This window comes from Pseudomonas sp. R3-56, assembly GCF_051132075.1.
In the GTDB taxonomy this organism is placed as follows: domain Bacteria; phylum Pseudomonadota; class Gammaproteobacteria; order Pseudomonadales; family Pseudomonadaceae; genus Aquipseudomonas.
In genome coordinates this window covers 4,380,001-4,434,651 of the sequence record NZ_CP071657.1, presented here as the reverse complement: position 1 = coordinate 4,434,651, position 54,651 = coordinate 4,380,001, and the positions used below count along the sequence as shown (strand labels likewise).

Genomic DNA, 54,651 nt, shown 5'->3' with positions numbered 1-54,651 from the left:
GCCGCCCACGCTGCGAACTTGCGCTGCACCACGCTCTGGCGCGAGGCTTCCAGCAACACGCCGATCTCGATGGTCTGGCTGGCGATGTCCGCCAGTGTCGCCAGGTCTTCCATCTGCCGGGTGACATGAATCTGCACATCGCGGAAATACGGAGTCATGTTCTTGTCGATGAACGGAAAGTCCAGGCGCTGCAGCTCTTCGCTGATTTCCACCATAGGTGCCGCATAACGACGCAGGCGTAGCACGTCGCGGCGCAGACTGTGCAGGTTCTGGATATCGCGCTCGTTCAAGGCGCTGCACAGTACGTTGCGCTCCAGTTCATCGATCTCGGTGTGGATGGCTTCGCCGACGGGCTGGTAGTTCTCGATGACGAAATCGAGGATGGCGTAGAGGACAAAGTCCTCCCCATGCTCCAGCAAAATGGGACGCGCCTCACAGCGCTGCCGGACATGTGCGTAGGACGCCGAGTGGCCGTTGCGAGCGGTGATGATATAGCCCTTGCCGGCGAAGATATGGGTCTCGATGAATTGCAGTTTGCCGTTCTCGCGTACCGGCGAATAGGTGACGATGAACAGCGCATCGCCAAACGTCTCCAGCTTGGGACGGCTATGTTTCTCCATGGCGTCTTCAATTGCCAGTTCATGCAGGTTGAACTGGCGTTGCAGGTTGGTCAGTTCCAGCGTGCTGGGCTCTTCGAGGCCGATCCAGACGAAATGTCCTGGTTTTGCAGCCCAGGCGCTGCCTTCGTCGAGGGTGATATTGGTGACTTTCTTACCGGCGCTGTAAACCGCAGCAGCAACGACTCTACCCATGATGATGGTTCGCTTCTTCTTGGAAATTGGCAGTGGTAGGCAACGTGCAGCTTAGCGCGCCATGGTCTTTGAGAGTCAGCAAAATGCGCCGAGTTCGGTGCAAAAGAAAACCCGCCGTGAAGGCGGGTTTTTGGTTTACGCGACGCGCAGTTGCCGGTCCAACGTCTCGATACATTCACGCATCTGTTCGCGGCATTGGGCGATGAGGCGGGGCATGTCATCCATGCTCAGGCCAGCGGTAGGAATGGCTGGCAACGAACGAATGAGAATGTCACCGGCGTGCCAGCTATCCAGGCGCATATGCTTGATATAAGTGCTGACGCACACCGGGATAATCGGCACCCCGGCGGCAATCGCCATCTGGAACGCGCCTTTCTTGAAGGGCAACAGGTCTTCCCCCAAGTTGCGCGTCCCTTCCGGGAACACCCAGATGGACGTGTTTTCATGCTGCAATGTATGGGTGGTGGTCAGCATCGATTTGCGCGCCTTGATCGCATTGCCGCGATCAATCAACACGTTGCCCGCCAGCCAGAACAGTTGGCCGAACAACGGCACCCACTTCAGGCTCTTCTTGCCAATGCACACGGTACGACGCGGCACCACGTTGCCGAACACGAAAAGATCGTAGTTGGACTGATGATTGGCGATGATCACGCAGCCGTGAGTCTTGTTGACCAGCGTGTCGACCTCAGTCTTGACCCGCAGGCGTAGAAACCACATCGCAGGCAGCGCGTACAACCTGGCGCATATACGACTGTTGTCAGGATTGAATGGCCGGCACACACCCAGGATCACGCCCAGCACACCTGCCAGAACAAAATGCAGGCCCATCAAACACATACGCAGTGCAAACAACATCAACAGGCCCCATCGGGACAAAAGGTGGCGCAGTGTACGGATGTGCACTGTTTTCGGCAATTGCGCCTGTAGAGGGAGGAGATAGACGATGTTTAAGCGTATGTTTCTAAACGACGCGTAAGAAGCGGGATAGAGCGGTTACCGATTCCCAGTAACTTACATGGGAAGCTTCACCGGTCCCGTGGCGAGGGAGCTTGCTCCCGCTTGAGTGCGAAGCGCTCATGAAAATGGGCCTGCTACGCAGTCCAGCGGGAGCAAGCTCCCTCGCCACGGGTATGTTGTTTTTCTAGGTGAGCGATATCGTCTTTAGCCAACGTTCAGCCCGTGTATTCCTGATCCAGCAGAATCGCGCTGTCCAATGCATCCAGCAACGCCTTGCGAACCTTGAGCTTGGTGTTCTTGTGGGCGGTCATGTTGATCTTCTTCAGCTGACGCGCTGCCTCCAGTGCTGCAGCTTGCAACTCGTCAGCCGCGACCACCTTGTCGAGGAAACCGGCATCCACGGCGCTCTGCGGATTGAACATCTCGCCATTGATCACCGAGCGGTGGAACGCAGACTTGCGCAAGCGATCACGGGCCAGCTCGATACCGGCGTGGTGCATGGTCATGCCGATCTGCACCTCGTTCAGCCCGATGGTAAACGGCCCCTCCACACCAATGCGGTAGTCCGCCGACAGCAGCAGGAACGCACCCTTGGCCACCGCATGCCCAGGGCAGGCGACAACGACGGGGAAGGGGTGCGACAACAAACGACGGGCCAGAGTCGAGCCAGACGCGACCAGACTGACTGCCTCCTTGGGGCCGGCGGTCATCACCTTCAAATCGTAACCGCCCGACAGAATCCCCGGTTGCCCGGTAATGATTACCACCGCGCGATCAGACACTGCCTGGTCCAGCGCAGCGTTGAATGCGACGATCACATCAGGCGAAATGGCATTGACCTTGCCATTGTTCAAGGTCAGGGTCGCGATACCGTCTTCGAGATGGTAGGCAATCAGGTCGCTCATGACGCTATTCCTTGTAAGAGAAGTGAAGCAGACGTTACCCACCGCCGCAGGTCAGGTAAAGCGCCGTGACTGACTCACCGGTCAGCGCCGCCCCGCCCAAATCTCGCGAGGCGCCCAACAGCCAGCGCTTGCCCTCGTGGAGCCGCCCATAGCCGAAGCCGGAGTTTGGCCGGTTTGCCCTGCCTCGCCGCGTCCGAAATACCCGACCGGCCTTAACCGCATGAAAATTCTGAAAAAAACCTTTGCCATCGGAAAGGCTTTCGACTACATTAGCGCGCCTCGACAGACTGAACAGTTTGCCGAGACACGGTGAAGTGTCCGAGTGGCTTAAGGAGCACGCCTGGAAAGTGTGTATACAGGAAACTGTATCGAGAGTTCGAATCTCTCCTTCACCGCCACATTCTACAAACACAAACCCCTGATTTTCCTAGAGAAAGTCGGGGGTTTGTGGTTTTTGGTCCTTAAAAAAGGGCGACATGGGACATCTTGGGAACATTGGCTTTTTCTGCCGCATTTGCCCTTCAGCTCGCGCCACCCGTGTACTTGCCCCATTGCCCACTCTGAGCCAGCCCTACCAGTTCGGCCATTTGCTGCCTGGTATAGCCGAGATTGATTTTCAGGCGCGCCAATGGGTCCGCGGAGCGCGGACTGTACTGCTCTATGGTTTTCATTTGGGCTCAAGGTAAGAAGGCCCCGCGTTTGCAGGGCCTGTCAGGTTAGAGGAATTTGATTAGCAGCGTAGTGACGGTGGCCACCGTACCGATCAGGCCGGTGGCAACCGCGACTGGATACCAGAACGTTTCGCGAGTCATCTTGCCCGCTTCGGCGTTGAGCTTTTTGGTCTCAGCCATCAATGTGGCAATTTCGACATGGACCTTTTCCAATTCTGCGCCGTTCATACTGAATTCCTGCATGGTGTTCGTCCTTTCGGGGTCACCACGGGTCGCGCTCTGTGCGCTGCCCTGAGATCCATATTGTCCTTTAAGGTACGGCTGCGAGTTTTTTCCTGCCCCGAGTATAGCCATTTGAATTCATCGCGGCTCGCCGATCAGCGTGTACTTGGGTTTCAAGGTATGCCGAGCGCATCGCAATCGGTTTTTCTTGGCGGCGCCAAGCGTGGTCAACAGGTCGCCGAAAACAGTTTTCATCGAGCCAATCAAAAAGGACAACTCAGCCTTCAGAATGTCTACCGCCAATACGGATGACGGCCAGGACCTCCCATGACCCACCCCCGAATCGGCTTCGCCTGCCAATACCGGCACCCTGATCGCGGCCTTGCTGCGAGTGCGTTAAAGACCATCGAAGCGCCATACAACCCCCGCACCACGACGTTACGCTGGATGGATGGCGTCCCTCTCCAAGTCGCCCGCGACAAACTGCTTGAAGTCGTGACGCACAATCTCGACGCACAGCTGCGCCTCATCGCCTACGTTGCCGAGCTTGCGCCAACCCTGCGCATGCTTCGATTGAGCAGTGATCTGTTGCCGTTCTACAGTCATCCGAAGGTGAGTGCTTTCTATCAGGACCCGGCCATTCAAAACCAGCTGGAAGAACGCTTCGCTGTGATTGGCAACCTCGCGCGTTCGGCGGATATCCGGCTGTCCTTCCACCCTGGCCAGTATTGTGTGTTGGGCTCGGATAAACCGGGTGTGGTGGAGAACAGCATCGCCGAGTTCGAGTACCACGCCGACATGATCCGGATGATGGGTTACGGTCGGCGCTTCCAGGACTTCAAATGCAACGTGCACATCGCCGGGCGCCTCGGGGGCGAGGGGATCCGTTCGGTCTGGCCGCGGTTGTCGGAGGTGGCGCGCAATTGCATCACCTTCGAAAACGAGGAGAAGACCTACGGCGTCGATGATTGCCTGCAACTGGCTGACCTTGCCCCCGTCGTGCTGGATATTCATCACTGTTGGATCAACGAGAACGATTACATCGCACCGGACTCCCCGCGAGTCGAACGCATCATTGAAAGTTGGCGTGGGGTTCGGCCCACCATGCATTATTCGCAGCCGCCGGAGCGATTGCAGGAATTGGGTTTCGATGCAGGCAAAAAGCTCGAGATGGATGCGTTATTGAAGGTGGTGTCCAAACGTGACTTGTACGGTCACAGTGATCAGATGTGGAATCGCTGGACCAACGAATACGCGCTCAAGTTTCTCGACCGTTTCGACATCATGTTGGAGGCGAAGGACAAGAATCTGGCTGCGCAGGCATTTTATGAAGATGTCGCTCGGCCTTATCTTCATCCCTCCGCATAGATCAAACGACCTGCGAACAGCATCAGGCAACCCCACAGCAGTATCGAGCAAAAGCCTCGAGGCACATGTCGTTAAGGTTCTCAGGAAGAACTTTTATCAACTGCATTGCCGTGAGGTAAACATCATGACTACATGGAAAAGTCTGGCCTGGCGTGCCCAGGTTGTTGTGTTGGCTTTAATGCTTTCCACGAGCACCTCCTGGGCTTCGGGAAACACTCAAGAGGCCAATACGAATCTGGTCCGCCAGGCGTTCGCGAACTGGCAGAAGGGCAAAGGCACGGTCTTCGACCTGCTGGCGCCCGATGCGGTCTGGACAGTCGCCGGATCGAGCCCGGTTTCCGGCGTGTATGACAGCAAGACCGAGCTGATCGAACAGGCCGTGCGGCCGATCAGCGCGCGCCTGGCGACTCCAATTTCGCCCACGGTGCAGAGCATCATCGCCCAGGACGACATTGTCGTTGTCCTGTGGAGTGGCACTGCGACAGCTCTCGATCGCAAACCCTACAACAACACCTACCTGTGGCAACTGACCTTCAAGGATGGCCGGATTATTCAGGCGATGGCCTTCCTCGACACCTACGCGTTGAATGAGCTCATGCGCCGGGTTACGCCTGCGCAGTAGAGGGCAGCTGACATAGCAACGGCGCAAGTCGGCCTATGTGTGCGCTACTCCTGGCACATCCATATTGATCTTGCGCCACGCCGCCTCGGAGAAGCTGTAGACCGAAAAGGCAATCAGCCCCAGGGCCATCACCATCAATACCAAGCCTCCGGCCGGCAGATTCTGCAACGCATCAAGGGCATCTTTCATGCCGGGCGGGTCCACGGCTTTATAGGCCGAGCCGCTGATGATCAGCAGCACGGCGATCTCGATAAACACCACCCCGCGGGCGATCAGGCCGAAGCGCGACACCGGCCGTACATAACGCATCACTTCTTCGTCAGCCTCGAAATATTTTTCGAACGAGGCCTTCCAGCCTTTAATGATATGGGCAATGCCGACGCCCAGCGGCACCAGGGCGGCGAGGTAAACCAACAGGTTCGAATGGTCCCAGGACAGGACGCGCGCCAGCAGGTCCTGGGTTTGCCCACCGCCGGAATCCCCGGAGCTTTTCAAGCCACTGATCAGCAGGCCCAGGGCAAAGAACGCCAGCGCGCCATTGACCAGACCGCCCGCCAGCAACCCGGCGCGAATCACCAGGCCCTTGAACTGCGTGCCGTGATGATCAACGTCGCGCGTGGCTTGCAAGATGCGCCAGCCGGCGAAGGCAAGCAGGCCCGCTACCACCAGGCCGACCAAGGCATGGCCGAAGGGCTGGCTCAGCAGCATTTCAAGGCTTTTGTGACTGTCCTTCGGTTTGGTGGAGTCCTGGGCCGCGAGCAAGGCAAGAATGCCGACGATGAGATAAATAACGCCACGAGCGGCATAACCGCCTCGGGCAAGTAGCACCAGGCTCTGGTGTGGGGACATGGGATCTATTCCGCGACAGTGATACAAAAACAGACCCATGGCGTCGGAAGGGGTTCGATTGAAGATGGGGCGCTGACCCATTGGCCTGATGGTTGCGTCGAGGTTCAGCGCACGGCTGGGATTGCTGACGTTTTCCGTCATCATTAAGCTTTCACATTTGCCAACAAACAAAAGTTGTTAAAAAACACAACCAGAGTACCATCGGCCCAAAGACAAGGACGCCCATGGATATACTCACGCCATCCCGCTTTGACGACGCTGCGATTCTGTACCCGAACGACAGGGCTGGGCTTGAGCGCTGCCTGCGCATTTTGAGAATGGCGCGCCCCAAGGAATTCGCAGACCTGCAAAAGCTTTTCGGTACGCACGGTGTCGACTTGTTCAAGCCAAGAGCCGCAATGAATTGGGTTGTGATTGATGTAGGCGGCAATAATCTCAGGGTGATAGGCGGCGTTAACTACGCGCGGCAGAAGTTCTACGTCAAACACGTCTACACGCATGCCGATTACGACGTCGCCAACGTCTGGTATGCAAGAAACAAAGGGACAAAACGATGAGCGCAGCCCGGAACGACTTTCAAACGGTGATCGCAACGCTTGGCGAGCTTTACGCGATACTGGATCGCCTGCGGGGTGAGTTTGTGCACGGCATCAAGACCCCGGCCGACTACGAGCGCGCGACCGATTTGCTCGATGAGCTCACCGATGGGCGTGGGCTGAGCAAGACCGAGGAAAGGATTCTCGCTGAGCTTGAAGAGGAAATCCTGGCGTACCAGCGTGATTCCGACCAGTTTCGCGAATCGAACGCTGCTTTTGAGGCAACCTGCACCCCGGTGCAACTGATCAAGGACCTTATGGAGACGCTCGGGCTCACCGGCTCAGACCTTCCTGAAATCGGTGATAAAACCGCGGTGTCCAAGGTGCTCAATGGAGACCGCCCCATCAGTCACAAGATGGCATATGCGCTGGCTGAGCGGTTTGCGATGGAACCGAGTGCTTTCTTGTCGGCTGGTCCTGCAAAGGCTGCTCATCTCGGAACTGTCGATCTTGCTGTCAGGAAACCCTCAACGTATTACCGCTTTCACAGCGACTCTCCAACTGCACAGCCAGTGAAAGAGGCCGATGCCGCTGAATACAAAGTAGTGACTTCGAAGGGCCGGAGAAAGGCAGTAAAGGAGCCGGATAGGCGATAGCAATACCTGTTGATCAAGGGACACGGGCCACTGTCGATCCACGCGAAGTCAGGATGATACGCACCGCCATGATCACCCCGACAAGCACGGCAGCAAGCCCCGACATCTCCAGTAGCGTCGGCAGCCGGCCATGAAACCACAAGCCAAGCAGTGTCGCGAACAGCGACTCCAGGGCGATCAATTGCCCGGAAAGCACCATGGGCAGGCGCCGGGACGCGGCGTTCCAGGCCCAGGCACCGACGACGGATGACATCAACGCAATAACGAAACTCCAGAGATACAAGTGCCCTGCAACGGAAACACTGAAACCCACGCGCGGCAGTTCGAGCAGGTCGAACGCTTGTATCGCCGGTAACAGGCACACGGTGCCGATTCCCGCACCCGTCATCATGAGGCCTGTCCATACGCCCGAGGCGTTGGGCGATAGCTTCAGCAAGGCGCGTTGATTCAACCAACTGAACGCGAGCCACAAGATCACGGCACCGATAGAAAACAGCAAACCCATCAGCCAGGAACCCTGGCCTGCAACGGGTTGATGGACAGCGCCGAGATTGGACAGCAGCAGGCCCACGGTCAGGAAAACCAGTGGGATCGCCAGTTTGCTCCACTGGAGAGTTTTGGTCGTGGCGTTGCCCAGCAGTGCCAGCAAGACCGGCACCATGCCAATAAAGGCCGGGGTCAGCACCGGCCCACCAAAAATGATACCGGCGGCGATGCATGCGCTATAGCCGAGATAGCCGATCACACCCAGGCCAGCGGCCAGGAGCACCTGATCGAGGCGCAGGAGCCGAAGTCGGGCCCGGTAGAGCAGCACGACACCCAGGCCCAGCGCTCCGGCGATCAGGAATCTTACGATCATCAAATCATAGATTGTGTAGGCCCCGGTGACGTAGGGCGCAATGAAGTTCAGCGCCCAGCTCAGCGTCGCGACTACCGCGAGGGCCAATCCGACGATGAGGTTCGAGCGGACCCGCATCATCAGTCGTGCCCTCCGACATACTGCCCATTGACCAACAACTGCCTTGGTTCAGTACAACCATTGCAACGAATCCGAGTACCTTCGATAAAATCCTGCGTAGACATCGCGTTCTTCTCGACCGTCGTTGGGCCCTGAATGTTTGACAGCAGCGGGGTTCTGGAGGAAATACCCAAGGAAGTTTGGGTAATAATGCCTGAAGCGTGGTTCAAGACGGCGGATGAGCAGGTGCAACCGTCACCGGCGATTGACGTCCAAATCCGTTAACAACGATGTACAGCAACGGACCGATTGATACGAAGATGGCCGTGATCAGGATGTAAGGTAGCAACGATACGAGCGATTTGCCTCTTGCGCGTATGTCCCGGTACATCCAGATGCACGCCATGCAGGCGAGCAGATAAAGGTCGATGACTACTTGCGCGGTGTCTGCGCTGGACATGAGTCTGACGCCGAACGCCAAGAGCGATTGCTCGGCGAGCAACAACGTACACGCCGTGTAAACGGTAAAAAACAGCAGCGTAACAAGTGCGATATAAGGCTTCTTCACTTTGCCTCCCGGGACAGGTTCGTTGATCAGGGAGGTAGGCTAGTGATTTGACCATCATGGTTTCAATGACCTCCGAGGTCATCGACGCCGCCCACCTGCAATGCCAGAGTCAATGGATGACCAATCGACCCATGTCCCGAGCAACGCCGCCAACTTCAGCCGGTGCGCAACTGCGTCACTTGCGCCAACAGGCCAGACTGAGTCAGTTGGATTGCGCACTGATAACAGGGATATCTCAGCGTCACCTAAGCTGCATCGAGACGGGGCGCGCCACGCCAAGCCCTGGCACTCTGCATAACTTACTGACTGCCTTGGATGTACCTTTGGAGCAATGCAACGGCATCTTTCTCGCCAGCGGCTACGCCCCTCGCTACGAAACGACACCGCTCACGTCGTCGTCAATGGAAGTGGTACGTGATGCCATTGATCATATCCTTAATGCCAATAATCCCGCGCCGGCGATTGTTCTGGGCGCTCAATGGGACATCCTTGCAGCCAACGCCAGCGCGGGTGTCCTGTTCGATCTGGTGGGTCTTGCCAGGGATGCCGCGGATGGACTCAATCTCTTGGTGACACTGCTGCAACCCGGCGGCTTGGGCGACCATCTGAGCAACGCCGAGGAAATAAGATTAGTGGCCTGGCAACGGGCATCTCGGGAAGCCTTGAACAATCCCGCATTGGCTGGGATTCTGAAGAGTCTGCCGACTCCACACAGCGCTTCGGCGCTGGCTGACGATCTGCCTCCGTTGTTATTGACGCAGGTCGAGTCGCCCCATGGCGAGCTGACGTTCATGTCAACATTCACCACTTTTGGCATGCCGCTCGACATCACGATGAGCTCGTTGCGTATCGAGCATCTCATTCCTGCCGACGCCAAGACCTGGAAGGTCATGACCAAGGCGTACGAGCAGACGCAACGCTAACGATTTCAGGGAAGAAAACATGCAACCGACACTCAATCTCAACTTTCAGAAAATGCACGCCAATGGCGACGATTTTGTCATCGTCGATTCGCGAAACTCGCCCAGTCCGGTGACCAGTGCGATAGCCCGGCGGATGGGGGATCGGAACCGCGGCGTGGGCTTCAATCAACTCGCGGTGCTGCTCGATTGTGACGATGCCGATGCGCGGGTGATGTTCTGGAACGCAGATGGCTCCGCGCTGGATGTTTGTGGCAGCGCGACGCGCGGGGTGGCGGACCTGCTCATGCGCGAAGCCAATGTTGCTTCGGTAGCGCTACGCACCAACCGTGGTCTGTTGATCTGCGAGCGTACGCCAAACGGCGACATTTGCGTCGACATGGGCGTGCCACTTTACGGCTGGTCGGACATTCCCCTGTCGCAGGACCTCGATTCCACCGTTTTGCCCCTCGCCGGTAGTCCAGCCGCGTGCAGCATGGGCAACCCGCATTGCACATATTTTGTCGACGATCTGGCTGACGTTGATATCGCCATTATCGGACCAGCCATCGAAACCCACCCGCTATTTCCACTCAAGACCAATGTTCATTTCGTCCAGGTCGTTGATCGCACGCATATCCGATTGCGCATCTGGGAGCGCGGGGCGGGCATTGCGCTGGGTTCAGGTTCTTGCTCGTGCGGCGCGGTTGTCAACGGAATCCGTCGTGGACTGCTGGATAGTACCGTCGAAGTTAAATGTGATGGCGGAAACGTGACGGTGCAATGGGATGGCGTGAGTTCGGTCTTTCTGATCGGGCCGGTGGAGGCAAGTTTCTCAGGGACAATGAGTCAAGCTTGAATGGGCAGGTGCTTGAACCCCGAGCCGATTTCTGTGGCAGCGAGCCTGCTCGCGAAGGCGGCAGCTGCTTCCGTACATGATCTTACAGGTACACGCTTCGTGGCGAGGGCGCTTGCTCCCGCTCGACGGCGTAGCCGTCGTAGACCGGTGGATGCAGTTCGTCTGGAAGAACGTTTGGGGCGGCTTTGCCGCCCAGCGGGAGCAAGCTCCCTCGCCACCAGGACCATGGAGATTTGCATCATGTTTCCATGATCCTGAGCCACGGCCAGCGAGCCTGATAACTTCTCGCTTTCTCAACGAACAAATCCGGCTGGGGATTTTTTGGATTGATACGGAGAATGCCTTGCTCTACGTCACCCAGGCCGTAAGGCGCATAGACTTCACCGGTTTCAACATCCACTCCGATACAGGTCCCCGCAATCAAATAACGATCAACACCATCCTTGGCCGACTGAAGCTGAGGATAAGACTTGCCAAACCGCTGACCGTACCAAAGGTGGACGCGAGCCTGGTTCTTGATCTCGATGCTGACGTCGACGTCCTGGAAGAGTTGCCGGGCGGCGTTGATCACTTCATTCTCGGCTTCCCAGGACAGGTCCGGATCGAAGTAAAAAACATCGTAGTCCTTCACCCCCCAAGCGGGCGCTTGCTGCGTTTGATGATTCCAGACGGCCTGGAACATGCAGCCAGCGGTAAGCATGGATTGATCCAGGCCGAGCGAAGGCAGTCGCGCGGTGATTTGCGCGTTGATGGGGTTGGTCATTGCTATCCTGACCAGGCTTTCGGCCGTCATCGTCATAGGTATCCCTTTGGAAAATCGATCCAGGCTGGCGCCTGACCTTACCGCAACTGCAAGTTTCAAACAGGAACACCCATGAATTTCTTCAAGAAGCTCTTCGGTTCATCAAAAGCCCCTGAAATCCAGGACGCGCCGCCAACGCCGCAGACCCACGAGCTCGGCGACCTGACCGAGGCTGAAGCAGCCAATCTTGCGATCCGGGAAGCGGGTGAAGCGTGCCTGGATCGTCATTGGCGGGCTGTCGGCACCGTCGAGCGGGATGTTCTTGCCTATATGATCAGTCCAACCTTTTCCGGTGGCCCTTACTGGCCCTCCACCCGCCAGGCCTACCGCGTGGTTCGCCGTGGCGACACGATCATTCTCGCCACGGAAGGCCTGTCGGATCCGTTCGATGATACGGAAGGAATGGGCAACGGTTTCGAAATGGAGCTGTTCGTCGAAACTGCAGATATACCCGAGCACGCCTATGGCCCCGTGGGTGAGGTCGATCCTTTCAAGCGCAGCTGGGCATTCGAGCTCGTGGAGCAGGTTGCCAGGACGGTCGCCGACGCTGGCGGCATCACGCACCAGCTTGATCAGTACGGGGCGCTGTCCCTGGAGATTCCCGGGTTCAGCCAATCGCACCCTATGAGTGAGCAACTGCCCAAGCTCTTCGTAACGGATGATGATTGCACTGGGGTCCTGCTGGGAGCCCCCGAGCCGGACTTCTCTACCCGAGTGGAGGATATGCCCTTGTCACCGGTCAGATTGGTGCCGGTGGTGTTGATCACCGCGGCGGAGTTGGAGTACGTGCGTTCCGGTGGGCGAGCGGCGCGGGAGGATCTGGTGGGCCGTTTGCAGGAGGCGGGCGTCGGACATATGAGCAGCCTGCATCGAGCGAGTGTGGTGTGAGTCGGATGGGCTCGGACGAAAAGCTTGAAGTTGCGTATTGACATATCTAAAAATCTCGATATCCTCGGCGTCATGGAATTGATCGAAATATTCAAAGCGCTCTCGAACCCTACACGCCTTCAGATCCTGAAGGGTCTGAAGGACCCCGCAAAGAACTTCCCTCCGCAGGATGAAGGTGACGTTCATACGGTGGGAGTCTGCGTCAGCAGTATTCAAGAAGGTATCGGACTGTCGCAGTCGACGGTGTCCGGTTATCTTGCGACGTTGCAACGAGTGGGGTTGGTCGAAGTCAGGCGCATCGGTCAGTGGACTTACTACAAGCGCAATGAAGCAGCCATCAGCGCGCTTGCGGAGATCATAGGGACAGAACTGTAATTTTTTTGCCGCAGTATATCGAGATATCTCGATATCCCTTTTTATCGATACGAGGATTTTGCAATGAAAGCGATGGTACTCAAGTCATTTGGCGGGTCGGGTTCGTTCGAGCTTCGCGATGTGCCCAAGCCTGTGCCGCAGACAGGACAAGTCCTGGTCCGGGTACATGCAACCTCCATCAATCCGTTGGATTATCAGGTTCGACGCGGCGACTATCCCGACCTGGTGCAACTGCCGGCCATTACCGGCCACGATGTATCGGGCGTTGTCGAAGAAGTTGGGCCGGGAGTGACCAACTTCGCTCCGGGCGATGAAGTCTGGTACACCCCGCAAATATTCGACGGGCCAGGAAGTTATGCCGAGTACCACGTCGCTGCCGAGAGCATCGTCGGGAAGAAGCCAGCCTCGCTGAGCCATCTTGAGGCGGCGAGCCTGACCCTGGTTGGCGGGACGGTATGGGAAGCATTGATCGTGCGTGCGGCGCTCAGAGTGGGAGAAAGCATTCTGATACACGGCGGCGCGGGAGGCGTCGGCCATGTGGCGATCCAGTTGGCAAAAGCCATGGGAGCACAGGTATTCACCACCGTGCGCGAGGCAAACGCCGAGTTCGCACGCAGCATGGGCGCCGATGTGATCATCGACTACGAAAAACAGGATTATGTTGAAGCCGTCATGCGAGAAACGGGTGGCCGCGGTGTGGATGTCGTGTTCGACACCATCGGCGGCAACACATTGTCACGCAGCCCTGACGTGCTCGCACAACTTGGCCGCGTCGTCACGATCGTCGACATTTCACAGCCACAGAACGTCGTTCAGGCCTGGGGCAAGAACGCGAGTTATCACTTCGTTTTCACCAGACAGAACCGCGGCAAACTCGATGAGTTGAGCGCATTGGTAGCGCGAAGTCTGCTGCGGCCACATGTCGGCGCCGTCTATTCGCTGGCCGACATCGGGCTCGCCCATGCCCGGCTGGAAAGTCCAAACAATGGCATTCGAGGAAAAATCGCGATCGCAGTCGAGCCGTCGCTCATCGCGTAATGCGCTTTTTCAACCGCTTGAATCATTTCGAGGTACGCCATGATTTACGAGATCGCTCTGCTCCCGGTTCACAAAGAATGCATTGAAATGTTCAGACGAGCATTTGCCGAGGTCGCCCCTTTGCTCACCCGAGCAAAGGGCTACGGCAGCCATTTGCTGGCGCAAGGGATTGAAACCCCCGAGCAATTCAACCTGATCGTGCGATGGCAATCACTTGAGCATCACACACCGGGTTTCGAAGAGAGTGAAGACCACCGGCTGTTCATGCTGGGCTTGGAGGAATACTTTTCTGAAGAACCGAGGGTCTACCACATCGAGGGGCCGGCTTTTTTTATCGGTGAAGGTGCTGATCCAGGCGGCGCCGTCAGCCGGGGAATCTAAGCCGATCCCTATTCTCCGAGTGCCCGGTCCTTTCAGCCCGACCCATCCGACAATCCAATCGCGCATTCTCACGTGACGCGGGATAATACGGCTCAGCTTGGGGTCACAAGCGTTTCCCCCCTCGTTGGGATTGGCGGTTGAGCAAGGATCGAAGGCAATGACAGATTGGCTCCAGAGCTACGGAGAAATGGCTGAACGGGTCCGCCGCCATGACTGGGACAGCACGCCACTCGGGCCGCCCGCGCAATGGCCCGATGTGCTGAAGACAACCGTGGCGCTGAGCCTGGCTTCGCATTTCCCTCAGGCCATCGTCTGGGGACCGGACTTGATCACGTTATACAACGATGCGTTCATGCCCATTCTCGGCAGCAAACCCGAGGCGCTGGGGCGGCCGTTCAATGAGGTCTGGCGGGAGGCCTGGAGCGAGATCGGCCCTATCGTGGGGGCGGCTTTCGATGGACAGGCGACGTTTATCGAGAACTTTCCCCTGGTGATCGAGCGCGGTGGTGGTCCTGAACAGGCCTATTTCACCTTCTGCTACAGCCCTATCCGCGACCAGTTCGGCAAAGTGGTGGGCATGCTCGACACGGTCACCGAGACCACTGCGACTGTATTCATGACCCAGCGCCTGGCGGTGCTCGATGCAATCGGCAGCGCCGTGGCGAATGCCACCGATCCACAGGCGATCATGGCGGTCACCGCCCGGATCCTGGCGGCGCACCTCAACCTGTCCAACTGCGCATACGCAGACATGGACGAAGACGAGGACGGCTTTACAATTCGCGGCGATTGGGCCCGGGCCGGGTCGCCGAGTATCGTCGGGCACTACCGACTGGCGGATTTCGGTCGGCTGGCGGTCGCCAACCTGGGCGCCGGCAAGCCGCTGGTGATCAATGACAACCTCGCGGAGTTGGCACCGGAGGAGGCGGCAGCGTTCCAGTCGATCGGTATTGCGGCGACTATTTGTGTTCCGTTGATCAAGAATGGACGCTTGACCGCCCTGATGGCCATCCACGATAAAACGCCCCGGATCTGGTCGTCCAACGATCTGGCGCTGCTGCTGGAAGTCACCGAGCGATCCTGGGCGCACATCGAACGTGCTCGGGCGGACGCGGCCGTGCGCGAAGGCCTCGCCGCCCTGGCCGAACTGAACGCAACGCTGGAGCAACGGGTCGAGGAGCGCACTACACGATTGAGGCAGACCGAAGCGGCGCTGCACCAGTCGCAGAAACTCGAAGCCATCGGCCAGCTCACCGGCGGCGTGGCCCACGATTTCAACAACCTGCTGACGATCATCCGCTCCTCTGTCGATTTCCTGCGCATGCCCAACCTGTCCGACGAGCGCCGGCAACGCTACATGACCGCCGTTTCCGAGACGGTGGAACGTGCTTCGAAGCTGACCAGCCAATTGCTGGCGTTTGCCCGGCGCCAGCCGTTGACGCCGGAAATCATCGACGTGCGCAAGCAGGTACAGAGCCTCGGCGACATGCTGGAGACCGTGACCGGGGCGCGTATTCACGTCAAGGTCGAACTGTGCGAGCAGCCCTGTTACATCCGCGCCGACCTGAGCCAGTTCGAAACGGCGTTGATCAACATGGCCCTGAACGCCCGGGATGCGATGAACGGCCAGGGAACGCTGTGGCTACGGCTCAATTGCGGTGCAGGCATGCCGCCGATCCGCGGCCATTCCGGGGCAGGGCAGGCATTTGCCGCGATTGCCCTGGAAGACACCGGCACGGGTATTGCCCCGGAGGCACTTGAACACATCTTCGAACCGTTCTTCACCACCAAGGAGGTGGGCAAGGGAACGGGGTTGGGATTGTCCCAAGTGTTCGGTTTCGCAAAACAGTCCGGTGGCAATGTCGATGTCTCTACCGTGGTCGGAAAGGGCAGCGTATTTACCTTGTATCTTCCGGAGGTGGAGCCCGAGGAGCAGCATGAACCCGAGGGAGAGGAAAACTCTCTGCTGGTGCTGGAAAAAGGCCGGCGCCGGGTATTGGTCGTGGAGGACAATCTGGAGGTGGGGCGCTTTGCCAACCAGATCCTGCAAGACCTGGGATATGAAACGGCCTGGGCGACCAATGCCGAACAGGCGCTGGAAATGGTCGGCCCGGATGCGATGGCGTTCGACGCGATATTTTCCGATGTGATCATGCCGGGCATCAGTGGCATTGCCTTGGCCAGGCAACTGCGCCAGCGCCGCAAGGATCTGCCGGTGGTGCTGACCTCCGGCTACAGCGAGGAGCTGGCCCACAGCGGGCATGAAGGTTTCGCGTTTTTGTCCAAGCCTTACTCCGCCGATCAGGTTTCCCGGGTTTTAAACCAGACGCTGTTGGGTTCGGACTGAGTTGTTTCGGTTTTGAAACAACGCTTACCCGTTCGTCGGCGAGGCGGTCCCTTGAATCATTGGTCTGTTGATGACCGGCTAGTCTCAATTCGAAGGTCGGTATTTCCAGGCAATTGGTTATTGCCGGTATCGGCTCGATGAAAGGGGAAAAATGCGATGGGAGCACCGTACAGCGAGGAGAACGGAGCCGCGTATCCGATCAATGAAGGGTTGCAGTGTGGGCAATCGGCCTATCGGTCGGATTTTGGTGACGAGCCAATCAAGTCAATCCGGACCAAGGTGGCCAAGGTGCCGCGGGGCGAGAAGGCCAAGTTCTTGCCCAGGGTCCCGCTCAGCAAATAACCGCCGTGGCCAGGGGGCATGTTCGCGCTCGGGCGCGATGGGATTGCGGTGCAATCCAGCGGGAGCAAGCTCCCTCGCCACGGGGAATTCCAGCGTTTGTATAAATATTTTTTTATCTTTTTTCGACTGACGTTTTCTTTCACGTTTCTTTCACAAGCAGGCGCGTAGTCTGAGCTCATCCGTTAGAAAGCAGTACCTGCCCGTTTCCCCAGCGGGCTTTTTTTTGCCTGTCATAAAACTACCCCTGCGTTTGTTGTCGAACCGTCATGGCTGACACGGTTTGGCGTACACTCGCGCCAGCGCGCACCGGCCATCTCTCCCCGATGCGGCATTCTTGAGGTTTTTATCATGCGTTTGACTTTGTCCACCTTGGTGCTTGGGCTTGTGTTCGCTCAGGGCGCGATGGCCGCTGGCGACGGTACCGCTGCGGTTGGCGGTGGCTTGGGCGGTGTTCTGGGGAACGTGGTCGGCCAGCAGATGGGCGGCAGCACAGGCGCGGCGATTGGCGCCGGTGTCGGCGGTGCAGCCGGCAGTGCGGTCGGGGCTCGCAAGGGCAGCCGTACGGAAGCGGCCATCGGTGGTGGTCTGGGATCGGCCGGTGGTTCGATTGTTGGCAATCGCCTGGGCGGGTCCACGGGCTCGACTATCGGCGCGGGCGTCGGTGGGGCGGCAGGCGGCGCGTTGGGCAGCAACCTGTCCAACGATAACGACGGACATTCGAAGAGCAAGAAGCACAAGCACAAGAGAAAGCATCGCTGAGCGAATGCATGCATGAAAAAACCCGGCCCTGTGCCGGGTTTTTTCATATTGGCTATTTCCCGGAACGTTTACCTCGTCATCGCCTCGAATTGATACATCCACTTGCATTATGAGGTATGCCATGACCCCGGAAACCGAAGGCAAGGAAGAAAAAGGCCCCTCGGGCGTCCCGTTCATCAATGATCCAGGCGTCAACGACCCGGGCAACGAAGATCCCGGTTCCCTGATGGATGACGCCCAGGTGCCCTTGATCGAGGATGAAGAGACCGAAGTTGAGGATGAATCCTACGATTGAGCCTTCCAGCCCAAACTGCACGACCAGGAGATTGTTATGACTGCCGACTCGCCTGTTCCCGATGACGATGAAACCCCGGAATATCCGTTGCCTTCGCCCACCGACTCATTGAGCCGCGATCAGCGTCCACCTGATGACGATGCTGGAGTTGAGCAGGTGCCAAGCGAAGATGAAGACGTCGAGGCGGCGCCGGACGATCCCGATATTGCCGGTGATGATGCTTCCGGCAAGCCAAGCTGAAGAGCAGTTCCGTCCGTCCGGTTGTCGGCACCATCAGTCAATGATGGTTGCCACACATCAGGTAGCTATCTGAAAAGGAGACTTATCATGATGAAGCCAAACATGACCGCGCTGGCGTTGGCCGGGATTCTGTCGGCCAGCTCGTTGGCGGCTTTCGCCCAATCCGACAGCGCGCCCGTGGACAAGGGAGGCATGCCGCCCTCTACTCAGATGGACGCCGGCTCCACCACCGAGAAAGCCGGTAACGCTCTGCCACCCGGTTCCGTGGGAGGAGGCAATGGCGGCGATGCCAGCGGCAGCAGCACCAGCCCGGGAACCGGGAGCGGCTCCACCAGCGGTGGCAGTACGATGGGCGGCGGTTCTTCCGGCTCAAGTAGTGGAACCGGTAGCAGCAGTAGTAGCGGTGGCAGCTCCAGCGGCGGCGGATCGGGCTCCGGTTCCGGCGGCTCCGGCGGCTAATGCATGACCCTCTGCTGAATCATCCAATCTGTTCGTGGCGAGGGAGCTTGCTCCCGCTGGGCGCCAGGCGCCCCTGAAACGTAGTCAACTGCCGCCCGGCCAAGGCGCGGCCGATCCCTCGCCACCCCCTTGAAAATTTCCCATTGCCTGCGCCAAGCACGGCTCGTTATTCTGCTGAATCCTTTAAGGCGAACACGCTGCGCTGGCCGCACCTGAGCCATCCCTGGAATGTTGTGTTGATAACGGATCAGATGCGATGAATGCACCGCTGAAAAAATTTGGCCCGATCAAGGCCGTGATTTTCGATATGGATGGCCTGCTGTTGGACACCGAGGGTATCTACACCGAGGTCACGTCCATCATCGCCGAGCGCTACGGGCGCACGTTCGACTGGAGCGTCAAGCAGAACATCATCGGGCGCGGCGCCGGGGACCTGGCGCGCTACGTGGTGCAGGCGCTGGAGCTGCCGATCACCCCGGAGGAATTTCTGGTGATTCGTGAACCGCTCATGCGTGAACGTTTCCCCCACGCTCTGGCGATGCCCGGCGCGGAGGAATTGGTGCGGCATCTCAAAGCCCACGACGTGCCTATAGCGGTGGGAACCAGTTCGTCGCGTCAGTCGTTCGAGCTGAAAACCACCCTGCACCGGGATTGGTTCGCGCTGTTCGACTTCATTGTTACCGCCGATGACCCCGAAGTGGGAGCGGCGAAACCGGCGCCGGACATCTTTCTCACCGCTGCCCGTCGCCTGGGTGTTGCGCCGGCGGATTGCCTGGTCTTCGAGGATTCCCCGTTTGGTGTGACGGCGGCGAAGGCGGCAGGCATGACGGCTATTGCGATTCCCGACTCGGCCATGGCCGACGAAAAGTACAGCCATGCCGACGCCATTATCCGTTCGCTCAAGCTGTTCCAGCCAGGCCTGTGCGGTTTGCCGGAACTGGAATGGGCCTGAAAAAGGGCTGCTGCGCCCGAAAGCGTCGAAGCAGCCCGGCGGGAGCAGGCTCCCGCGCGACGTGGGTCAGGCGCCGAAACCACCGTCGATTGTCAGGCTGGCCCCGGTGATATAGGCCGCTTCCGGACCCGCGAGGTAGGCGACGAAGCTGGCGATTTCTTCCACCGTGCCATAACGGCCTACCGCCATGAGCTCCATCAGGCTGGAGGCGAAATCGCTATCCGCCGGGTTCATGTCAGTGTCCACCGGGCCGGGCTGAACATTGTTGACGGTAATGCCGCGTGGGCCCAGGTCGCGAGCCAGGCCTTTGGTCAGGCCCACCAGCGCGGATTTGCTCATGGCGTAGGTGGCGCCGCCAGCGAAGGGCATGCGGTCGGCATTGGTGCTGCCGATATTGATGACCCGGCCCCCTTCGCTCATATGCCGTGCGGCTGCCTGAGTGGCGACAAATACGCTGCGCACGTTGATGGCGAGGGTCTGGTCAAAATCTTCCAGCTTGAATTCATCCAGCGGCGCCAACGCCAGGATGCCCGCGTTGTTGACCAGGATGTCCAATCGGCCAAAGGCGTCGACGGTGGCCTGGACGGCATGGCGGATGGCGTCGGCATCGGCGCTGTCGGCCTTGATCGCCAGGGCCTTGCCGCCGGCGGCGGTGATGCTGTTCTGCATTTCTTCAGACTTGGCGCCGGAGCTGACATAGGTGAAGGCCACGGCCGCGCCTTCTGCGGCAAGGCGTTTGACAATGGCGGCGCCGATGCCACGGGAACCGCCTTGGACCAAGGCGACTTTGCCACTCAGTGTTTGCGTGCTCATGCGGGTGTTCTCCAAAGGTGCCGGGGCGAGATGCCGCGGTTGATGGGGTGAGTATCAAGACCAGCCGATCGGCTGTGTAGACCTTCATTGATATAGTCTGTGTAAACCAAAAGTTTAGAGTGGGCGTCATGGAGAGTTTCAGCAGTATCGAATGTTTTGTCCGCAGCGCCGAGGTCGGCAGCTTCGCCGAGGCCGCACGCCGCTTGAGCCTGACCCCGGCGGCGGTAGGCAAAAGCGTCGCCAAGCTTGAAGCGCGCCTGGGCGTTCGGCTATTCCAGCGCAGCACCCGCAGCCTGGCCTTGACCGAGGCCGGCCAACTGTTCCTGCGGGAAGTGGGCAGCAGTTTCAATACGATCCAGAACGCCGTCGCCAACCTGGCCAGCGCCGGCGGGCAGCCAGCCGGTACGCTGAAGGTGAGCATGGGCACGGCGTTCGGCCGGTTGTATATCGTGCCGTTGCTGGGTGAGTTTTTGCGCCGATACCCGGCAATCAACCCGGACTGGCATTTCGATAACCGTCAGGTGGACCTGATCGGCCAGGGTTTCGATGCCGCCATCGGCGGCGGCTTCGAACTGCCCCAGGGCGTCGTGGCGCGTAAATTGACAGTGGCTCATCGGGTGCTGGTTGCGTCCGGACAGTATGTGCAAAACCACGCTGCCGTCGTTGAGCCGCAGGATCTGGGGCAACATCAGGGAATCCTGATCCGCTCACCGCAGACAGGGCGTATCCGTTCCTGGCAACTGACCAGCCGCAACCGCGAACACAGCCCGCTGACACTCAAGGCGCAAATGACCATGAGTGACTCGGAAGCCGCCTGCATCACCGCAGCCCAAGGGCTGGGCATTGCCCTGGTGAGCATGCCGTTTGCCGTGCCGTTCCTGGACAGCGGCGCACTGCAACGGGTGCTGCCGGACTGGTACGTCGACGATGGCAACATCTCGATCTACTACGCCGAGCACAAACTGCTGCCGGGCAAGACCCGGGCGTTCGTGGATTTCATCATCGAGCAGTTTGCCGAGCGGGGGCTGGCGCAGCGGTTCAGTGCTGTTTGAGCCTGGCTGGGAGTCGAGTCGCCCTCATTCGCGAGCAGGCTCGCTCCCACATTGGTTTGGCGGTGACCGCACCTTTTGTGCCCCGCAAAAATCCACTGTGGGAGCGAGCCTGCTCGCGAAAGGGGCAACGCAGTCTAAAGCCTAAAGCCGCAAACTCACCGCCCAAACCGCCCCGGCCAGCCAATGATGGTCTTCGGTCGCGGCGTCGCATAAGTGCGCACTTTCGACGTGGACAACCCCAGCCGCACCAGCGACTCGGCAATCGTCACCGCCGCCGTCACGCCATCGACCACAGGCACTCCGGTGCGTTGACGAATCTGCTCATCCAGCCCGGCCATGCCGCCGCAACCCAGGCAGATCACTTCGGCCTTGTCCCGGCTGACGGCGAGTTCCGCCTGATGGACGATGGCTTCAACCGCCCGCTGCGGGTCTTGCTCAAGTTCCAGCACCGCCAGGCCACTGGCCCGGACTGAGGCGCAGCGGTCGAACAGGCCGGAAAGCTTGAGCCGGTCCTCGATCAGCGGCACCGTGCGGTCCAGGGTGGTGACGACCGAGTAGGCATGACCAAGAAACATGGCCGTGCTGGCGCCGGCGTCGGTGATGTCCACCACTGGCACGTTGAGTAGTTCCTGCAGTCCTTCCCGACCGTGTTCGCCGTAGCCGGCCTGGATCACCGCGTCGAACGGCTGGTCGTAGGACATCACCCGGTCCATCACGGCGATGGCGGCCAGGTAGCTTTCAAAATTGCCTTCGATCGAGTCTGCCCCGAAATGCGGCGTCAGCCCGACGATCTCGGTTCCCGGCGCGGCAACGGCCTGGGCCTGGCGCGCGATGGACTGAGTGATGGACTCGGTGGTGTTGACGTTGACGATGAGAATTCGCATGAGTGGTCCTTTTTTCAGCGTAACGGTAAACGGCCCGAATCCCCGGGCCTTTCGAACAATCAATGGCTGACGTTATCCACGGCAATGGACTCACCGCTGACGTCCTCGTAATACCCCTCGCGCTTGGCAACGATCAGGTACAGCAGCCCTGCAATCGAAGCGCCAATCAGCCAGGAGAAGGGAGAAATACTGTCGAAGCCGGGCACCAGCGCCATGACAATCGCGATCAGCGCCGCTGGAATGAATGCCGCTACCGCCCGCAGGTTGACCCCGTTGCTGTAGAAATACGCACCGTTTGGGTCCTCGCTGTAGAGTTGCGGCACGTTGACGCGGCCTTTTCGCAGCAACCAGTAGTCGACCATGATCACGCCGTACAGCGGCCCGAGCAGGGCGCCGAGACCGGAGAGGAAATACACGATCACCAGCGGGCTGTTGTAGAGGTTCCACGGCAGGATCAGCACGGCGATGGCGGCGCTGATCAGTCCGGCACGACGGAAGTTCAGGTATCTGGGCGCCAGGTTGCTGAGGACGAAGGCCGGGGCGACAAAGTTGGCCATGATATTCACCGCCACGGTGACGATCAGGAACGCCAGGCAACCAAGCACCAGGAAAAACGTGTTGGGAATCGAGGCGATGACCTGGGTCGGGCTCTCGATGACCTGGCCATTGATCTGGAACTGCGCACCGCACAACAGGATGGTGATGGCGGCAAATACCAGAATATTCACCGGCAGGCCCCAGAAATTTCCGACGACGATTGTCCGCCGGCACGGCGAAGAGCGAGCGAAATCGCAGAAGTTGAGGATCAACGTGCCATAGATCGCCAGCCACAGCGCACCACCGGCGAATATGTTGCGCCACATCTCACCGCCGGCCAGCGGCTCGCGGATCGACCAGGCAATCGTCGCACCGGCCTGAAAGTACATCCAACCGGCCAACGCCGCGACGGTCACCAGGATGACCGGGCCGGCGAAGCCTTCATAGCGCCGCACGGTTTCCATGCCATAGGCCAGGATCATCAGTTGCACGAACCAGATGGCGACGAAGCATACCCAGCCCAGGCTCGACAGCCCGAGGATCGAGTTCTGATCATAATCGGCAAAGCCCGGATGAATCGCCACCAGCAGCACCCGAAACACCACGGACGCCAGGTAAGTCTGGATACCAAACCAGGCAATTGCGATGACGGCCCTGATCAGTGCGGGAATCTGCGCACCGTGTATGCCAAAACTGATCCGGCTGATGACCGGAAACGGCACGCCGGTCTTCTGCCCCATATAGCCGGACAGATTCATGAAGCCGTACACCAGCGCCGCGCCGATCCCCAGCGACAGTAGAATCTGCCAACCGCCCAGTCCCAAGGCATACAGGCCGATGGCGAATGAATAATTGGCAATGTTATGCACGTCGTTGGTCCACAGGGCGAAGATGCTGTAGCGGCCCCAGCGTCGCCCTTCGGCTTTGGTGGGCGCGAGGTCCTTGTTATGCAGCCTTGGACTCAAGGTGAGAGGGGCCGCGGGTTGTTCATCCAGGGCAGCGGTTGGGGAGGGCAGATCCAGCGCGATGTTATTGGAAAGACTTGTACGCATTCCGGCAGGCTCCTGACTCTCAGGCCACGATGACTGTGCTTGAGCGCGAGGCTCGGCAGATCTTCGTCGCGGCGGTGAGCATCATTGGTTACGGGGCATCTGCAGCCTGTACGGGATAGGGCGCTTCAGGCTTGCGGATCGAAAAGTGTGTGTATGTTTTTGTATTGTTGTATACAAAACACTTGTCGAGTTAAGCCAGATGTATGCCACTTACGAGTCTAGCTTTGGCGTCGTTAATTTCGTTTTGTTATGTTTGACGGATAAATCACTGAAATGCTGGAAGTTAAAACTGACCGTTCGAACAGGTATTTATTTTAGAGGTCGAGCGCCAACGGGAAGGAAAGCAGGCAGCGCGCAAGGGTGCCTGTAACTTTTAGGGGCATTAAAACCAGAGGTGCACACAAAAATGCCACCTGAGGTGACATTTTTGTGTACATGGCTGCGGCGGGATCAGACGGTCTTGGATTTGGCGATGATATTGCCAGCGTGCAGCCCGCATTCTTTTTGCGTGGCTTCTTCCCACCACCAGCGGCCTTCGCGCTCGTGCTGGTTCGGCAGGACAGGGCGGGTGCAGGGCTCACAGCCGATGCTGATGAAACCGCGCTCATGCAGGCTGTTATAAGGCAACTCCAGCATGCGGATATAACCCCAGACTTCCTCGCTGGTCATCTGCGACAACGGGTTGAATTTGTACAACGTGCGCTCCGGCGTGGAGAACGCCGTGTCGATTTCCAGCACGGCCACCTGGCTGCGGGTGCCCGGGCTCTGGTCGCGACGCTGACCGGTAGCCCAAGCGCGGACATCGGTCAGTTTGCGGCGCAGCGGCTCGATCTTGCGGATGCCACAGCATTCACCGTGACCGTCCTTGTAGAAGCTGAACAGGCCTTTTTCCTTCACGAAAGGGTCCAGTTTCGTATGGTCGGGCGAGATCAGTTCGATATCGATCTTGTAATGCTCGCGCACTTGTTCAATGAAACGATAGGTTTCCGGGTGCAGGCGACCGGTGTCGAGGCTGAACACCTTGACGTTCTTGTTCAGCTTCCAGGCCATGTCCACCAGCACGACGTCTTCAGCGCCACTGAAGGATATCCACAGGTCGTCGCCGAATTCGGCAAAGGCCAGCTTGAGGATGTCCTGCGGGGACTTGTTGGCATAGGTCGTGGCGAGTTCCACGACATCAAACGATGGGCTCATCAGGGCGGTTTCCTACAGGTCGGTGGCGCTGGGCGCTCTATATGGGGCTGATGGTAACAAAAGCTGCCGGGGCTGGCGCGCTCCTGTGCGTTGCGCGGGCTTCGGCGAATGGCTAGAGTCGGCAGTCCTTTTGTTCGCTCAACCGATAAACATCAAAAATGGGAGTGTCTTGTGGAAATTGCCTGTCTCGACCTGGAAGGTGTGCTGGTCCCGGAGATCTGGATCGCCTTCGCTGAAAAAACCGGGATTGACTCCCTTAGGGCAACCACTCGGGACATTCCCGACTACGACGTGCTGATGAAGCAACGGTTGCGCATCCTGGATGAGCATGGCCTGAAGCTCTCCGACATTCAGGAAGTCATCGCTACGCTCAAGCCGCTGGACGGCGCCATCGAGTTCGTCGACTGGCTGCGCGAGCGCTTCCAGGTGGTGATTCTTTCCGACACGTTCTACGAATTTTCCCAGCCGCTGATGCGTCAGCTGGGCTTCCCGACGCTGCTCTGCCATCGTCTGGTTACCGACGACAGCGGACGGGTGACCGGCTATCAATTGCGTCAGAAAGATCCGAAGCGCCAGTCGGTCCTGGCCTTCAAGAGTTTGTACTACCGAGTAATTGCCGCCGGGGATTCTTACAACGACACGACGATGCTGGGCGAAGCCGATGCCGGGATTCTGTTCCACGCGCCGGAAAACGTGATCCGTGAGTTCCCGCAGTTTCCGGCGGTGCATACGTTCGCCGAGTTGAAGCAGGAATTCATCAAGGCCTCGAACCGCCCCCTGAGCCTGTAAACCCAACTCTAAATGTGGAAGCGAGCCTGCTCGGGAAAGCGGTATCTCAGTCGCCATCAATGTGGGCTGAACCAGTGCTTTCGCGAGCCGGCTCGCTCCCACAGGGTTATGCGTCAGGTCCGGGGGATTGTTCAGAGGTTCTGCAAGGTTTCCAGCAAGACCCTCACCTTGGTCATCGACTCCTGATACTCCGCCTGCCAATCCGAATCCGCGACGATCCCGCCGCCACCCCAGCAACATACTTGCCCGTCCTTGACCAGCAAGCTGCGGATGGCGATGGAGCTGTCCATCTCCCCGCGAACATCGAGGTACAGCAACGAGCCGCAATACAGACCGCGTCGGGTCGGTTCGAGCTCGTCGATGATCTGCATGGCACGGATCTTCGGCGCGCCGGTGATCGAGCCGCCGGGAAAGCTGTCGGCGATCAGGTCCAGGGCGTCCTTGTTGTCCGCCAGTTCGCCAGTCACGCTGCTGACCAGGTGATGGACGTTCGGGTAGCTTTCCAGGCTGAACAATTCCGGCACCCGCACCGAGCCGATGCGGCAGGTGCGGCCCAGGTCGTTGCGCAGCAAGTCGACGATCATCAGGTTCTCGGCACGGTCCTTGGGGCTGGCCAGCAGCTCGGCGGCGTGGGCCGCGTCGTCTTCGGGCGTCGTGCCGCGAGGGCGGGTGCCCTTGATCGGACGGGTTTCGACGTGACCTTCACTGACCTGGACGAAGCGTTCGGGCGACAGGCTCAGCACCGCACCGCCCTCCGGCAGGCTCTGGAAACCGGAAAACGGCGTCGGACAAGCCGCCCGCAGCGCCTGGTAAGCGGCCCACGCATCGCCCTGGCACGGCGCGCGAAAGCGTTGGGCAAAGTTGACCTGATAACAGTCGCCGGCCTGGATATACGCCTGGATACGCTCGAATGCCTGTCGATAGGCTTCAGCGTCGAGATCGGGCGCCATCGGGCCGTCCAGACTGAACGAGGAGAGAGGCACCGCGGTTGGCTGGCTGAACAGCTCGATCAAGCGTTGGCGTTGGTTTTCGCCGCAATGGGGATGGAAGACCAATTGGCTTGTGCGAGTCTGGTGATCGGTGACCAGTGCCCAGTCGTACACGCCAAAACGCGCGTCCGGCAGTTGCAGATCGTCCTTGGCGCAGGACGGCAGGGCTTCGAGGCGTCGGCCGAAGTCGTAACTCAAATAACCGATCAGGCCACCGGCGAAGGGCAATTGCACGGTGGCTGGTAATTCGGCGTGGCCCAGTTGCGTCAGCTGTATCCGAAGACGTTGCAGGAAATCGCTGCCACTCTCTTCCGGCAATACCGCCAGTTGCTTCAGCGGCCAGGCGCTGAGCAAGTCATAACGCCCGCGCTCGGCGCTCGGCCGGCCACTGTCGAGCAGCACGCTGCCTGGGGCATGACGGATCGCCGCGAAATACTCGGCGGGGTTGGCGCGGTAGGGTAGAGGGTGTACGAAGCAGGTTGGCATGGGCGGGGCGGGTCGGCCGTTCAGGCGGGGGAGCGATTGTAATCCCCTGTAGGATTTGCTCCTAGGGGGATGTCGGTATTGAACATCTGAAGGCGCATGGAACCCGTGGCGAGGGAGCTTGCTCCCGCTGGGTTGCGCAGCAGCCCCTTGTTCAGATGAACGCGATCAACCTGATGCACCGAGGTGCCGGGCTTTGGGGCTGCTTCGCAACCCAGCGGGAGCAAGCTCCCTCGCCACAGGGTTCAACTTTTGACCCTCGACTTTCTTCCCCCTTCAAACCTCAGCCTCACCCCTCAACCGGCGGAATATGCCCGAACAATTCCTGGGCAAACGCCACGCGCTCTTCCACGGTTTCGGTGACGCCCCTGGCCTTGAGTTCTTCCAGGCGTGCTTCCACGGCGTGGGTGCGCAGGGTCAGGCCGCAGTCGTTGGCGATCTGGATGTTCAGCCCTGGGCGGGCGTTCAGTTCCAGGATCAACGGGCCTTTTTCCTGGTCCAGCACCATGTCGACGCCGATGTAGCCCAGCCCGCACAGTTCATAGCAACCGGCGGCCAGTTTCATGAAGCCGTCCCAGTAGGGCAGTTGCACGCCGTCCACCGCGTTGGTGGTGTCGGGGTGCTTGGTGATGATGTTGTTCAGCCAGGTACCGCGCAAGGTCAGGCCGGTGGCGAGGTCGACGCCGACGCCGATGGCGCCCTGGTGCAGGTTGGCCTTGCCGCCGGACTGGCGGGTCGGCAAGCGCAGCATGGCCATCACCGGGTAGCCCATCAGTACGATGATGCGGATATCCGGTACGCCTTCGTAGCTGATGCTCTTGAAGATCTGGTCCGGCGTCACGCGGTACTCGATCAGCGCCCGGTCACGGTGTCCGCCGAGGGAATACAGGCCGGTGAGGATGCTGGAGATGTGATGCTCGATTTCCTCGTGGCTGATGATCTTCCCGGACACGGTTCGATAGCGGCCCTCGAAGCGGTCGGCAATAACGATGATGCCATCACCGCCGGCGCCCTGGGCCGGCTTGATGACGAAGTCGGTGCGTCCGCCGATGATCCCGTCGAGCTTGTCGATTTCCTTCTCGGTGGAGATCACTCCGTACAGCTCCGGCACATGAATGCCGGCCGCGATAGCCCGTTCCTTGGTGATGATCTTGTCATCGACGATCGGGTAAAGGCTGCGCTTGTTGTACTTGAGCACATAATCGGCGTTACGCCGGTTGATGCCCATGATGCCCCGGGCTTCCAGGGCCTTCCAGGTCTTCCAGAGGCCGAACATCAGGAATCAGCCTTGACGAAAGCCTTGAACCGCACCAGCTCGGTCAGGCGGTAGCCGCGATAACGACCCATGGCCAGCATGAAACCCACCAGGATCAGCAGGATCGCCGGGAACGTGAACACGAAGTACACCAGCTCCGGGACGCTCATGATCAGGTGCGCCAGGGACGCGGCGAACAGGGTGCCGATGGCGACTTTCATCGCATGGCCGGCGCCGCGCTCTTCCCAGGTGATGGACAGGCGTTCGATGGTCATGGTCAGGATCACCATCGGGAACAATGCCACCGACAGGCCACGCTCCAGGCCCAGCTTATGGCTGAACAGGCTGATGGCGGCGATCAGCACCACCACGAACGTCAGCACCACCGAAAGCCTCGGCAGCATTTGCAGCTTGAGATGCTCCAGGTAGGAACGCAGCGACAGGCCCAGGGTAGTGATCACCGTGAACAGGATGATGCCGAAGCCCAGTTGGGTTTCGCGGAAGGCCAGGGCGATCAGCACCGGGGTGAACGTCCCGAGGGTTTGCAGGCCGATCAGGTTGCGCAACACCAGGATCACCAGCACGCCGATCGGGATCATCACCATGATCATGAAGGTCTGCTGGGTTTGCAGCGGCAGGCCGTAGAGCGAGTATTCGAGGAAGTTGGCGTCGGTGTTCTCGTCCGTCAGCTTGGCCAGGCGAATGGCGTTCATTTCGCTGTTGTTCATGCTGAACGTGACGGTGGCTTTCTTGCCGCCATCGACGGTGATCAGGTTTTCATCGCCGGTCCACCACAGCAGGCGGTCGGTGGGCAGACCTTGCTCGCCGGTGTCGGGGTTGAAGTACAGCCAGTCGGTGCCGTTGAAGCTGCGCAGCCACAGCTCGGGCGTCTGCGGCTGGTCGGCCACCAGGCGGATGGTGTGGACCTTCTCGACCGGCACGTGGGCAATGGACAGTACCAGTTCGACGATTCTGGCCTTGTTGCTCGAAGACGGGTCGCCGGCCAGCAACAGCTTGACGTTGTCGTCGTTGAGGTTGTTGACCCGCTTGATGGCTTCGCTGATGAACGTTTCGACGTCGGCCGAATGCTGGCGGATCGGCGCCAGCAGCGCTTCGGCGGCGAGTTTTTCCGGCCCTTCGACGGCGATGCTGTCGCGGAAGGTCGGGCCCTTGACCTTGGTTTTCTCGGCGCTGTAGCGCTTGGTCAGCACCAGGCGGTAATAAAGGGTCTGGTTGCCCTTGGCGCGCCGGGCCGACCACGTCACCTTGCGGTTGCCGTCGACGCGGTTCACCGCTACGCCGTAATTGTTGGAGATGAAGCTCTCGTTGAGGCTGACGTAGTCGCGGCTCAGGGGCGGCACGAACATCTGGATCTTCACCGGATCCTTGGCGTTGGGCACGAACTCGACCTTGGCATCGATATTCCACAGGTCATCGGTGGCGTCTTCGGTCACCGGAATGCCGAGCACGAAAATCTGATAGGCCGTCACTGACAGGCCCAGCACCACCAGGATGGCGATCAGCATTTTCAGATGGAGGGTAAGGGAGCGCATTGGAATTACTCTGCGGTATGAGCGGCATTGGCGCAGGCGGGTTTGCCGGCAGCGTATTTGAGACTGGGATCGACCAGCGCGTCGAAACGCTTGAGCGCTTCGGAGCCGATCAGCAACGGGTATTGGAAGGCGCTACGGTCGGTCAGGTTCACTTCGATGCTGCGCAGGGCCGAGCCCATGCAGATATTCAGTTCGATGACCGGCCGGGCCGTGTATTTCTTGCCTTCTTCCGGGTCGTAGTCACCGGCGCGGCGCTTGATCTTGCTGACCCGCGCCAGCGGGCGTTCGATGGGGTGCGAATGGGCCGCGTCGATGGCCAGGTAGAAACGCACCCAGGATTCGCCGTTGCGCTTGAAACGCTTGATGTCACGGGCGCTGAGGGAGGCGGTCTTGGCACCGGTGTCGAGCTTGGCCGCGACCTCCAGGTCAATGCCCTGCAGGGCTGCATATTCGTTGAGGCCGTACACGGTTTTTTCACCCGCCGCGGCAATCCCTGGCAGGCAGATAAAGCATAGGGCGGCAGATAAGGGCTTGAGTGTCATAGATCCTGGTGCGCAGCGTTCCGTTTTTCGGTTCAGGCCCTGGCATTACTGCACAAGCTCCCTAGGTTGCCTTCTCTATATAGGGAGAGCGGCAATTGCGGCGGCATTCTAGCACGGTGGTTTTCTGACGCCACCGCTGGCCGGAGGCTACGACACTTCGAAACGAGGGGTTATGTCTGGGACCGTTATTAGACGATTGTCGACAATCCATATTTTTGTTTTGACGTTAAGGGTGTCAGAGGGTAGTTTTTGCCGTATTGATTTTAAAGGTGTCGACAATATGCTCGATCAGCTCGAAACGCCGGTCCTCGTCCAGGAAGATGCCGAGACGCTGTCCGAGAACGTCTTCCGGCGTATCCAGGCTGCCATCGTCAAGGGTGAAATTGCCCCCGGCAGCAAGATCTCCGAACCCGAGCTGGCCCGCACCTACGGCATCAGTCGCGGGCCGCTGCGCGAGGCGATCCATCGCCTGGAAGGCCAGCGGCTGCTGGTGCGCATTCCCCATGTTGGCGCGCGGGTGGTCTCGCTGAGCCATGCCGAGCTGCTGGAACTCTACGAAATTCGCGAATCCCTGGAGGGCATGGCCTGTCGCCTCGCGGCGGAGCGCATGACCCAGGAAGAAATCGACGAACTGCGTCGGGTGCTGGAAACCCACGAGCGCGATGCGGCGTTCCAGGCCGGCGTCGGTTATTACCAGCAGGAAGGCGATTTCGACTTCCACTACCGGATCATCCAGGGCAGCGGCAATCGCACCCTCACCCAAATGCTCTGCGGCGAGCTGTATCAACTGGTGCGCATGTACCGCATCCAGTTTTCCACCACGCCGAACCGTCCGCGCCAGGCTTTTGCCGAGCACCACCGGATTCTCGATGCCATCGCCGACCGTGACGGCGAACTGGCCGAATTATTGATGCGCCGGCACATCGGCGTCTCCAAACGCAACATTGCGCGTCATTTCCAGGACAGCGCCGCCACTCAACGAGGTGAGTCATGAGTTCCAGCAAGAGCACGCCAGGCCAGCGTTTTCGCGATGCGGTCGCCGCCGAGCATCCATTGCAAGTGGTCGGCACCATCAACGCCAACCATGCGCTGCTGGCCAAGCGCGCCGGCTTCAAGGCGATCTACCTGTCGGGTGGCGGCGTGGCGGCCGGTTCCCTCGGCGTGCCGGACCTGGGCATCACCGGCCTGGATGACGTGCTCACCGATGTGCGCCGCATCACCGACGTGTGCGACCTGCCGTTGTTGGTGGACGTGGACACCGGCTTCGGCTCCTCGGCGTTCAATGTGGCGCGCACGGTCAAGTCGATGAGCAAGTTCGGCGCGGCGGCGATTCATATCGAGGACCAGGTCGGCGCCAAGCGTTGCGGCCATCGGCCGAACAAGGAAATCGTCTCGCAACAAGAGATGGTCGATCGCATCAAGGCTGCCGTCGACGCCCGTACCGATGACAGTTTTGTGATCATGGCGCGTACCGATGCGTTGGCAGTGGAAGGCCTGGAGTCGGCCCTGGACCGCGCCGCCGCGTGCATCGAGGCCGGTGCCGACATGATTTTCCCGGAAGCGATCACTGAACTCGACATGTACAAGCTGTTCGCCAGCCGCGTGAAAGCGCCGATCCTGGCCAACATCACCGAATTCGGCGCGACCCCGCTCTACACTACCGAACAACTCGCCGGGGCCGACGTTTCCCTGGTGCTGTACCCGCTGTCGGCGTTCCGTGCGATGAACAAGGCCGCCGAAAATGTCTACACCGCCATCCGTCGCGATGGCACCCAGCAGAACGTCATCGACACCATGCAGACCCGCATGGAGCTTTACGATCGCATCGACTACCACACCTTCGAGCAGAAGCTCGACGCGTTGTTCGCCGCGAAAAAGTAAGGCGCGACTCCCTACAAATTCAAGAAAATGGAGACAGCAACATGGCCGAAGCAAAAGTACTCAGTGGCGCCGGGCTCCGTGGCCAGGTGGCCGGACAAACCGCCTTGTCCACCGTGGGCCAGTCAGGCGCCGGGCTGACCTATCGCGGCTACGACGTTCGCGACCTGGCGGCTGACGCGCAATTCGAAGAGGTGGCCTACCTGCTGCTGTACGGCGAGCTGCCGACCCAGGCACAGCTGGACGCCTACACGGGCAAACTGCGCCAGTTGCGCGACCTGCCCGAAGCCTTGAAAGAAGTGCTGGAACGCATTCCCGCCGACGCCCATCCGATGGATGTGATGCGCACGGGCTGCTCGTTCCTCGGCAACCTGGAGCCCGAGCAGGATTTCTCCCAGCAGCACGACAAGACCGATCGTCTGCTGGCCGCGTTCCCGGCGATCATGTGCTACTGGTATCGCTTCAGCCACGAAGGCCAGCGCATCGAATGCGTAACCGACGAAGTCTCCATTGGCGGCCACTTCCTGCATCTGCTGCACGGCAAAAAGCCGAGCGAGCTGCACGTCAAGGTGATGAACGTGTCGCTGATCCTCTACGCCGAGCATGAGTTCAACGCCTCGACCTTTACCGCGCGGGTTTGTGCTTCGACATTGTCCGACCTGTTCTCCTGCATCACCGCTGCCATCGGCTCGCTACGCGGCCCGTTGCACGGCGGCGCCAACGAGGCGGCGATGGAAATGATCGAGCGTTTCAGCTCGCCGCAAGAAGCCATCGAGGGCACCCTCGGCATGCTCGCGCGCAAGGACAAGATCATGGGCTTCGGCCATGCCATCTACAAGGACAACGACCCGCGCAACGAGGTGATCAAGGGCTGGTCGAAAAAGCTCGCCGATGAAGTCGGCGACACGGTGCTGTTCCCGGTTTCCGAAGCTATCGACAAGACCATGTGGGAGCAGAAGAAATTGTTCCCCAACGCCGATTTCTACCATGCCTCGGCGTACCACTTCATGGGCATCCCGACCAAGCTGTTCACGCCGATCTTCGTCTGCTCGCGCCTGACCGGCTGGGCCGCCCATGTGTTCGAACAACGCGCCAACAACCGCATCATCCGACCGAGCGCCGAATACACCGGCGTCGAACAGCGCAAGTTCGTGCCAATCGAACGACGCTGAGCTGGAGGGTTCTAGCCGCCGGAACTGAAGGAACCGAAAACCCCTTGTGGGAGCGGGCTTGCTCGCGAAGACGGACTGACATTCAACATTGATGTCGGCTGATACACCGTATTCGCGAGCAAGCCCGCTCCCACACTGGACCGAGTTCACTTCAATGGCTGCGCCCCCTCCTGAAACCACCGTGACCCGAGTCCTGACGATGAACACAGAATTTCGCAAACCGCTGCCCGGCACATCGCTGGATTATTTCGACGTTCGCGCCGCCGTGGATGGCATTCGGCCTGGCGCCTACGATGGCCTGCCGTACACCTCCCGCGTGCTGGCGGAAAACCTCGTGCGCCGCTGCGATCCGGCGACGCTGCGCGAATCGCTGCTGCAACTGATCGAGCGCAAGCGCGACCTGGATTTCCCCTGGTTCCCGGCGCGCGTGGTCTGCCATGACATCCTCGGCCAGACCGCATTGGTCGACCTGGCCGGCCTGCGCGACGCCATCGCCCTGCAAGGCGGCGACCCGGCGCAGGTCAATCCGGTGGTGCCGACCCAACTGATCGTCGACCACTCGTTGGCGGTAGAGAGCGCCGGTTTTGATCCGCAGGCGTTCGCCAAGAACCGCGCCATCGAAGACCGCCGCAACGAAGACCGCTTCCACTTCATCAACTGGACCAAGAAGGCCTTCAAGAACGTCGACGTGATCCCGCCGGGCAACGGGATCATGCACCAGATCAACCTGGAAAAAATGTCTCCCGTCATCCAGCAGCGTGACGGCGTGGCGTTCCCCGACACTTGCGTAGGCACCGACAGCCACACGCCTCACGTCGATGCCCTGGGTGTGATCGCGATCGGTGTCGGTGGCCTGGAAGCCGAAAGCGTCATGCTCGGTCGCGCCTCGTGGATGCGTCTGCCGGAAATCATCGGCGTCGAGCTGACCGGCAAGTTGCAACCGGGCATCACTGCCACCGACATGGTGCTGGCGCTGACCGAATTCCTGCGCAAGCAGAAAGTCGTCGGGGCCTGGCTGGAGTTCTTCGGCGAAGGCGCCCGCGCCCTGACCTTGGGGGATCGCGCGACGATCTCCAACATGGCTCCGGAATACGGCGCCACGGCAGCAATGTTCCATATCGATCAGCAGACGATCGATTACCTGAAACTCACCGGCCGCGAAGACCAGCAAGTGCAGTTGGTCGAACGTTACGCCAAGACCACCGGCCTCTGGGCCGACAGCCTGGAAGGCGCGTTATATGAGCGCGGTCTGACCTTCGACCTGTCCTCGGTGGTGCGCAACATGGCCGGTCCGAGCAACCCGCACGCCCGTGTCGCGGTGTCCGATCTGGCCGCCAAAGGCATTTCCGGCCAGTGGGACGATGTGCCCGGGCAAATGCCCGACGGCGCGGTGATCATCGCGGCGATCACCAGTTGCACCAACACCAGCAACCCGCGCAACGTGATCGCCGCCGGTTTGCTGGCGCGCAACGCCAATCGCCTGGGCCTGGCCCGCAAGCCGTGGGTCAAGTCATCCCTCGCACCAGGCTCGAAAACCGTCGCGTTGTACCTGGATGAAGCGGGCCTGACGTCTGAACTCGAGCAACTGGGTTTTGGCGTGGTCGCGTTCGCCTGTACTACCTGCAACGGCATGTCCGGCGCGCTGGACCCGGTGATCCAGCAGGAAATCATCGACCGTGACCTGTACGCCACTGCGGTGTTGTCGGGCAACCGCAACTTCGACGGGCGTATTCACCCGTACGCCAAGCAGGCGTTCCTGGCGTCGCCGCCATTGGTGGTGGCTTATGCCATCGCCGGGACCATCCGTTTCGACATCGAGAAGGATGTGTTGGGTGTGGTGGACGGCCGGGAAATCCGCCTCAAGGACATCTGGCCGAGCGACGAGGAAATCGACGCGGTGGTCAAGGCTTCGGTGAAACCCGAGCAGTTCCGCCAGGTGTACATCCCGATGTTCGCCATCCAGGAAGACACCGGGCCGAAAGTGACCCCGCTGTACGACTGGCGCCCGCAAAGCACCTATATCCGTCGTCCGCCGTATTGGGAAGGCGCATTGGCCGGTGCGCGGCCGCTCAAGGGCATGCGTCCGCTGGCGGTGCTGCCGGACAACATCACCACCGATCACCTGTCGCCGTCCAACGCCATCATGCTCGACAGTGCGGCGGGTGAATACCTGGCAAAAATGGGCCTGCCGGAAGAAGACTTCAACTCCTACGCGACCCACCGCGGCGATCACCTGACCGCCCAGCGCGCAACCTTCGCCAACCCGAAACTGTTCAACGAAATGGTCGTTGAGGACGGCAAGGTCAAGCAGGGCTCCCTGGCTCGGGTCGAACCGGAAGGCAAGGTCATGCGCATGTGGGAAGCCATCGAAACCTACATGGAACGCAAGCAGCCGTTGATCATCATCGCCGGCGCCGACTACGGCCAGGGTTCGTCCCGGGACTGGGCGGCCAAGGGCGTGCGCCTGGCCGGTGTCGAGGCGATCGTCGCCGAAGGTTTCGAGCGCATCCACCGTACCAACCTGGTGGGCATGGGCGTGTTGCCGCTGGAGTTCAAACCCGGCACGGATCGCAAGACGCTTGGCATCGACGGCAGCGAAGTCTATGACGTGATCGGCGAGCGCACCCCGCGGGCGACGCTGACCCTGGTCATCACGCGCAAAAATGCTGAACGCGTCGAAGTGCCGGTGACCTGCCGCCTCGATACCGCCGAGGAAGTGTCGATCTATGAAGCCGGGGGCGTGCTGCAACGCTTCGCCCAGGATTTCCTTGAATCGGCGATTGCCGTTTAAATCGCTCGGGTGGCCGGTTTTCTGGCCACCCTTTTTTTCAGGAGTTGGAGCACATGGCTCACTCGCCTCAAATCAAGATCCCCGCGACCTATATGCGTGGCGGCACCAGCAAAGGCGTGTTCTTCAGCCTGCAAGACCTGCCCGAAGCAGCGCGCGTTCCCGGCCCGGCCCGGGATGCGCTGCTGCTGCGGGTGATCGGTAGCCCCGATCCGTACGAAAAGCAGATCGATGGCATGGGCGGTGCGACGTCCAGCACCAGCAAGACCGTGATCCTGTCCAAGAGCACCCGGGCCGATCACGACGTCGATTACCTGTTCGGCCAGGTGTCCATCGACAAGCCGTTCGTGGACTGGAGCGGCAACTGCGGCAACCTGTCGGCGGCGGTGGGGGCGTTTGCCATCGGTAGCGGTCTGGTGGATGCCAGCCGTATCCCGCAGAACGGTATGGCCGTGGTGCGGATCTGGCAGGCGAACATCGGCAAGACGATCATCGCCCATGTGCCGATCACCGATGGCGGGGTGCAGGAAACCGGTGACTTCGAACTCGACGGCGTGACTTTTCCGGCCGCTGAGGTGCAGCTGGAGTTCATGGACCCGGCGGCCGAGGAGGAGGGCGGCGGTGGCTCGATGTTTCCTACCGGCAACCTGGTGGACGACCTGGAAGTGCCCGGTGTCGGCAAGCTCAAGGCGACGCTGATCAACGCAGGCATTCCGACGATATTCATCAACGCCCGGGATGTCGGTTACACCGGCACCGAATTGCAGGGCGCCATCAACGGCGATCCCAAGGCGCTGGCGATGTTTGAAACGATTCGTGCCCATGGCGCGTTGCGCATGGGCCTGATCAAGCACCTGGACGAAGCTGCCCAGCGCCAGCACACGCCGAAAGTCGCGTTTGTCGCGCCGCCCGCGGATTACCTTTCATCCAGCGGTAAAACCGTGGCGGCAGGTGACGTCGACTTACTGGTTCGGGCGTTGTCCATGGGCAAGCTGCACCACGCCATGATGGGCACGGCCGCCGTCGCTATCGGCACCGCCGCGGCGATTTCCGGCACCCTGGTCAACCTCGCGGCCGGTGGCATCGAACGCAACGCGGTGCGCTTCGGCCACCCGTCCGGCACCTTGCGCGTCGGCGCCGAGGCGAGCGTAGTCAATGGCGAATGGACCGTGAAAAAAGCCATCATGAGCCGCAGCGCGCGGGTGTTGATGGAAGGGTTTGTGCGGGTGCCGGGGGATGTTTTCTAACTCGTCGCTTGAGAAATAACACAAAACCTGTGGGAGCGAGCCTGCTCGCGAAAGCGGTGTGTCAGTTGGCATTGATGGTGGATGTGTCGACGCCTTCGCGAGCAGGCTCGCTCCCACAGGGGATTTCCAGCGGGCCCGGAATCCAGGTCTGCCCTCAATCAAAATGTGGGAGATTCTATGGTGCAGGACTAGCCCCTAAATGCCTTTTGGTAAGTATTCGCTCTGGTTCTTCAACAGAGCGAATACCACTCGGGCAAGCTTGCGGGCCAGCGCTACCAATGCCTCGGTTGTGCTGAGCCCTCGGGACCTCAAACCCTCGTAAAAACCCTTCCACGCCGCTGTGCGACTCGCCGACATCGCGGCGTTGTGCATCAATCGGCGTGCCTCCGGATCACCTCGCTTAGACAGGCAGCGGCGTCCCTTCTTTTTTCCCGAGTCCGATATGCGCAGGTCCAGACCCAGAAAAGCGATGAAGGCATCGGCATTTCTGAAATCTCCACGTTGAAACGACGTGAGCAAACGGGCACCGCTTAACAGACCGATGCCTTCGACTTTCATGCAGCGCTTGAGCTGACTGCCCAAACCGGCTGCATCCAACTGCGTCTGGATTGTTTTCTCAAGCAAAATTTCGAGTCTTTGCATGGCCTTTATCTGGTTCTCAAAGGCCGTTTTGAGCAACGGTTCGTTCGACCAGCTTTGCTTGAGGCTGACACGCGCCTGAACCAAGGCTGCGCGTCGCCGGAAAAGGCTTATAAGCCTGCAATACAGGGGCGATGGCGGGGACCAAGGGTGCAACTGGTGGCCTTCGTTGTTCAAGTAGCGAGCCAACAACCGAGCATCCAGCGCATCGGTTTTAGCGCGCACTTTCACCCCTTTGCGGTAATGACTGAGTTCGTAACCGCCGATCATATAAATCACACAGCCATGCGCATAAGCCAGATCGGCGAAGTCCTGGTGATAGATATTGGTGGCTTCGATGGCGACATCCACTGGCGCAGGTAATGCCTTGAGCCACTTTTTGATATCAGCTTTGGTGTTGGGGATCGTTTCGAGTCGATCGGATTGGGCGTGATAAATCACCAACTCATCTTTGGCGACATCCACACCTACGATCGGCTGGGCGGTGGCGACGGGCATTGCCATTGAAAATCCTCCGGGCTAAGGTTTGAACACTTGAAGGGTTCACCCAGAGGCGCAGGCTTGTTCCTATCGTCGGTCTAGGCCAGATGCATTCTTTATCGGCGCTTGGGTGAAAGGAGGAGGGGCGAAATCTCCCACGGTCTGTACTGCGGCTAACAGTCAGAATCGAGCCTAGTCCCTCCTCCTCCCTTCAAGTCCTACCATACAAGCGAGCTTGCTCGCGATGGCGGCGTGTCAGCTGGCATCAAAGTCGGATGTGCTGGCGTCATCGCGAGCAAGCTCGCTCCCACAAGGGATTTCCAGCGGGCCCGGAATCCAGGTCCGCCCTCGTTCCCACAGGGGGCCTTTTGTCAGCCTTTCGTCAGTGCGGTGACGACCAGCCCCACGTTGTTTTCCAGTTCCGCCACCGGATCGGCACCGTCGGTGCTCAGCACCAGCAGTTGGCTACCGCCTTTGGCGATGGCCGCTTTCACAGCTTCCGACGGCTGTCGGTGATGCAGCACCAGTGCGACATCGTTTTCCTTGAGCGTGGCTGTAAGCTGCTTCAGGGCTTCGGCTGTCCATTCGGCGTCGGGCCGGGCATCGGTGCTGATGCCATCCAGGTTCAAGCCACTGATCAAGTAACCGAAGTGCTCGCTCAGGCTGACCACGCTCAGGTTGTCGGCGCTGGCGAGGCGCTTTTCACTGTCGGCGCTGAGCTTGAGCAGGCGCTGCTTGAGTGCCGCCAGGTTGGCATCGATTTTCGGTTTGTCCGCCGGGACGAGGCGCACCAGATCAGCAGCGATCACGTCGGCCATCCGCCCCAGATTGTGGCTGGCCATCCACGGCTGGCTCGCCAGGCCGTCGGTCATGCCCGGCTGTATGGCGATGCCGGGCAGGGCGCCGTCCACCGGACGAGCAGCGTCGATTTCAACGATACGGATATTGCTGCGTCGGGCCATGGGGTACAGCGGATCGTCCGGCCAGAGCGAACGCAGCCCGATCACCGCGTCGGCCTCGCCGGCCAGCTTGCTCAGGGCCGGGGCGCCACGGCCACTGAAATAGGCGCTTTGCCGGGTGCCGGGAAGATTGTCCGGAGCGGCCCGGGCCAGGCTGACGTCGGTGCCCTTGAGCAAGGCCTCGCCCAATCCGTAGGTGACGGGCAGCGAGGCCAATAGTTGGATCTTTTCGGCGGCCATCGGCGAGGTGATCACTGCGCCGCCGAGGGCGAGAGCCCAGACCAATTGTCGTAATGAAAAAACCATTTATCCAAGATTCCCTTTCAGATGGGGGACGACGCCACGGGCGATGGCGCTCAGGGCGAAGGCGATGCCGGCCACCAGAATGATTGCGGCACCGGACGGGATCGGCAGGTCGAAAACGATCGGCGCCAGGATCCCGCATAAAGTGCTGACGGTCGCGATCAGCACCGAACACCAGAAAAAACCCTTCAACGATTGGCTGAGCAAACGCGCGGCCGCGGCCGGAATCACCAGCAACGCACCCACCAGGATCGCGCCGATGACTTTCACCGCCGCCACGGTGATCAGCGTCACCAGGACCACGAACAGATAGTCCAGCGTCTTGACCGCCACCCCGCGTACCGCCGCCAGCTGCGGGTTGAAGCTGGCGAGCATGATCCGGTTGTACAGCGGCAGCGCCAGCGCCATCACCAGCGAACCGACCACCGCCAGCACCGCGAGATCATTGCCGTTGACCGTCAGCACTGAGCCGAACAGCACGTTTTCCAGGATGTGCACATTGATCTTGCCCGCCAGGATCAGCAGCAGGCTCGCGCCCAGGGCCAGGGACACCGAGAGGAAGACGCCGATCAACGTATCCGGGGCCAGGCCGGTGCGGTTGCGCAGGTAATTGAGCAGGATGCCGAACAGCAGGCAGTAGCCGAACAGGCTGCCGTAGGGCCCGGTGTAGGGTTCGCCGAGCAGGATGCCGACGGCCACGCCGGTCAAGGCGGCATGGCCCACCGCTTCGGAGAAAAACGCAAAGCGCTTGACCACCACCAGCGTGCCGAGGCCGCCCAGCACCGGGCCGATCAACAGCCCGGCCAGCAAGGCGTTGACCACAAAACCATAGGCCAGCGCCTCGGGCAGGTAACCGGAGGAGGCCCAACCCTGGACCATCAGGCGGAAGGCTTCATAACTCATCAGGCGGCGCTCCCGTTGGCACGTGGATGGGTCGAAAACAGCGTCAGCAGCCGTTCCGGGGTCAGGGTCTGGCGCGGCGGGCCGTCGAACAACACCCGTCGATTCATCCCGGTGACGTGATCGGCCAGGCGTCCGACGGCTTCCAGGTCGTGCTCGATCCAGAGCACGGTAATGCCGGCCTGGCGCCAGTCCTGCAGCAAGCGTTCGAATACCTGGATGCCGGCCTCGTCCAAAGCCGACATGGGTTCATCCAGTACCAGCAGTTGCGGCGGCGGGATCAATCCCTGGGCCAGCAATACCCGCTGACGCTCGCCACCGGACAGCGCGCCCATGCGTCGCTTGCGCTTGTCCTGCAGGCCGACCCGTTCGAGGGCCTGACCGATGGCGCCAGCATAATGCTTGCTCAAACCGAGGAAGGCGGGGCGCCGCTGACACATGGCCGCCATGAAGTCGTCCACCGTCATGGGCAGGCCCCGGTCGAATTCCAGCGCCTGGGGCACGTAGCCGATGACGCCGGGTTCGCCCGGCCATTGCAGGCTCAAGCGCCCCTGGTGCGGCATCTGTCCAAGCAAGGTCTTGATCAGCGAACTCTTGCCGCCGCCGTTGGGGCCGACCAGTGCATGGATGCTGCCGGCTTGTACCTGAAAGGCGACATTGTCGAGAATCGCGGTGCGCCCAAGGTTCAGGCTGATGTCGGCGAACTCGATCATCGGGCCGACATGTTGCTGGATGAGGGGTTCCTGAGCCGTCATGCGCCGGACTCCTGGATCGCCCGGACCACGGTGTCGAGGTTGCCGGTCATTTCCTTTTCGTATTTCTCGGCGCTGTAGTCGCCGTAGGAAATGTGCGACAGGGGGTACAGCTTCACTCCCGATTCACGCTGGATGGTGTCGACGTAGGTGGATGGAAAATCCATCTCCGAGAAGATCACCTTCACGTCCAACTCACGCAGCTGGTCGATGGTCTTTTTCAACTGGCTGGGGCTTGGCTCGATGCCATGGGCCGGCTCGACCACGGCAGTCACTTCCAGGCCGAATTCGCGCAGCAGGTAATCGTAGGCGGCATGTACCGTGGCGACCCGCAGCTCGGCGTTCGGCGCCTGGGTCAGCTTGGCCAGGGCGGCGGCGCGCATCTGCCGCAGGCGCTTGCCGTAGGCCCGGGCGTTCTGCGTATAGGTCTTGGCGTTGTCCGGGTCGAGCTTGCCCAGTTCCCGGGCGATGTTGTTGACCTGGGCAATGGAGGCGCTGATGGACAGGAACGTATGCGGATTGACGACTTTGCCCGCGCCCCGCGCCGCGGTGCCGGTGGCGGCGAGCAAGGGGACGTTCTCGTTGGCCTCGATCACCTTCACGTCCGGGGTTTCGCTGGCGGCGATCATGCGGTCGGCGAAATCGTCGTGACCCACGCCGTTGAGCACGATCACATCGAGCCCGCCGATGCGCTTGATGTCCTCGGCGCGGGGTTCATAGGCGTGAGGGTTGAAGCCGGCCGGGATCAACGGCACCACCTCGGCCTTGTCGCCGACGATGTTGGCCACGTAGCTGTAATAAGGGTGCAGGGTGATGCCGATGCGCAGGCGCTTGGCCGTTTCGGCGCTGGCCATGGGAGTGAACAGGCAGGCGAGCAGGCCAATCAGCAGCAGGCGCAGCAAGGGGCGGCGTGAAGGTGCAATAGACATGGGCAAGCGGTCTTCTCTGGAGTGAAGGCGTGGGGTCAATGCCGATGCTGGCGGGTTACGCCAGCGTCGAATTGCGCGACGATCTGTTGCCAGCCGGCGGCGGACAAAGCGGCGTCGTCCAACGTGGTAGGGGTGGTTGGAGGATTGCCGCGGTTGAGCCAGATGTCCGGGGACGCATCGGGCACTTCGCTGATGCGCATCAGAAAGGAGCCTGCGACGGACGAATTGGCGCTCGCGCCGAAGTAGGCTCGGTCTGCCAGCAATTGCCAGGCGTGGCCGCCGCGGCTGACGGAACTGGCGTCTTGGGCGAACGGGGCGAAGCCTTCATCGGCCAGGGCTTGCGGGCCTGGGAGGGCCGGTTCGCTCTCGCGCAGGATCCGGATCTCATCCAGTGTCACCCGCAGATCGGCATAAATGCCTTGCTCGGCGGCGCTGAGGTCGCGGCGTGCGTCCAGCTGATGGGCGTCCAGGTGGGCAACATCCCGGGTTTCGCCATGCCAGGCCACGACCGAACCGGCGCCCAGCAGGATAATCAGGCACAGCAACAATACATACAGGGTTTCATGGCCGGCACCGGCGGGGCGGATGACCTGGGTGGTGGGTGCGCTCATGGGGCCTCGATGTCGGCTTGGTCGATTTCCACGACGTGGCCGGGGCCGGCGTCAAAAAGTACGTAGAACTCGGCGTTGGGTTTCTTGAAGGTCAACGTCGAGTCGGCGCCGAGCTTGCCGGGGACCAGGATGGTTTCGTCGTAGCCGATCACGTCCAGCGTCACTCCGGGGGCGCCGCTGCCATCGGAAAAACCGCCAGTACACTGGATCTGTTCAGCGTCGATAGCCTTGCATTCGCACATTGGATTGTGGGCCAGGGCGCTGGTGCTCAAGCCTGCGCAGAGCAGCAGCGCCAGGCTGTTGAAAGAGGCGCGGAGGTTCATGGTCGGGCTCCTTGGGATTGCAACCAGGCGACGGTGGCCGGGGAGGCCTGGCTCAGGGGGATGGAAGCTTGATGCATCGAGCCGTCCCAGCCTTCGAGGGTGATCCATAGTTCGGCGTCTGGCTGGGTCTTTTTCGGCACCGGCAACAAGGCGCCCATGCGATAGGGCGAGCCGAAGAAAATCACCCCGGCGGCCCGCAGGCTGCGGGGCTTGCCGATGCGCAGATAGGTGGCTTTAACCTCGCTGATGCAGCGCTGGCACAGGGCGGCGTTGAAGTGTTTCATCGGTCCGGCGGGGCCCTGGGTACGTGGCGCTTCGTTGCGAAACTCCGCCAGGCGCAAGCTCCAGGGGCCCACCTGGACTTCGCCGACTTCCCGCTCGCCAAGCCCGCCGTCGCCTCGGAACAACGCGGCCTCCGACAGGTACTTGGGCATGAAACCCAGGGGAATCAGCAGCAACAGCACGTTGATATGGAAGCGCCATTTATGCCAGAACTGGCCCAGGCGTGACGGTGATGTTGTCGTAGTGGACGGGTTCACAGGCTGCCCTCCGGTGAGTCACGGTGCATGGAAGGCTGCAGTTGCGGCGTGGTTTGGGCTGGCCGCACAGGTTTCTGGTTGCGCTTGAGGGCGTTGGCGGTCGCCAGCGCCGTGCGTTTGGTCCAGATCAGCAGGCCGCTGAGGACCATCATGCTCAGCACCAGGCCGAAGAAACACCAGATGAGCTTGATCCAGAGGCCACCGAAATCCCCGGTGTGCAGCGGGCGCATGGATTCGGTCACGAACTCCAGCGCCGTGCGGTCCGACAACAATCGGGAAGCGTCGACATCACCGTTGTAGGGATTGATGGTCGCCGTCTGGTACATCAGCGGATACCAGCCGCGTCCGCCGACTTCCAGGTGGCTGTAGGCATTGCCGGGCAGGCTGACGAAACTCGCTTCCAGGCCCGGGATCCGCTGCTGGGCAATTTCAATGGCGCGGTCCAGGTTCAGTTGCGGCGGAGGCGTACCACCCGTCGACAGCGGAACGTTTTCCCGGGCCACCACCGGGACGACCGGAGCACTGGAGATGGAAATGCCGTTATCGGCCAGCGTGGCCTCGATCAGGAACCAGGTGCCGGTGATGGAAATGACGGCAATGAACCAGATCGACCAGATGCCGCTGAGCCGATGGAAATCGCCCCAGAAAATACGCGCGCCATGGCGAATACGCAGGGTCGGGCTGAAAAAACCTTTCCAGAAACGTTTATAGACAACCAGCCCAGTCACCAACGACGCGAGCATCGGCAGGCCGAGGAAGGACACCAGGTACCAGCCCCAGCTGTAGCCGTTGGTGAACGGCACCAGCCACCAGCCATGCAATGCACGGGTGAACCCCCTGAAGTTGAAGGCCGGTGCCGAGCCCTGGATGACGCCGCTGTAGGGGTTGACGTAAACAGTGTCGGGGCGACCGTCGGGGTAGGTGACCTTGACCTCCAGGGCGAAGTGCGACTCGTCCGGACGCACAATGTTTTGCACCTGAGTCAGGGGCTGGGCTTGCCTGATGGCGGCAACGACCTCGTCGTAGCTGAGCAACGGCGCATCATCGGCGGGCTTGCTGGCGCGCATTTCCGGATTGACCAGCCAGACGATCTCCTGGCTGACCACAGCCAGGGTACCGGTGACGCAAACGATCAGAACGAAAAACCAGATGGGCAACGCCAGCCAGCTGTGAACCAGGAACCAGAGTTTGGAGCGGGACTTCTTCGACATGATTGAGCGTCTTGATTCGATGAAAGGTTCCGTGTCGCGGGCTTCGCAACACCATGAAACCTGGAAAAGCCGGCCGTGGCTTTTGCCGACGCGGCCTGCTGCATCTAATTAAGACGAACGAGCAGCCGGAATCCTGAAAGGGAAGATGAAAGAAAATGTTTCGCGTTCTCGAACAGGCGCTCGGTCTTCTGGTGGCGAGGGAGCTCGCTCCCGCTGGGTTGCGCAGCGGCCCCAAGCATCTTCCACGCAACCACGGCGGGACTCATAGGCCGACGAACGTCTCAGGACTCCAGCAAATGCGCCCCTGGCCCACGCTTGCCGAGCACATCACCCTGGTTGCGCAGCGGACAATGTTCCATCGACAGGCAACCGCAGCCGATACAACCGTCGAGCCGGTCTCGCAATGCGATCAGCTGGTTGATCCGCTCATCCAGGTTCCGACTCCACTGCGCTGACAGGTTCTTCCAGTCGGCCGCCGTGGGCGCACGGTTGTCCGGCAGGTTTTTCAGCGCCTCGCCAATTTCCGCCAGGGGGATGCCCAGGCGCTGGGCGACTTTGATCAGCGCCACGCGCCGCAGGACGGCCCGGGGGTAACGACGTTGGTTGCCCGGGTTGCGCGTGCTTTTGATCAGGCCCTTGGTTTCATAGAAGTGCAGCGCGGTGACCGCCACGCCGCTGCGGGCGGCGACCTGGCCGACGGTCAGTTCCTTGTGAATGTTGATGGACGTCGTCACCTGAATCACCGCTTGACCTTGACTTAACTGGAGGTTTTACCCTGCAGGCCTTTGGATCGCAAGATCCGCCTTACCTGAACGGGGGACTTTTCATGCAATCGCCAAGTGGTCATCGCAGCTTCACGCAGTTGATCGAGTTCGACATCGAGCCTCAGTGGCAGCAGACGCTGGTCAACGCCCTGTCAGCGCAGACCGAGCGCCTGGCTCGTAATCATTCGGGTTTCCTCAATGCCAGTATCCAGGTCAGCGAGGACGGGCGTCGGGTGCTTAATTACCTGCAATGGCAAACCCGCGAGGCGGGTGAAGCGGCGTTCCGCAGCGTTGAGAATGGTGAGGAAAGTTTCTGGCAGTTCATCCAGGCGCATCGGGCCAAAGCGGTGACGTTTGGCTCGTTCCAGGTGCTGCGCAACATCGAGCGCAGCCTGGACGATGCGCTGCATTGCCCGTTGGTCAACCAAGCGCAACGGGAGATCCGAGAGGGCGATACCCATTATCAAAAGCGTTGATTTCTGCCGCCAAGTGCCGGCGGGTAGCCTTTGTTCATCGCCCAACTGAACATCGGACACCCGCCATGAATCGTATCCTTGCTGTCTTGTTGCTGTTGACTGTCACCGTATTGAGCGGTTGCGCTTCGTCGTCCCCGGAGCTGCGTCCTTACACCGCCGAGGAATCCCGTGAGCTGGCCCTCGAAGCCTTGAATCGCCGGGGGCTTTCGTTTGATGAATACCATGCGAAGAAAGCCGAATTGCTCGGTCCTTCGCAGAAAAACGTCGGCTTCGACGAGCGCGGCGAGATGAGCGCCGAGCAGACAGTCCAGGCACCGGGCCGGTCGAGCTGAGACTGTACCGCCAGAAGTTTTGCCTAACTGTCCATGGGTTTGCGCCGGGACGTGGGGTAGGGTCAACTCCTGACTGCCCCGACGGATTGACCTGCCATGACCCTCTCGCTTGACCTGCTGCTGGGCTTCGCCCTGTTTGCCCTGGTGACCTCGATAACGCCCGGCCCCAACAACACCATGTTGCTGGCCTCGGGTGTGAATTTCGGCTTCAACCGGACCATCCCGCACATGCTCGGCATCACTTGCGGCTTCTTTTCCCTGGTCCTGGCGGTGGGCCTTGGGCTGGGCGCGGTGTTCCAGACATATCCGCTGCTCTACACCGTGCTGCGCTACGTCGGTGCGGCATATTTGATATACCTGGCCTGGAAAATCGCCCACTCCGGTCCTGTCTCGGACGGCGGCGCGGGTGAGAACAAGCCGATCAGCTACTGGGGCGCAGCAGCGTTCCAATGGGTCAACCCAAAGGCCTGGATCATGGCCATCGGCGCCATCAGCACCTATACGCCTCTGCAAGGTTACTTTTTCAATGTGGTGGTGATCGCGGCGGTGTTTGCGTTGATCAACCTGCCTAGCGTCAGCCTGTGGGTAGTCTGCGGCAGCCTGCTGCGCAACTTGTTGCAGGATCGCCGGTGGCTGCGTGTCTTCAACTGGGGCATGGCGCTGCTGTTGGTCGCGTCGCTGTATCCGTTGTTGCTCGAAAGCGTGAGTTAAGGGCTGAGCTTCAACGCGATGCCTGCTAAGCTCGCTGTTTCAGGAGCGTTCCTACGCACTTTTAAATGAAGTCCGACTTCTTTTAAGGTCTTGATCAGTTAAAGCTATGTCTCGAACCCAACGAGGGCATCTGGTCTTGGAACAGATTCTGCGAGCTTCCTTATGAATAAGCGTCCTTTGTATTTTGATTACGCCGCCACCACCCCGGTGGATGAGCGCGTGATCCAGGTCATGGTCCAATGCCTGGGTTTCGACGGTAACTTCGGTAACCCGGCCTCCAGCTCCCATGCCTTCGGCCGGGAGGCCCGGCGCTCGGTGGAGCTGGCGCGCCAGCAGGTGGCTCGGTTGGTGGGGGCTCAAGCCGGACAAATCGTCTGGACTTCCGGCGCCACCGAATCCAATAACCTGGCCCTCAAGGGCGTGGCCCAGGCGCGTGAACCGCGTGGCGGCCACGTCATTACCAGCCTGATCGAACACAAGGCCGTTCTCGATACGGTCAGGCAGCTCGAGGAAAGTGGCGTCGCGGTAACCTGGCTGGCGCCGGGCGCCGATGGCCTGATCGACCCGCAAGCGGTTCGCGAGGCGCTCCGCGAAGACACTTTTCTGGTGTCGCTGATGCTGGTCAATAACGAGTTGGGCACGGTCAATGACGCCATCGCCATTGGCGAGATCGTTCGAGAGCATGGCGCGTTGTTTCATATGGACGCGGCCCAGGGGGCGGGAAAAGTGAGCATCGACCTGGCCCGGTGGCCGGTGGACTTGATGTCGTTTTCCGCACACAAGATCTATGGCCCCAAGGGGATCGGCGCACTTTATGTCGGTGATCGCGCGCGCCCGCGGCTGTCGGCCCAGATCCATGGCGGCGGTCATGAAGGTGGCTTGCGCTCCGGGACCTTGGCGACCCATCAGATTGCCGCGATGGGCGCGGCATTCGAGCTGGCGGCGCAGTCCTTTGATGAAGAGCTCGCCGACATCGCCCGACTGCGCAATCGTTTGCTTGAACCTCTGCTGGCCTTGCCCGGTGTGTGTATGAATGGCAGTGCCAACTGTCGCATTCCCCATACGGTGAGCCTGACGTTCAACGAAGGTGAGTTCAACCCGGCGACGCTGGGCGCATCGATGGCATTCTCCGCGACCTCGGCTTGCAACTCGGCGCAAAACACTCCATCCCACGTGTTGCTCGCCCTTGGGCATGATGCACGCGCGGCCGGGCGGACCATTCGTTTGAGCCTGGGCCGCTTTACCAGCGAACAGGATATTGATGAGGCGGTGCGATTGATCAAGGCCGCCTGTGTTGCCGCGCCGGCCTTCTGGGCGGCAACCCCCTGAGCCGAACGCATTCGGCATCGAAAAATAAAATTGATTAGCAGGAGTGATGATGAGTACCCAGCCTTCGACCCCAGGACAGGTTCCCCAGCGCCTGGCCCGAATTCGCCAATTGATGAGCCAGGAGGGCATCCATGCGCTGTTGGTGCCTTCCGCCGACCCGCATCTTTCGGAATATCTGCCGGGGTACTGGCAAGGGCGCCAATGGTTGTCCGGGTTCCATGGCTCGGTCGGTACATTGATCGTGACCGCGGATTTCGCCGGGGTCTGGGCGGACAGTCGTTACTGGGAACAAGCCACCTGGGAACTGGAAGGCAGCGGCATCGAGCTGGTCAAACTCATCCCCGGAAAGCCCGGGCCGTTGGAGTGGCTGGCCGAAAACACGCCTGAAGGGGGGGCGGTAGCGGTCGATGGTGCGGTCATGGCGGTGGCATCGGCGCGGACCCTGAGCAGCAAGCTGCAAGAGCGTGGCGCACGGTTGCGTACCGACATCGATCTGCTCGCACAAGCCTGGACCGATCGTCCGAGCTTGCCTGATCAACCGGTCTACGCGCATTTGCCGCCGCAAGCCACGATCGGTCGTGTCGAGAAAATCGCCCAGTTGCGCGAAGCCCTTAAGGAGCGTGCTGCGGATTGGCATTTCATCGCCACCCTGGACGACATCGCCTGGCTGTTCAACCTGCGCGGCGCGGATGTGTCATTCAATCCGGTATTCGTCTCCTTTGCCCTGATCAGCCAGCAGCAGGCGACGCTGTTTGTGGACTTGAACAAGGTCGACGCTGCGCTGCGTTCTGTTCTTGAGCAAGACGGCGTAACGCTGCGCGACTACAGCGAAGTGGCCACTGCGTTGCGTGAGGTGCCGAGCGGCGCGAGCCTGCAGGTCGATCCGGCCCGGGTCACGGTCGGTTTGCTGGACAATCTGGACAGCGGCGTGAAACTGGTCGAAGGGCTCAACCCCACAACACTGGCCAAATCGCGCAAAAGCCCGGCCGATGCCGAGCACATCCGTCGAGCCATGGAGCAGGACGGAGCGGCGCTCTGCGAATTTTTTGCCTGGCTGGAAAGTGCCTGGGGCCATGAGCGCATCACTGAACTGACCATCGATGAGCACCTGACCGCAGCGCGCAAGCGCCGGCCGGAGTTCGTCTCCTTGAGCTTCAACACTATCGCAGCGTTTAATGCCAATGGCGCGATGCCTCATTATCACGCCACCGAAGAGGCGCACGCTGTCATTGAGGGCGATGGCTTGCTGTTGATCGATTCGGGCGGCCAGTACCTTGGCGGTACGACCGATATCACCCGCATGGTGCCGGTCGGGACACCGACATCGGAGCAGAAGCGTGACTGTACCCGCGTGCTCAAAGGCGTGATTGCCTTGTCTAGGGCCAAATTCCCCAAGGGCATTCTGTCGCCTCTGCTGGATGCCATCGCCCGGGCGCCGATCTGGGCTGAACAGGTGGATTACGGTCACGGCACCGGCCACGGTGTCGGCTACTTCCTCAACGTCCACGAAGGCCCGCAAGTCATTGCCTATCAGGCTGCCGCCGCGCCCCAGACCGCCATGCAGCCGGGCATGATCACGTCCATCGAGCCGGGTACTTATCGCCCGGGTCGCTGGGGTGTTCGTATCGAGAACCTGGTGTTGAACCGGGAGGCGGGCAGCAGCGAGTTCGGCGAATTCCTCGCATTCGAAACCCTGACGTTGTGCCCGATCGATACCCGCTGCCTTGAGCCGTCGTTGCTGAACCAGGACGAAAAGGACTGGCTCAACGCCTATCACGGCGAGGTTCAGCGTCGCTTGAGTCCGCTGCTCGATGGTGCTGCGCTGCAATGGCTGAACACACGGACAGCGGCAATCTGAAGCATAGGATCAGCCGAGGGCTTCACGGATGAAGTCCAGGCGATCCTGGCCAAAGAACATCTCGTTGCCGACAAACATGCTCGGCGCACCGAACACACCTCGGCGCACGGCCTCTTCGGTTGTGCTCCTTAGTGTTTCCTTGACCTGCTCGTCGGCTGTAAGGGCAAGCACATAGGCAGGGTCGAAACCCCCTTCGTCCAGCACGGCCGCGACTGTTGCCGGGTCGTTGAGGTTGCGGGCATTCACCCAGAGCGCCCGGAACAGACAGCTCGTGAAAGTCTCGAAACGATCCGGATGACGCAGTTGCATGCCCGTGACGGCGCGCATCAATAGCAATGTGTTGATTGGAAAATGCGGGTTGAGCTTGAAGTCGACACCGTAGCGCTTGGCGAAACGGTTCAAGTCCTGGAACAGATAAGGCCCCTTGGCCGGCACGGTAACGGGCGACGCGTTGCCCGTTGCCTTGAATACGCCGCCCAGAAGCATGGGGCGATAGATGAGCTCGCTATGGGTTTCAGCGCAGAGCGCGGGCAATTGGGTATAGGCCAGGTAGGTGGTCGGGCTGCCCAGGTCGAAAAAAAACTCGACGGATCTGTTCATGGCTACGCTTCTCTTATTGTTGTGAGGGAGACTTACCAGCGTTCGTTCCAGGGGCGCAGATCCAGTTCGAAGGTCCAGGCATCCCGCGGCTGGGTATGCAGGTACCAATAGTTTTCGGCGATGTGCTCCGGGTCGAGGATGCCGTCTTCGGCCCTGGTTGCGTATTTTTCCGGGAAATTATCGCGGATGAAGTCGGTGTCGATGGCGCCATCCACCACCACATGGGCTACATGAATATTCATCGGCCCCAATTCTCGCGCCATGCTCTGGGCCAAGGCCCGGATGCCATGCTTGGCCCCCGCAAATGCGGCGAACCCTGATGCCCCGCGCAAGCCTGCCGTGGCGCCAGTAAACAGGATCGTGCCGCGCTGACGTTTGACCATGCGCCTGGCCACTTCTCGAGCATTGAGGAAACCTGAAAAGCAGGCCATTTCCCAAATCTTGAAATATTTGCGAGCCGTCTCTTCGAGAATGCTGCAAGGCACGTTGGCGCCGATGTTGAATACAAAGGCTTCGATCGGGCCCACCTGCTCCTCGATTTGCTCGATAAGTGCGATCACATCATCTTCCTTGCGTGCGTCGCAGGCAAAACCGTGGGCTTCACCGCCCTGGGTACGGATTTCGTCGACCAAAGCTTCAAGCTTGTCAGCGTTGCGGCGAGTGACGCAGGCCGCGAAGCCTTCCCGAGCGAAACGCCGGGCTATCGCGCCACCAGTAGCATCGCCAGCTCCCACTACCAGTACAACCTTCTTGTTATTCATGATTGGCCTCATTGGTAAACGATCGTTAGCTAAACGGACGTTATGCTAAGATTCGCCAAGCGTCAAGATGAGCATCCAGAGGCAAGCACATGCGTTATTCAGCCAATCACAAGATGGAAACCCGAGAGAAACTGCTGACCAGCAGTGCCATGTCGGCCAAGAAATCAGGATTTTCGACGGTAGGGGTAGATGGCCTGATGAAGGCGATCGGTCTTAGCGGCGGGGCGTTCTACAGCCATTTTTCATCCAAGGATGAGCTTTTCAAGGCGATCGTCGAGCGCGAGTTGAGCCAGAGCCTGGAGCGCTTGAGTGGTAACGGCGTCATGGACTCGATGAAACTGGAGCGTTGCCTCAAGCAGTACCTGAGCATGAGCCATGTGGAGCAACCCGAGGCTGGTTGCGCCTTGCCGGTTCTGGGGGCTGAGATTGCGCGTTCGGATATGTCGGTGCGTGAGGCCGCGCAACGCTGGATCTGCCGCCTGCACGAAAGCTGGGCGCGGATACTTGAGAGCGATAGCCTCGCTTGGGCGATCCTGTCTCAATGCGTGGGTGCGCTGGTTGTTGCGCGAATGCTGGCAGCGCCTGAGCTCCAGGAGGAGGTTCTCAGGTCCAGCCATGACGAGATCAGCCATCGCCTGGCCGAACGACAGTCCAACTGAAGCGCCGCCTATTTGCAGATGACGATCATGCTGCGGCTAGTGTATCCGGCTGGATTGAGCCCGAAAGGATAATCCCCAGGCTCCTCAACGGCGTCACCTGATTTGGCGATGATTTTGTAACCTTTGGGCGCGCATGAGTTGGCGGCGCTGGCCCGGCACTGGTCCCAGGAAGAGGACAGGCCGGAGCAGTTGATATGCAGGCCTTTTTTTCCGCGTTTGACTTCGGTTTTCGACGTCGCCGCGCAGCCCGTAACCGCTAGTACGGCGATCAGTATCAAGATTCGTTTCATTCCCGTCCTTAATGCCGCCGCGGATCTTATGCCTACGTACGGCTGCGTTCGCTTTCGCTTCAAGCGTTCATGACATCCTGTACGAAAAAATCCATGTCTGACATTAGGTTACGGGGCTAAACATGGCCTAAATGCGCGATAAATACCAGACCTGCGTTAGAACGTTATCAATCTGCGGCAATGGCGGGCTTGGCAGAGTCGCCCATGGTCAACGTAGCGCCGATCGACGCGAGGATGATGCAGGTTATGGCTGCCCATTGGGCCAGGGATAGATACTCCTGGAGAAACAGCAGCCCCGATAGCGCGCCGACCGCAGGCTCGACGCTCATCAGTGTGCCGAAGGTGCGGGCTGGTATGCGGGTGAGTGAGATCATTTCCAACGTATAGGGCAGGGCGGTTGACAGAATGGCGACGCCAATGGCGACAGGGATCAGGCTCGGGGTCAGCAAAGCGGTCCCGGCATGCACGATGCCGATGGGGGCTACGAACAAGGCTGCGATCATGACGCCGAGCGCAGCGGTCTGCACACCATTGTCCGCACCGGCCTTCTGGCCAAACAGGATATACAGGGCCCAACAGACCCCCGCCCCCAATGCATAGCCGGCTCCGATCAGGTCGATGCCCGCGCTGGTGGCTCCGGTGGGTATGAGCAGGAGCAAGCCAACCACCGCCAGGGCGATCCAGAGAAAATCAATCGCCCGGCGCGAGGCATAGATAGCGACTGCCAAGGGGCCGGTGAATTCCAGAGCCACTGCAATGCCCAGTGGAACGGTACGAAGCGACATATAGAAGAGAAAGTTCATGCCGCCGAGCGCCAGCCCATAGACAATCACCGTGCGCAAGGATTGGGCGGTAAGTTTGGCTCGCCACGGCCGCAGCAGTATCAACATGATAAGGCTTGCGAAAATGAGCCGTAGCGCCGTGGTGCCTTGCGCACCGACTACAGGGAACATGCTTTTGGCAAGAGAGGCTCCAGACTGGATGGATGCCATGGCTATTAGTAGCAGGGCAACCGGATACAAGGTGGTTGCCAGGCTGCGATGTGGTGAAGTCATTGCGGAGTGTCATCCAGAAGTAGGGCAGGGAAACAAGGTGAGCAATATAGTGCGCATTTCAATCGGCGCAGTCTACATACATGACGGCTGGGGTTCAGTTGCGCATATACAGCTGAAAACTGAAAATAACGGTTGACGGCAAATTCTGGATGTCTATAATTCGCCCCACTTCCGGCGCA

General features: G+C 60.1%; 60 protein-coding genes and 1 tRNA gene (1 of these 61 only partly in view). 30 read left to right on the top strand and 31 right to left on the bottom strand.

From position 1 onward, the window contains the following. From J3P96_RS20040 to J3P96_RS20030, 3 genes are all read right to left on the bottom strand, one after another. Positions 1–812, bottom strand: the 5' portion of a protein-coding gene (locus tag J3P96_RS20040; protein ID WP_305496018.1) for a magnesium and cobalt transport protein CorA. It extends 160 nt beyond the left edge of the window; the window shows 812 of its 972 coding nt (coding positions 1–812); its start codon is at positions 810–812; its stop codon lies beyond the left edge, outside the window. A gap of 135 nt (positions 813–947) precedes the next feature. Continuing rightward, positions 948–1,670 (bottom strand): lysophospholipid acyltransferase family protein, encoded by a 723-nt coding sequence (locus tag J3P96_RS20035; RefSeq protein ID WP_434653167.1) that lies wholly within the window; start codon positions 1,668–1,670, stop codon positions 948–950. 317 nt (positions 1,671–1,987) lie between these two features. Next, positions 1,988–2,677: a crotonase/enoyl-CoA hydratase family protein gene (locus J3P96_RS20030; protein ID WP_434603302.1), complete on the bottom strand. Its 690-nt coding sequence runs from the start codon at positions 2,675–2,677 to the stop codon at positions 1,988–1,990. 308 nt (positions 2,678–2,985) lie between these two features. On the opposite strand from J3P96_RS20030, the gene J3P96_RS20025 reads away from it, so the two are divergent. Further along, positions 2,986–3,075 (top strand) — tRNA-Ser (locus J3P96_RS20025). A gap of 123 nt (positions 3,076–3,198) precedes the next feature. Here J3P96_RS20025 and J3P96_RS20020 read toward each other — a convergent pair. Together J3P96_RS20020 and J3P96_RS20015 are read right to left on the bottom strand one after the other, a co-directional pair. After that, positions 3,199–3,348: a hypothetical protein gene (locus J3P96_RS20020; RefSeq protein ID WP_434653165.1), complete on the bottom strand. Its 150-nt coding sequence runs from the start codon at positions 3,346–3,348 to the stop codon at positions 3,199–3,201. 45 nt (positions 3,349–3,393) lie between these two features. Continuing rightward, positions 3,394–3,576 (bottom strand): hypothetical protein, encoded by a 183-nt coding sequence (locus J3P96_RS20015; RefSeq protein WP_434658272.1) that lies wholly within the window; start codon positions 3,574–3,576, stop codon positions 3,394–3,396. Positions 3,577–3,897: 321 nt separating this feature from the next. Between J3P96_RS20015 and uvsE the strand changes: the two genes are divergently transcribed. Together uvsE and J3P96_RS20005 are read left to right on the top strand one after the other, a co-directional pair. Beyond that, positions 3,898–4,938, top strand: coding sequence for a UV DNA damage repair endonuclease UvsE (gene uvsE, locus J3P96_RS20010; protein ID WP_434653163.1), 1,041 nt, complete (start codon positions 3,898–3,900; stop codon positions 4,936–4,938). Between the two features lie 124 nt (positions 4,939–5,062). Continuing rightward, on the top strand, positions 5,063–5,560 hold the full coding sequence (locus J3P96_RS20005) for a nuclear transport factor 2 family protein (protein WP_434653161.1): 498 nt from the start codon (positions 5,063–5,065) through the stop codon (positions 5,558–5,560). A gap of 33 nt (positions 5,561–5,593) precedes the next feature. On the opposite strand, the gene J3P96_RS20000 is transcribed toward J3P96_RS20005, so the two are convergent. Continuing rightward, positions 5,594–6,409: a DUF1206 domain-containing protein gene (locus J3P96_RS20000; RefSeq protein ID WP_434653160.1), complete on the bottom strand. Its 816-nt coding sequence runs from the start codon at positions 6,407–6,409 to the stop codon at positions 5,594–5,596. Between the two features lie 224 nt (positions 6,410–6,633). On the opposite strand from J3P96_RS20000, the gene J3P96_RS19995 reads away from it, so the two are divergent. Beyond that, positions 6,634–6,966 carry a type II toxin-antitoxin system HigB family toxin gene (locus J3P96_RS19995; RefSeq protein ID WP_434653158.1) on the top strand — a complete coding sequence of 111 codons (333 nt, stop codon included), beginning with the start codon at positions 6,634–6,636 and terminating at the stop codon, positions 6,964–6,966. Further along, complete coding sequence (locus J3P96_RS19990) at positions 6,963–7,601, top strand: helix-turn-helix domain-containing protein (protein WP_434653156.1); 639 nt, start codon at positions 6,963–6,965, stop codon at positions 7,599–7,601. The genes J3P96_RS19995 and J3P96_RS19990 overlap by 4 nt, the downstream gene beginning before the upstream one ends. 13 nt (positions 7,602–7,614) lie before the next feature. Here J3P96_RS19990 and J3P96_RS19985 read toward each other — a convergent pair whose 3' ends face one another. Both J3P96_RS19985 and J3P96_RS19980 read right to left on the bottom strand, forming a co-directional pair. Continuing rightward, the gene (locus J3P96_RS19985; RefSeq protein WP_434653154.1) at positions 7,615–8,580 is read right to left on the bottom strand and encodes an EamA family transporter; all 966 of its coding nucleotides are present in this window, start codon (positions 8,578–8,580) and stop codon (positions 7,615–7,617) included. Positions 8,581–8,785: 205 nt separating this feature from the next. Further along, positions 8,786–9,127 carry a DUF2834 domain-containing protein gene (locus J3P96_RS19980; RefSeq protein ID WP_434625098.1) on the bottom strand — a complete coding sequence of 114 codons (342 nt, stop codon included), beginning with the start codon at positions 9,125–9,127 and terminating at the stop codon, positions 8,786–8,788. 116 nt (positions 9,128–9,243) lie between these two features. On the opposite strand from J3P96_RS19980, the gene J3P96_RS19975 reads away from it, so the two are divergent. Together J3P96_RS19975 and dapF are read left to right on the top strand one after the other, a co-directional pair. After that, the gene (locus J3P96_RS19975; RefSeq protein WP_434658270.1) at positions 9,244–10,050 is read left to right on the top strand and encodes a helix-turn-helix domain-containing protein; all 807 of its coding nucleotides are present in this window, start codon (positions 9,244–9,246) and stop codon (positions 10,048–10,050) included. A 19-nt stretch (positions 10,051–10,069) separates the two neighbouring features. Beyond that, on the top strand, positions 10,070–10,885 hold the full coding sequence (gene dapF, locus J3P96_RS19970) for a diaminopimelate epimerase (RefSeq protein WP_434653152.1): 816 nt from the start codon (positions 10,070–10,072) through the stop codon (positions 10,883–10,885). 238 nt (positions 10,886–11,123) lie between these two features. Here the strand turns inward: dapF and J3P96_RS19965 are convergent, their stop codons facing one another. Continuing rightward, positions 11,124–11,684 (bottom strand): nucleotidyltransferase family protein, encoded by a 561-nt coding sequence (locus tag J3P96_RS19965; RefSeq protein ID WP_434653150.1) that lies wholly within the window; start codon positions 11,682–11,684, stop codon positions 11,124–11,126. 75 nt (positions 11,685–11,759) lie between these two features. On the opposite strand from J3P96_RS19965, the gene J3P96_RS19960 reads away from it, so the two are divergent. From J3P96_RS19960 to J3P96_RS19915, 10 genes are all read left to right on the top strand, one after another. Continuing rightward, complete coding sequence (locus tag J3P96_RS19960; protein WP_434653149.1) at positions 11,760–12,575, top strand: suppressor of fused domain protein; 816 nt, start codon at positions 11,760–11,762, stop codon at positions 12,573–12,575. Positions 12,576–12,647: 72 nt separating this feature from the next. Further along, positions 12,648–12,950 carry an ArsR/SmtB family transcription factor gene (locus tag J3P96_RS19955; protein WP_305501316.1) on the top strand — a complete coding sequence of 101 codons (303 nt, stop codon included), beginning with the start codon at positions 12,648–12,650 and terminating at the stop codon, positions 12,948–12,950. A gap of 63 nt (positions 12,951–13,013) precedes the next feature. Further along, positions 13,014–13,988, top strand: coding sequence for a zinc-dependent alcohol dehydrogenase family protein (locus J3P96_RS19950; protein ID WP_434653148.1), 975 nt, complete (start codon positions 13,014–13,016; stop codon positions 13,986–13,988). A 39-nt stretch (positions 13,989–14,027) separates the two neighbouring features. Beyond that, positions 14,028–14,369: an antibiotic biosynthesis monooxygenase family protein gene (locus J3P96_RS19945; protein WP_434653146.1), complete on the top strand. Its 342-nt coding sequence runs from the start codon at positions 14,028–14,030 to the stop codon at positions 14,367–14,369. 157 nt (positions 14,370–14,526) lie between these two features. Further along, positions 14,527–16,716, top strand: coding sequence for a response regulator (locus J3P96_RS19940; protein ID WP_434653145.1), 2,190 nt, complete (start codon positions 14,527–14,529; stop codon positions 16,714–16,716). Positions 16,717–17,406: 690 nt separating this feature from the next. Beyond that, a complete protein-coding gene (locus J3P96_RS19935; RefSeq protein WP_434603324.1) occupies positions 17,407–17,817 on the top strand; it encodes a glycine zipper domain-containing protein in 411 nt (136 codons plus the stop codon). 121 nt (positions 17,818–17,938) lie between these two features. After that, positions 17,939–18,112: a hypothetical protein gene (locus tag J3P96_RS19930; RefSeq protein WP_305495999.1), complete on the top strand. Its 174-nt coding sequence runs from the start codon at positions 17,939–17,941 to the stop codon at positions 18,110–18,112. A gap of 36 nt (positions 18,113–18,148) precedes the next feature. Further along, positions 18,149–18,352, top strand: coding sequence for a hypothetical protein (locus tag J3P96_RS19925; protein WP_305495998.1), 204 nt, complete (start codon positions 18,149–18,151; stop codon positions 18,350–18,352). 87 nt (positions 18,353–18,439) lie between these two features. Continuing rightward, on the top strand, positions 18,440–18,811 hold the full coding sequence (locus J3P96_RS19920; RefSeq protein WP_434569308.1) for a hypothetical protein: 372 nt from the start codon (positions 18,440–18,442) through the stop codon (positions 18,809–18,811). A gap of 256 nt (positions 18,812–19,067) precedes the next feature. Further along, positions 19,068–19,763 carry an HAD-IA family hydrolase gene (locus tag J3P96_RS19915; RefSeq protein WP_434625083.1) on the top strand — a complete coding sequence of 232 codons (696 nt, stop codon included), beginning with the start codon at positions 19,068–19,070 and terminating at the stop codon, positions 19,761–19,763. 66 nt (positions 19,764–19,829) lie between these two features. On the opposite strand, the gene J3P96_RS19910 is transcribed toward J3P96_RS19915, so the two are convergent. Next, the gene (locus tag J3P96_RS19910) at positions 19,830–20,576 is read right to left on the bottom strand and encodes a 3-oxoacyl-ACP reductase family protein (RefSeq protein WP_434653142.1); all 747 of its coding nucleotides are present in this window, start codon (positions 20,574–20,576) and stop codon (positions 19,830–19,832) included. 128 nt (positions 20,577–20,704) lie between these two features. On the opposite strand from J3P96_RS19910, the gene J3P96_RS19905 reads away from it, so the two are divergent. Further along, entirely contained in the window at positions 20,705–21,628 is a 924-nt protein-coding gene (locus tag J3P96_RS19905) for a LysR family transcriptional regulator (RefSeq protein WP_434653140.1), read from the top strand. Positions 21,629–21,783: 155 nt separating this feature from the next. Here the strand turns inward: J3P96_RS19905 and J3P96_RS19900 are convergent, their stop codons facing one another. The 3 genes from J3P96_RS19900 to J3P96_RS19890 form a co-directional block, all read right to left on the bottom strand. Then, positions 21,784–22,512 carry an aspartate/glutamate racemase family protein gene (locus J3P96_RS19900; protein ID WP_434653139.1) on the bottom strand — a complete coding sequence of 243 codons (729 nt, stop codon included), beginning with the start codon at positions 22,510–22,512 and terminating at the stop codon, positions 21,784–21,786. Positions 22,513–22,571: 59 nt separating this feature from the next. Next, positions 22,572–24,101, bottom strand: coding sequence for an NCS1 family nucleobase:cation symporter-1 (locus J3P96_RS19895; RefSeq protein WP_434653137.1), 1,530 nt, complete (start codon positions 24,099–24,101; stop codon positions 22,572–22,574). Positions 24,102–24,551: 450 nt separating this feature from the next. Then, a complete protein-coding gene (locus J3P96_RS19890) occupies positions 24,552–25,295 on the bottom strand; it encodes a phosphoadenylyl-sulfate reductase (protein ID WP_434569302.1) in 744 nt (247 codons plus the stop codon). Positions 25,296–25,466: 171 nt separating this feature from the next. Here J3P96_RS19890 and thrH point away from each other — a divergent pair, with 171 nt between their 5' ends. Beyond that, positions 25,467–26,084 (top strand): bifunctional phosphoserine phosphatase/homoserine phosphotransferase ThrH, encoded by a 618-nt coding sequence (gene thrH, locus J3P96_RS19885; protein ID WP_434603332.1) that lies wholly within the window; start codon positions 25,467–25,469, stop codon positions 26,082–26,084. Positions 26,085–26,215: 131 nt separating this feature from the next. Here the strand turns inward: thrH and pabB are convergent, their stop codons facing one another. The 4 genes from pabB to J3P96_RS19865 all read right to left on the bottom strand — a co-directional run bounded on the left by pabB (position 26,216) and on the right by J3P96_RS19865 (position 30,906). Beyond that, a complete protein-coding gene (gene pabB / locus J3P96_RS19880) occupies positions 26,216–27,559 on the bottom strand; it encodes an aminodeoxychorismate synthase component I (RefSeq protein WP_434653135.1) in 1,344 nt (447 codons plus the stop codon). 286 nt (positions 27,560–27,845) lie between these two features. Beyond that, positions 27,846–28,832 (bottom strand): alpha-L-glutamate ligase-like protein, encoded by a 987-nt coding sequence (locus J3P96_RS19875; protein ID WP_305495988.1) that lies wholly within the window; start codon positions 28,830–28,832, stop codon positions 27,846–27,848. Continuing rightward, entirely contained in the window at positions 28,832–30,364 is a 1,533-nt protein-coding gene (locus tag J3P96_RS19870) for an inactive transglutaminase family protein (protein ID WP_039593717.1), read from the bottom strand. The genes J3P96_RS19875 and J3P96_RS19870 overlap by 1 nt, the downstream gene beginning before the upstream one ends. Before the next feature lie 5 nt (positions 30,365–30,369). Then, positions 30,370–30,906 carry an ATP-dependent zinc protease family protein gene (locus J3P96_RS19865; RefSeq protein ID WP_434653133.1) on the bottom strand — a complete coding sequence of 179 codons (537 nt, stop codon included), beginning with the start codon at positions 30,904–30,906 and terminating at the stop codon, positions 30,370–30,372. Positions 30,907–31,186: 280 nt separating this feature from the next. On the opposite strand from J3P96_RS19865, the gene J3P96_RS19860 reads away from it, so the two are divergent. From J3P96_RS19860 to prpF, 5 genes are all read left to right on the top strand, one after another. Beyond that, positions 31,187–31,900, top strand: a complete 714-nt coding sequence (locus J3P96_RS19860) for a GntR family transcriptional regulator (RefSeq protein WP_434653131.1) — start codon at positions 31,187–31,189, stop codon at positions 31,898–31,900. Continuing rightward, a complete protein-coding gene (prpB, locus tag J3P96_RS19855; RefSeq protein ID WP_434569298.1) occupies positions 31,897–32,787 on the top strand; it encodes a methylisocitrate lyase in 891 nt (296 codons plus the stop codon). The genes J3P96_RS19860 and prpB overlap by 4 nt, the downstream gene beginning before the upstream one ends. A gap of 41 nt (positions 32,788–32,828) precedes the next feature. Beyond that, positions 32,829–33,956 carry a bifunctional 2-methylcitrate synthase/citrate synthase gene (prpC, locus tag J3P96_RS19850; RefSeq protein WP_434653129.1) on the top strand — a complete coding sequence of 376 codons (1,128 nt, stop codon included), beginning with the start codon at positions 32,829–32,831 and terminating at the stop codon, positions 33,954–33,956. Between the two features lie 199 nt (positions 33,957–34,155). Then, positions 34,156–36,747 (top strand): Fe/S-dependent 2-methylisocitrate dehydratase AcnD, encoded by a 2,592-nt coding sequence (gene acnD, locus J3P96_RS19845; protein ID WP_434653127.1) that lies wholly within the window; start codon positions 34,156–34,158, stop codon positions 36,745–36,747. Positions 36,748–36,800: 53 nt separating this feature from the next. Further along, positions 36,801–37,991: a 2-methylaconitate cis-trans isomerase PrpF gene (prpF, locus tag J3P96_RS19840; RefSeq protein ID WP_434653125.1), complete on the top strand. Its 1,191-nt coding sequence runs from the start codon at positions 36,801–36,803 to the stop codon at positions 37,989–37,991. A gap of 195 nt (positions 37,992–38,186) precedes the next feature. On the opposite strand, the gene J3P96_RS19835 is transcribed toward prpF, so the two are convergent. From J3P96_RS19835 to soxR, 10 genes are all read right to left on the bottom strand, one after another. Further along, entirely contained in the window at positions 38,187–39,134 is a 948-nt protein-coding gene (locus J3P96_RS19835; RefSeq protein WP_434623735.1) for an IS110 family transposase, read from the bottom strand. Between the two features lie 347 nt (positions 39,135–39,481). Further along, a complete protein-coding gene (locus tag J3P96_RS19830) occupies positions 39,482–40,375 on the bottom strand; it encodes a metal ABC transporter solute-binding protein, Zn/Mn family (protein ID WP_434653123.1) in 894 nt (297 codons plus the stop codon). Then, complete coding sequence (locus tag J3P96_RS19825) at positions 40,376–41,275, bottom strand: metal ABC transporter permease (protein WP_434569294.1); 900 nt, start codon at positions 41,273–41,275, stop codon at positions 40,376–40,378. Continuing rightward, the gene (locus J3P96_RS19820) at positions 41,275–42,027 is read right to left on the bottom strand and encodes a metal ABC transporter ATP-binding protein (protein WP_434653121.1); all 753 of its coding nucleotides are present in this window, start codon (positions 42,025–42,027) and stop codon (positions 41,275–41,277) included. The genes J3P96_RS19825 and J3P96_RS19820 overlap by 1 nt, the downstream gene beginning before the upstream one ends. After that, positions 42,024–42,953, bottom strand: a complete 930-nt coding sequence (locus J3P96_RS19815; RefSeq protein WP_434569292.1) for a metal ABC transporter substrate-binding protein — start codon at positions 42,951–42,953, stop codon at positions 42,024–42,026. The genes J3P96_RS19820 and J3P96_RS19815 overlap by 4 nt, the downstream gene beginning before the upstream one ends. Before the next feature lie 35 nt (positions 42,954–42,988). Further along, positions 42,989–43,564: a DUF6162 family protein gene (locus J3P96_RS19810; RefSeq protein WP_434653119.1), complete on the bottom strand. Its 576-nt coding sequence runs from the start codon at positions 43,562–43,564 to the stop codon at positions 42,989–42,991. Further along, the gene (locus tag J3P96_RS19805; protein WP_434569290.1) at positions 43,561–43,887 is read right to left on the bottom strand and encodes a hypothetical protein; all 327 of its coding nucleotides are present in this window, start codon (positions 43,885–43,887) and stop codon (positions 43,561–43,563) included. The genes J3P96_RS19810 and J3P96_RS19805 overlap by 4 nt, the downstream gene beginning before the upstream one ends. Next, the gene (locus J3P96_RS19800) at positions 43,884–44,426 is read right to left on the bottom strand and encodes a thiamine pyrophosphate-binding protein (protein ID WP_305495975.1); all 543 of its coding nucleotides are present in this window, start codon (positions 44,424–44,426) and stop codon (positions 43,884–43,886) included. The genes J3P96_RS19805 and J3P96_RS19800 overlap by 4 nt, the downstream gene beginning before the upstream one ends. Next, positions 44,423–45,637 carry a PepSY-associated TM helix domain-containing protein gene (locus tag J3P96_RS19795; protein ID WP_434653117.1) on the bottom strand — a complete coding sequence of 405 codons (1,215 nt, stop codon included), beginning with the start codon at positions 45,635–45,637 and terminating at the stop codon, positions 44,423–44,425. The genes J3P96_RS19800 and J3P96_RS19795 overlap by 4 nt, the downstream gene beginning before the upstream one ends. Positions 45,638–45,918: 281 nt before the next feature. Further along, the gene (gene soxR / locus J3P96_RS19790; RefSeq protein ID WP_434653115.1) at positions 45,919–46,371 is read right to left on the bottom strand and encodes a redox-sensitive transcriptional activator SoxR; all 453 of its coding nucleotides are present in this window, start codon (positions 46,369–46,371) and stop codon (positions 45,919–45,921) included. Positions 46,372–46,463: 92 nt separating this feature from the next. Here soxR and J3P96_RS19785 point away from each other — a divergent pair, with 92 nt between their 5' ends. From J3P96_RS19785 to J3P96_RS19765, 5 genes are all read left to right on the top strand, one after another. After that, a complete protein-coding gene (locus J3P96_RS19785; RefSeq protein WP_434653113.1) occupies positions 46,464–46,877 on the top strand; it encodes an antibiotic biosynthesis monooxygenase in 414 nt (137 codons plus the stop codon). A gap of 65 nt (positions 46,878–46,942) precedes the next feature. Then, complete coding sequence (locus J3P96_RS19780) at positions 46,943–47,209, top strand: hypothetical protein (protein ID WP_434603355.1); 267 nt, start codon at positions 46,943–46,945, stop codon at positions 47,207–47,209. 96 nt (positions 47,210–47,305) lie between these two features. Continuing rightward, entirely contained in the window at positions 47,306–47,920 is a 615-nt protein-coding gene (locus tag J3P96_RS19775) for a LysE family translocator (RefSeq protein ID WP_434569284.1), read from the top strand. Between the two features lie 162 nt (positions 47,921–48,082). Beyond that, positions 48,083–49,249, top strand: coding sequence for a cysteine desulfurase family protein (locus J3P96_RS19770; RefSeq protein WP_434653111.1), 1,167 nt, complete (start codon positions 48,083–48,085; stop codon positions 49,247–49,249). 49 nt (positions 49,250–49,298) lie between these two features. Beyond that, a complete protein-coding gene (locus tag J3P96_RS19765; RefSeq protein ID WP_434653109.1) occupies positions 49,299–51,107 on the top strand; it encodes an aminopeptidase P family protein in 1,809 nt (602 codons plus the stop codon). A gap of 9 nt (positions 51,108–51,116) precedes the next feature. Here the strand turns inward: J3P96_RS19765 and J3P96_RS19760 are convergent, their stop codons facing one another. Next, positions 51,117–51,707 (bottom strand): 2-hydroxychromene-2-carboxylate isomerase, encoded by a 591-nt coding sequence (locus tag J3P96_RS19760; RefSeq protein ID WP_434653107.1) that lies wholly within the window; start codon positions 51,705–51,707, stop codon positions 51,117–51,119. A gap of 32 nt (positions 51,708–51,739) precedes the next feature. Next, the gene (locus J3P96_RS19755) at positions 51,740–52,468 is read right to left on the bottom strand and encodes an SDR family oxidoreductase (protein WP_434653106.1); all 729 of its coding nucleotides are present in this window, start codon (positions 52,466–52,468) and stop codon (positions 51,740–51,742) included. Positions 52,469–52,557: 89 nt separating this feature from the next. On the opposite strand from J3P96_RS19755, the gene J3P96_RS19750 reads away from it, so the two are divergent. Next, a complete protein-coding gene (locus tag J3P96_RS19750; RefSeq protein ID WP_434653104.1) occupies positions 52,558–53,127 on the top strand; it encodes a TetR/AcrR family transcriptional regulator in 570 nt (189 codons plus the stop codon). Positions 53,128–53,135: 8 nt separating this feature from the next. On the opposite strand, the gene J3P96_RS19745 is transcribed toward J3P96_RS19750, so the two are convergent. Together J3P96_RS19745 and rhtA are read right to left on the bottom strand one after the other, a co-directional pair. After that, on the bottom strand, positions 53,136–53,417 hold the full coding sequence (locus tag J3P96_RS19745) for a hypothetical protein (protein WP_434569278.1): 282 nt from the start codon (positions 53,415–53,417) through the stop codon (positions 53,136–53,138). Between the two features lie 167 nt (positions 53,418–53,584). Further along, positions 53,585–54,472, bottom strand: coding sequence for a threonine/homoserine exporter RhtA (gene rhtA, locus J3P96_RS19740; RefSeq protein ID WP_434653102.1), 888 nt, complete (start codon positions 54,470–54,472; stop codon positions 53,585–53,587). Positions 54,473–54,651: the final 179 nt, after the last annotated feature.

Coding starts and splice junctions, on each gene's coding strand:
- J3P96_RS20035 (WP_434653167.1), bottom strand. CDS start 1,670: ATGTTGTTTGCACTGCGTATGTGTTTGATGGGCCTGCATTTTGTTCTG.
- J3P96_RS20030 (WP_434603302.1), bottom strand. CDS start 2,677: ATGAGCGACCTGATTGCCTACCATCTCGAAGACGGTATCGCGACCCTG.
- J3P96_RS20020 (WP_434653165.1), bottom strand. CDS start 3,348: ATGAAAACCATAGAGCAGTACAGTCCGCGCTCCGCGGACCCATTGGCG.
- J3P96_RS20015 (WP_434658272.1), bottom strand. CDS start 3,576: ATGAACGGCGCAGAATTGGAAAAGGTCCATGTCGAAATTGCCACATTG.
- uvsE (WP_434653163.1), top strand. CDS start 3,898: ATGACCCACCCCCGAATCGGCTTCGCCTGCCAATACCGGCACCCTGAT.
- J3P96_RS20005 (WP_434653161.1), top strand. CDS start 5,063: ATGACTACATGGAAAAGTCTGGCCTGGCGTGCCCAGGTTGTTGTGTTG.
- J3P96_RS20000 (WP_434653160.1), bottom strand. CDS start 6,409: ATGTCCCCACACCAGAGCCTGGTGCTACTTGCCCGAGGCGGTTATGCC.
- J3P96_RS19995 (WP_434653158.1), top strand. CDS start 6,634: ATGGATATACTCACGCCATCCCGCTTTGACGACGCTGCGATTCTGTAC.
- J3P96_RS19990 (WP_434653156.1), top strand. CDS start 6,963: ATGAGCGCAGCCCGGAACGACTTTCAAACGGTGATCGCAACGCTTGGC.
- J3P96_RS19985 (WP_434653154.1), bottom strand. CDS start 8,580: ATGATGCGGGTCCGCTCGAACCTCATCGTCGGATTGGCCCTCGCGGTA.
- J3P96_RS19975 (WP_434658270.1), top strand. CDS start 9,244: ATGACCAATCGACCCATGTCCCGAGCAACGCCGCCAACTTCAGCCGGT.
- dapF (WP_434653152.1), top strand. CDS start 10,070: ATGCAACCGACACTCAATCTCAACTTTCAGAAAATGCACGCCAATGGC.
- J3P96_RS19965 (WP_434653150.1), bottom strand. CDS start 11,684: ATGACGATGACGGCCGAAAGCCTGGTCAGGATAGCAATGACCAACCCC.
- J3P96_RS19960 (WP_434653149.1), top strand. CDS start 11,760: ATGAATTTCTTCAAGAAGCTCTTCGGTTCATCAAAAGCCCCTGAAATC.
- J3P96_RS19955 (WP_305501316.1), top strand. CDS start 12,648: ATGGAATTGATCGAAATATTCAAAGCGCTCTCGAACCCTACACGCCTT.
- J3P96_RS19950 (WP_434653148.1), top strand. CDS start 13,014: ATGAAAGCGATGGTACTCAAGTCATTTGGCGGGTCGGGTTCGTTCGAG.
- J3P96_RS19945 (WP_434653146.1), top strand. CDS start 14,028: ATGATTTACGAGATCGCTCTGCTCCCGGTTCACAAAGAATGCATTGAA.
- J3P96_RS19940 (WP_434653145.1), top strand. CDS start 14,527: ATGACAGATTGGCTCCAGAGCTACGGAGAAATGGCTGAACGGGTCCGC.
- J3P96_RS19935 (WP_434603324.1), top strand. CDS start 17,407: ATGCGTTTGACTTTGTCCACCTTGGTGCTTGGGCTTGTGTTCGCTCAG.
- J3P96_RS19930 (WP_305495999.1), top strand. CDS start 17,939: ATGACCCCGGAAACCGAAGGCAAGGAAGAAAAAGGCCCCTCGGGCGTC.
- J3P96_RS19925 (WP_305495998.1), top strand. CDS start 18,149: ATGACTGCCGACTCGCCTGTTCCCGATGACGATGAAACCCCGGAATAT.
- J3P96_RS19920 (WP_434569308.1), top strand. CDS start 18,440: ATGATGAAGCCAAACATGACCGCGCTGGCGTTGGCCGGGATTCTGTCG.
- J3P96_RS19915 (WP_434625083.1), top strand. CDS start 19,068: ATGAATGCACCGCTGAAAAAATTTGGCCCGATCAAGGCCGTGATTTTC.
- J3P96_RS19910 (WP_434653142.1), bottom strand. CDS start 20,576: ATGAGCACGCAAACACTGAGTGGCAAAGTCGCCTTGGTCCAAGGCGGT.
- J3P96_RS19905 (WP_434653140.1), top strand. CDS start 20,705: ATGGAGAGTTTCAGCAGTATCGAATGTTTTGTCCGCAGCGCCGAGGTC.
- J3P96_RS19900 (WP_434653139.1), bottom strand. CDS start 22,512: ATGCGAATTCTCATCGTCAACGTCAACACCACCGAGTCCATCACTCAG.
- J3P96_RS19895 (WP_434653137.1), bottom strand. CDS start 24,101: ATGCGTACAAGTCTTTCCAATAACATCGCGCTGGATCTGCCCTCCCCA.
- J3P96_RS19890 (WP_434569302.1), bottom strand. CDS start 25,295: ATGAGCCCATCGTTTGATGTCGTGGAACTCGCCACGACCTATGCCAAC.
- pabB (WP_434653135.1), bottom strand. CDS start 27,559: ATGCCAACCTGCTTCGTACACCCTCTACCCTACCGCGCCAACCCCGCC.
- J3P96_RS19875 (WP_305495988.1), bottom strand. CDS start 28,832: ATGTTCGGCCTCTGGAAGACCTGGAAGGCCCTGGAAGCCCGGGGCATC.
- J3P96_RS19870 (WP_039593717.1), bottom strand. CDS start 30,364: ATGCGCTCCCTTACCCTCCATCTGAAAATGCTGATCGCCATCCTGGTG.
- J3P96_RS19865 (WP_434653133.1), bottom strand. CDS start 30,906: ATGACACTCAAGCCCTTATCTGCCGCCCTATGCTTTATCTGCCTGCCA.
- J3P96_RS19860 (WP_434653131.1), top strand. CDS start 31,187: ATGCTCGATCAGCTCGAAACGCCGGTCCTCGTCCAGGAAGATGCCGAG.
- prpB (WP_434569298.1), top strand. CDS start 31,897: ATGAGTTCCAGCAAGAGCACGCCAGGCCAGCGTTTTCGCGATGCGGTC.
- prpC (WP_434653129.1), top strand. CDS start 32,829: ATGGCCGAAGCAAAAGTACTCAGTGGCGCCGGGCTCCGTGGCCAGGTG.
- acnD (WP_434653127.1), top strand. CDS start 34,156: ATGAACACAGAATTTCGCAAACCGCTGCCCGGCACATCGCTGGATTAT.
- prpF (WP_434653125.1), top strand. CDS start 36,801: ATGGCTCACTCGCCTCAAATCAAGATCCCCGCGACCTATATGCGTGGC.
- J3P96_RS19835 (WP_434623735.1), bottom strand. CDS start 39,134: ATGGCAATGCCCGTCGCCACCGCCCAGCCGATCGTAGGTGTGGATGTC.
- J3P96_RS19830 (WP_434653123.1), bottom strand. CDS start 40,375: ATGGTTTTTTCATTACGACAATTGGTCTGGGCTCTCGCCCTCGGCGGC.
- J3P96_RS19825 (WP_434569294.1), bottom strand. CDS start 41,275: ATGAGTTATGAAGCCTTCCGCCTGATGGTCCAGGGTTGGGCCTCCTCC.
- J3P96_RS19820 (WP_434653121.1), bottom strand. CDS start 42,027: ATGACGGCTCAGGAACCCCTCATCCAGCAACATGTCGGCCCGATGATC.
- J3P96_RS19815 (WP_434569292.1), bottom strand. CDS start 42,953: ATGTCTATTGCACCTTCACGCCGCCCCTTGCTGCGCCTGCTGCTGATT.
- J3P96_RS19810 (WP_434653119.1), bottom strand. CDS start 43,564: ATGAGCGCACCCACCACCCAGGTCATCCGCCCCGCCGGTGCCGGCCAT.
- J3P96_RS19805 (WP_434569290.1), bottom strand. CDS start 43,887: ATGAACCTCCGCGCCTCTTTCAACAGCCTGGCGCTGCTGCTCTGCGCA.
- J3P96_RS19795 (WP_434653117.1), bottom strand. CDS start 45,637: ATGTCGAAGAAGTCCCGCTCCAAACTCTGGTTCCTGGTTCACAGCTGG.
- J3P96_RS19785 (WP_434653113.1), top strand. CDS start 46,464: ATGCAATCGCCAAGTGGTCATCGCAGCTTCACGCAGTTGATCGAGTTC.
- J3P96_RS19780 (WP_434603355.1), top strand. CDS start 46,943: ATGAATCGTATCCTTGCTGTCTTGTTGCTGTTGACTGTCACCGTATTG.
- J3P96_RS19775 (WP_434569284.1), top strand. CDS start 47,306: ATGACCCTCTCGCTTGACCTGCTGCTGGGCTTCGCCCTGTTTGCCCTG.
- J3P96_RS19770 (WP_434653111.1), top strand. CDS start 48,083: ATGAATAAGCGTCCTTTGTATTTTGATTACGCCGCCACCACCCCGGTG.
- J3P96_RS19765 (WP_434653109.1), top strand. CDS start 49,299: ATGAGTACCCAGCCTTCGACCCCAGGACAGGTTCCCCAGCGCCTGGCC.
- J3P96_RS19760 (WP_434653107.1), bottom strand. CDS start 51,707: ATGAACAGATCCGTCGAGTTTTTTTTCGACCTGGGCAGCCCGACCACC.
- J3P96_RS19755 (WP_434653106.1), bottom strand. CDS start 52,468: ATGAATAACAAGAAGGTTGTACTGGTAGTGGGAGCTGGCGATGCTACT.
- J3P96_RS19750 (WP_434653104.1), top strand. CDS start 52,558: ATGCGTTATTCAGCCAATCACAAGATGGAAACCCGAGAGAAACTGCTG.
- J3P96_RS19745 (WP_434569278.1), bottom strand. CDS start 53,417: ATGAAACGAATCTTGATACTGATCGCCGTACTAGCGGTTACGGGCTGC.
- rhtA (WP_434653102.1), bottom strand. CDS start 54,472: ATGACTTCACCACATCGCAGCCTGGCAACCACCTTGTATCCGGTTGCC.